The sequence below is a fragment of the Clostridium sp. genome (assembly GCF_036781005.1).
In the GTDB taxonomy this organism is placed as follows: domain Bacteria; phylum Bacillota; class Clostridia; order Clostridiales; family Clostridiaceae; genus Clostridium_B.
This window is the reverse complement of record NZ_DAIQBT010000014.1, coordinates 1-57,671: the sequence shown is the minus strand read 5'-3', so window position 1 is coordinate 57,671 and position 57,671 is coordinate 1. Positions and strand designations below refer to the sequence as shown.

Below are 57,671 nucleotides of genomic sequence, written 5' to 3'. Positions count from 1 at the left end.
GGATAAGTTTGATAGATACTTTGTATTTTACAGCCCTTATACTTGTGACATTGAGAATATTTTGTTTTTTTACAATGGTGCCTATATTTTTCCCAAGTGGTACTCCTGCCACGGTAAAGGTGGGGTTGACTTTAGTTATGGCATATATACTCCTACCGGGAATAGATTATTCTACCGTAAATACTATAAGTAGTACCATACCTTTTATATATAATTGTATAAATGAGGCATCTGCAGGGCTGGTATTAGGTTTCCTGGTAAGTTTGTGTTTTACAGCTTTCAGAATTGCAGGAAGTTATATGGATTTGCAGATAGGACTTTCTATGATGAGTATGTTTGATCCTAATTCAAGTAGTAATACCACTCTTTTAGAGAGACTTATGTATTGGTTTTGTATGGTGGTTTTTCTTGCTGTAGATGGACACCATATGCTTATAAGATCTCTCATAGATAGTTTTGCAACTATAAAACTAGGCAGTTTTTTCATAGTACAAGGTTCTATTAATATTATAATAAAAGCATTTATAATGTATTTTTCCATAGCCTTAAAAATAGCAATACCAATACTTCTTATAATTTTAATATCGGATTTAACTATGTCTCTTATTGCAAGAACTGTCCCCCAACTTAATATAATGATACTTGGACTTCCGGTTAAAATATTAATAGGGCTGGGATCTTTCTGTTTTGCACTTCCTATATTTTTAAAGATTATGGCAAATTCTTTTCAAGCCATACCAGATTCTATAAAAGGATTTTACAATACACTGCCGCTGCTTATAATATTTGCTTCTGATGACAAGACAGAAGAGGCTACTCCCAGGAAAAAAAGTGATGCCAGAAAAAAAGGACAGATTCCAAAGAGTAAAGAAATAGCTCTGGCACTGACGTTACTTGCTTCTACCTTGGTTATACTTGGACTTGGAGGGTATGTAGGTTCTCAAATGAAAGCTACTATGATAGCATTTTTTAATAATTATCTACTTATATCTTTAGATTATGCCAGTGTACAAAAAATAACTTTTATAACTCTCTGGAGATTGACAATAATATTTTTACCTGTGGCTGTGCCTATACTTGTTATGGGAGTTTTGGCAAATTTCTTCCAAACCAGAGGACTTTTAACTTCCCATCCATTAAAGCCGGATTTTTCAAAACTAAATCCCTTAAATGGATTTAAGAGAATGTTCTCCATGAGAGCTGTAATGGAACTTTTAAAGAGTCTTTTTATAATAACCGTAGTTGCAATCATAGGCATAAAGTTTGTAAAGGATAATTATGTATACATAATGACTCTAAGCAGTTTGAATTTTGAAAGTGTAGTAGGTGCCATTTCAAAGCTTACAGTAAACATATTTTTTAGAGTAGCTATGATAATGATAATTATAGCTGTTATAGATTACATATTTCAAGTTTTTCAATATAATAAAGATTTAAAAATGTCCAAGCAGGAAGTTAAAGAAGAGTATAAACAGGATGAGGGGGATCCTCAGATTAAAAGTAAAATAAAGCAGAAACAAAGAGAAATGGCCATGAGAAGAATGATGCAGGAAGTACCAAAAGCCACAGTAGTGGTAACTAACCCTACCCATGTAGCTGTGGCACTTAAATACAAAGAGAATCAAAACGCACCTATAGTTTCAGCTAAAGGACAAGATTTAGTGGCTCTCAGAATAAAAAAAGTGGCTAAAGATTGTGATATTCCTATAATTGAAAATCCTCCTCTTGCAAGACTTATATATAAAGAGGTGGAATTGGATAAGGAAATCCCTGTGGAGATGTATCAGGCAGTAGCAGAGGTATTGGCTTTGGTTTATAAGATGAGGTGATATTTTTGGAAGGAAGCAGAAGGAGATTTAATTTAAAGAACAATGTAGATATAATAATGGCACTGGTGGTTATTATGATAGTATTTATGATTATAATACCTATGCCACCGGAACTTTTAGACATTCTTATGTCTTTTAATATAACACTATCTGTAATAATTATATTATTAACCATGTTTACCACAGAGGTACTTCAATTTTCAGTATTTCCTACACTACTTTTAATTACAACTTTATTTAGATTGGCACTTAATGTGTCTTCTACAAGACTTATATTAAAAGATGGCTATGCAGGAGAAGTTATAAATTCCTTTGGAAATTTTGTTGTAGGTGGGAATTATATTGTAGGAATAATCATATTTTTGATTATAGTAATTATACAGTTTATAGTAATAACCAATGGTGCTGGCAGGGTATCTGAGGTTTCAGCCAGATTTACACTGGACTCCATGCCTGGCAAACAGATGAGTATTGATGCAGATTTGAATTCAGGATTGATTGATGAAAATGGTGCCAGAATGAGAAGAACTAAACTTCAGATGGAAGCAGATTTTTATGGAGCTATGGATGGTGCCTCTAAATTTGTAAAAGGTGATGCTATAGCAGGACTTATAATTATGGTGATAAATATAATAGCAGGAATAATAATTGGAGTTGTGGTAATGGGAATGGATATTACAACATCAGCTCAGACTTATACCAAACTTACCATAGGTGATGGATTGGTAACCCAAGTTCCAGCTCTTTTAATATCTACCGCATCAGGTATACTTGTTACTCGTTCTGGAAGCAGTGAAAACTTTGGTACTTCTGCTATGAAACAGCTTACCGGTTTTCCTAAAGTAATAGCTATGGCAGGAGCAGTTCTTTTATTCTTGGCAATTATACCAGGACTTCCTCATCTGGCCTTTTTTATACTGGCAATATTCTGTGGTATAGCAGCATACTTTCTCTATAAAGATGAAAAAGAACAGAATATACAGCAGGTTGAAATGGAAAATCAAGAAATGACGGAAATAGAAAACAAGGAGCCTGAAAATGTAATGAATCTTATATCTGTAGAACCTATGGAAGTAGAAATAGGATATGGTTTAATACCACTTGCAGATGAAGCTTCTGGTGGAGATCTTCTTCAAAGGATAACTTCAGTTAGAAGACAGTGTGCCATTGAAATGGGAATAATAGTACAACCCATTAGAATTAGGGATAATCTTCAATTAAAGACCAATGATTATGTTATAAAGATAAGGGGTACTGTAATGGCAAGAGGTGAACTTATTCCAAATATGCTCTTATGTATGGATCCTACTAATTCTAATGTGTCTATTCAAGGAATAAGTACAGTAGAACCCTCTTTTGGACTGCCGGCTACCTGGATTAACAGAGATCAAAGGGAAGAAGCGGAAATTAAAGGCTTAACGGTGGTAGATCCTACTACTGTCATGGTAACCCATCTTACAGAAACTATAAAAAATCATTCCTATGAACTACTTGGGAGACAGGAAGTGAAAATAATAGTGGATTCTGTAAAGGAAAAATATCCTACGGTAGTAGAAGAACTTATACCGGATTTGCTTACCATAGGAGAGGTACAGAAGGTACTTCAAAATCTGTTGAGAGAGAGAGTATCTATAAAGGATATGGTAACCATATTAGAATCTTTAGCGGATAACTCGAGAAGTACAAAGGATATTGAACTTCTCACAGAATATGTAAGATTTTCTTTGGGAAGGAGTATATGTAATTCTTTTATAGATGAAAATGGTGCTATAGTAGTAGTTACCTTATCACAAGAACTAGAGAATTTAATAGGGGGTAATATTCAGAAATCCATGCAGGGCTCTTTTCCTTCTGTAGATCCTGAAACTACAAATAAAATATTCAATTCCATAAAAAAGGTTCTGGATTCAGTTTATTTCTACGAAAATCAGCCTATAATATTGGTTTCGCCTAAAATAAGGGCACCTTTTAGAAGATTAATTGAGATGGTATTTCAGTCTGTAAATGTGCTATCATTGAATGAAATACCAAATGATGTAGAAATAAAGACTGAAGGAGTGATTTCAATATAATGATCATTAAAAGATATAGAGCCAATAATATGAATGAAGCCATTACCAGAATTAGATATGAGTTAGGTAATGAAGCTATAATTATAAGCCAGAGAAAGATTAGAAAAGGCGGAATATTAGGTTTCTTTTCTAAGAAAATTTTAGAAGTTACTGCAGCTGTAGATAATAAAAAACCAGATAATAAAAACACATTTAACCATAATAAAGGTGATATGAAACAAAGTGTTGAGGCCATAAAGAGAATAATAGATAATAATAAAATGAAAGATACAAGTTTGGATAATAAAGTTTCACTAGAGAGTGAGAGTGATATAAAAGATTCTGATGCATCTAGAGGTTTTTATGAAAATAGTATAATAAATAAAAATAATGAAGCTATTATAAAAGAAGTACAGCAGATGAAAAGTATGTTAAATGAAATGATAAAAGGTTCCTACGGAAGTATTGGGAAAAGTAAGCTGCAGATAAAGCTTGAAAATAGTGACTTTAGTCCCAGTGTAGTAAAAAAAATATTAAATGGCATAAATGCCATGGATGATGAGAGGACTGAAGAGGAAAAATTAAAAGAAGTAGTAAAAGGTATGATAAAGGTGGATAATAAGGAATTGGAGCATGTGGTTGTTTTGGTGGGACCTACAGGGGTGGGTAAAACCACTACCATTGCAAAACTTGCAGGAAAACTCGTACTTATAGAAAAGAAAAAAGTAGGTCTTATAACCATAGATACATATAGAATAGGCGCAGTAGAACAGCTTAGAACCTATGCGGATATAATGAATATACCTTTTCAGGTGATATTCTCCATGAAAGATATGGCAAAGGCTGTAGATAATATGAAAGACTGCGATATTATTTTGATAGATACCACAGGAAGAAGCAGTAAAAATGAAATGCAGATATCAGAACTGAGGGCCTTTATAGACAAGGTTAATACAAGTAATGTGCATTTGGTAATAAGCTGTACTACTAAAAATAGAGATATAGATGTGATAATTAATGGATATAAGAAGTTAAATTACAACGATATAATAATAACTAAATTAGATGAGACATCAACTTATGGTTCTATATTAAATATAGTGCAGTTAGCTAAAAAACCTATAAGTTTTGTTACCACAGGGCAAAATGTACCAGAAGATATAAAAATTATGGATGAAGAGGAGTTAACAAAGCTTGTATTGGGAGAGGATATTATATGCTAGATCAAGCTGAACAGTTAAGGAAATTGGCCAGGGCAGACAAACAACTAAAAGTAGATTCGATATGTAATGTAAAGCCCAGGATAATAGCTGTTTCTTCTGGTAAAGGAGGGGTTGGAAAAAGTAATTTTGTAGTAAATGTATCTATAGCCCTGCAGAAAATGAATAAAAAAGTTCTAATATTTGATGGTGACATGGGTATGGGCAATGATGATGTGCTTATGGGATTTTTACCTAAATATAATGTGTATGACGTAATTTTAGGAGATAAGAGTATAGAAGAGGTTATTATTAAAGGACCCTTTGGAGTAAAATTGCTTCCTGGAGGAACTGGAGTTTTGAGGATGGAAGGTATAACAAAAGTTCAACGGGATGATTTTATAGAAAAATTATCTTCCTTAAATGATGTGGAGTATATAATATTAGATACAGGAGCTGGTATAAATAGGGATGTGTTGGCTTTTATAACTTGCAGTGAAGAGTTTATTACAATAACTACTCCAGAACCTACCTCGCTCACAGATGCATATAGTTTGTTAAAAGCTGTAAACCACTTTAAGTTGAAAGGTAAGTCAAAGATAATTATAAATAGAGTTGTAGATGACAGAGAAGGAGAAAAAACTTTTAATAGATTTAACAGTGTAGTGAATAAATTTTTGAATATTGAGCTTGAGTATCTAGGGTACATATCAGATGATAAAAATCTTACACAAGCTGTTAGAAAACAAATTCCACTTTTAATAAGTTATCCTAATTCACAAGCATCAAAAGATATAAACTTTATAGCAAGTAAATTATCAGGAATTAAAAATTTTGAATCAAAAGCCAATATTCAGAGTTTATTTAAGAAAATTTTTAATATTTTTTCATAGTATATGAATAAACACTATGGAAAATATAAGAAAAGTGAAGGGAGATTACAATTATGGCTTTGGCAAATGAATTAAGTATAAAAGAAGAATTGGTAAAAAAATATCTTCCTCTAGTGAAATATATTGCGTCTAGAGTCATAATAGGAAAGACTAAATATATTGAATATGAAGATTTAGTCAGCTATGGAACTTTAGGATTGATGGATGCCATAAATAAATTTGATAAGAGTAGAGGAATGAAATTCTCTACCTATGCCTCTATAAGAATAAAAGGCTCCATGATAGATGAGTTAAGAAGGAATAGTCCTATTTCTAAAGGGGCCATGGACAAGCTTAATAGATATAATGCGGCAGTTGAATGTCTTCAGGGAGAATTAGGCAGAGAACCCCATAGCTCTGAGATAGCAAATAAGCTTGGTATATCCCTGAAGGAGATGATGGAAATTGAGAATTATATAAATTATATATCCATGGTTTCTCTGGAGGATTTGGTATTTTCAGATGAAGATAATATTCCTATTATGGGTACTATAGAAGATACCAAAAGTCCCAGTCCAGAAAAGAGTCTGGAAGAAAAAGAAAAACTAAAATATTTAGCCAAAGCTTTGGAACTTTTAAATGAAAAAGATAATTTAGTACTTACTTTATATTATTATGAAGAGTTAACCTTAAAGGAAATAGGCCATATTTTAAATGTATCTGAATCTAGGGTATGTCAGCTTCACAGCAGAGCGATAGTGCACTTGAGAAAAGCTATGATGAAATTAAAATATATATAGATTTGTAGCAAATATAGTATGGATTTTTTTAAAAAGGAGTTAAATATGGGTATAACTGTACTGATGATTACAATAGGCACACTTCTTATAGTACTGAATTTAAATGCAGTGATTAAGGAAAAAAAGTCTTTTCAATATCAGCTCACTGTTAAACAAAATGCTATGGAAGATTACAAAACTGAAATTGCTAATATAAAAAAAGAATTTTCAGAAATGATATTTAAGCTTCAGGGGGAAATAGAAAGTTTAAGATATGGAGGAAAAAATCCAATTACTGAAATGATGCTTTATAATGATAGGGGACAGAAAGTTACTGAGAATATTGCTGCAGAGCAATCAAAAGAACATGAGGAGTTAAATAGCAGCCAGCAAGAGAGAGAAAATGATAATAATATTAAAGTTCATAAAATAAGAGAATTACTTAAAGAAGGTATGTCTATAGATCAGATATCTGAAAAAACGGGTGTTGATAAGGGGGAGGTTCTATTAATAAAAGAGTTATATACAGAATAAAACTAGTTTTTGATTTTTTTAGTGATAGAAAAATATTGATAGGCATAGGTATAGGTATTCTCATAGCTACCTTTGTCATGAGTGGGGTAAAAATTCAATATGAAATGAGCAAAAGTCAAATTGAAGATAAAGCCCGTTCTATGGGAATGAAATATCCAGATGAAGTGAAAGTTATAAATGACAAGGAGGTAAGCAAATGATAAGAAGTTTTTATACGGCGGTATCTGGCATGATAGTTCAAGAGGCAAAACAGGATGTAATAACAAATAATTTAGCTAATGTAAATACTGTTGGATTTAAACAGGATAATTTAAAAAGTATTCCATTTGATGAGGTACTTATACAGAATTATGACAAGGTGGTAAATGGAAAAAATGTAAGGAATATAATAGGCTCTATGACACTGGGAAGTAGAATAGATTCAGTGGATACAGGATTTACCCAAGGCACCATAGAATCCACAGATATAGATACGGATTTTGCTATTGAGGGAAGAGGATTTTTTACAGTTAGAAGAGAAGATGGGAATGAGTTTTATACAAGAGATGGACATTTTCATGTAAATACACAGGGAATACTTGTAGATGATTCTGGAAATACAGTTATAGGAAGAGATAATCAGACAGGAGCACTAGGTGCTATAAATGCAGGCAATGGTAAAATTACTTCAGATGCCTATGGAAATATAAGTATAGATGGCAATGCCAGGTATAAAATATATACAGTTGATTTTAATAACTATAATACTCTGACCAAGGTGGGAGATAATTTATATACTGGGCAAAATGCAGTAGAAGTAAATGCAGTAGTCAGACAAAAATCACTGGAAAAGTCAAATGTAAACCTGGTAAATACAATGTCTAATTTAATAACTACTATGAGAACCTTTGAAACGGATCAAAAGGTGGTTCAATCAATAGACGGGACTTTAGATAAATTAATAAATGAAGTGGGAAAAGTATAAGGCACAAGAAGCCTAAATAAAGAGAAGCATTTGATATAAGGAAACTAAAGGCAATAGTACTTTGTGTAGAGGAGGGAAGGATTTCATGCTTAGAGCTATATGGAACAGTTCAAGTGCCATGAATGCACAGCAGGAAAAACTCAACAGTATATCTAACAATATGGCAAATGCAGAGACTGTGGGTTATAAAAGAGAGGTTGTAAATTTTCAGGATCTGGTATATGAAACTTTAGATAGAAATGGATACCCGGTTAATGATGAAGGGGAAAATACTATTAACGGCACTGGAGTTAGAACCACAAATTGGCTTAGAGATACTTTACAGGGAAGTCTTAAAGAAACAGGATTAAAAGGGAATATGGCAATAGATGGAGAAGGATTTTTTAGAGTAACTCTTCAAAATGGCATCCAGGGATATGAAAGGGCAGGAGATTTTAATGTAGATTCAAATGGAGAATTAGTGGATCCAGATGGAAATAGCCTGGAGGTTAATCTTACAGGAGAAGGAACTAATTTGAGGAATTCAGGAGTTTTACTCAATAATGACAATTTTACAGTAGATAAAAAGGGCCAGATATATGTAAATGTAAATAACAATAGTGTATTATATGGAAAAATAAATGTATACAATGCAGTGGGTCAGGATTCTATGTTGTCCATTGGTGACAATCTATATGTACCTGCAGAAAATGTTCAAGTCACTGAAAATCAGGATGCAGATATACTTCAAGGATATCTAGAACAATCCAATGTGGATTTGGGCAGGGAAATTACAGACATGATATTGGCTCAAAGAGCTTTTGCCCTGGGAGCAAAAGGACTTACCACTGCTGATGAGATGTGGGGACTTATAAATAACATGAAGAGATAATTTTATGTAAACATATGTATTGTACAAACATATAATGTATAGATGTAATATTTTCAGGAGGAGTTATATTATGTACAGGTGGCCAGATGAGCCGGATGAATATATGGACGAAAATGATGATATGTATGATTATATGGAGGATGATTACAGGTGCCCTATGGATATGCCTTATATGTATTGTGAACCTGCTTTTTATGGAATGTATCCTGTTTTTTTAGGCGGTATAAATCCATATATGGGTTATATGCATCCTGCAAATTATATGTCTCAAGTGTCTCCGCAAACATATCCCTATTATGAGGGATATTCTATGCCTTATTATAGGCAGGAATTAGATGAAGAAGAAGATCTAAGAGAAGAAGGTAAAGAAGATAAGTTAGAAGAAGAGGATGAAGCAGATACCCAACAGTACTTAGAAGAAGATGTATTACCCTATGACGAAAATTGTGATGTGAAGATGAGAACTGTGGATATGTCAGATATACGAGATTAAATAAATAAAAGATCTGAAAAAGTACCCTTTTTCAGATCTTTTATTTATTTTAAGTCATATGTTTCTTATAATAAATTTAAAAATAATAGATAAATGTATACAAACAGTTAAACTACAATGATATAATAATAAATAGTTTACTAGAGAAATTTTTAATGTTATTTCATAATTTTTGTAAGGAGAAGAGGTAATATGAATCGTACTGTTGAGTTTGTGATAAATAATAGAATTGAGATAGATGAGGGCGGAGAAGTATATAAAAGTAATATTCAAGATGTATCTGAGAATTATATAGGCATAAGTGTTCCTACATGCAATCACAAATATATGTCTCTTCACAAGGGAGATAGAGTAGAGGGAATATACTATGAGGGAAAAAATATATATAAATTTTTTACAGTAGTTATCGGACGTAAAATAGAGAAAATACTTATAATAATGCTTAAAAAACCAGAAAAGATGGAACTTTTTCAAAGAAGAAATTTTGTAAGGGTGCCTCTTATATTGGATGTATTATGTGCATTAATTCCTGTAGAGAAAAGTTTAAGAAACTTAAATGATCAGGTAGAGGTATTTAAAGCATGTTCTTTGGATATGAGCGGCGGAGGAATGAAAATGATTGTAGATACCAGTTTAAAAGACAAATTAAAACTGGGAGATAAGATTGTGATAACACTTCCCCTTGAAAATAATAGATTGGATGTAAGGGGAAAACTAATTAGAATTCATGAGAATAGGGAAACTAAAAAGTTAATATGTGGAGTATCTTTTGTAGATTTAGATAGGTTGACCAGAGAAAAAATAATAAGAGGATTATTTCAAATAATGAGAGAACACATCAAAAAAGGTGTAAAGCAGGATTAAAAAAAAGGTGCAGGTCATTTGAAATAACCTGCACTTTTGTCTTTAAGAAGACATTGCGGCGGTGAGAGGTGGTATAACTTGTTTTTTCCTGGATAAGATACCAGGTACATAAGTTCCATTATCTATAAGATTTACTCCAAAGGCCTTGGAGACGATGTCTTTTTGTGAACCCACAGCTATGAGTTCAGAGCCTTCTTTTAATAAATCCGTTACCATAAGTATCATAAGCCCAAATTCTTCTTCTGAAGATTTTAATTCCATAAAATCTACTACATCTTGTCTTATGCATTTAAATTCTTCACTGTCCATAATCTGAACCTGACCAACTCCTACTTTAATATCAGAAATATTAAAAGTTTTAAAATCTTCGTTTAATATTTCTTGTGGAGTTTTTCCCTTGAGAGAGGAGGAAGCTTTGAACATTTCTTTTGCAAAAGCTTCTGGATCTATTCCGGCTATAGCAGAAAGTCTCTTTAACATCATTTTATCTAAATCTGTAGAAGTGGGAGATTTAAATAACAAAGTATCGGAAATTATAGCAGCACAGAGCAGTCCGGCAGTTTTTTGTGAAGGTCTTATTCCATTTTCAAAGAACCTTGAGGCTACTATGGTTCCCGTAGAACCTACAGGTTCATTTCTAAAGTATATAGGGGAACCGGTCTTTACATCACCTATTTTATGGTGATCCAGTATTTCAAGAATTTCTGCATCTTCTAGTCCCTGGACTGATTGAGCTTTTTCATTGTGATCTACAAGTATTACTCTTTTTTTATTTTGCGAAATTAAATGGTATCTGGAAATATTTCCTATAACTTTATTTTCAGAGTCTACTACGGGGTAACTTCTGTATCTGGTTTTTAACATGACTTCCCTTACTTTATCTATAAAGTCATAGGTTTTAAAAGAGAGTATGTCATCTTTTTTCATTACATATCCTACAGGAATACTTTGAGGAATTAACCTGGAAGTAGTAAAGGTATCAAAAGGGGTAACTATAATTGTGCATTTCATTTCATCTCCCTTTTTCAGTATATCTTCATCTACTGTGTGGTTGCCTGTTATTATCATGAGAGAAGCTTTACAGTTTAGTATGGCATCCTGTGCATCCTGTCTGTCACCGCATATTACTATGTCACCTTCTTCTATCATAGCCGTCATGCTTTCAGGCTGCATGGCAGCAACTATAATCTTTCCATTAAAGGTGGAGTTTTCATCAAAAGTATTTAAACACTTAGCTGAAAGGGTATCTAGTATGTTTTCAAGAGTAGTTCCGCTTTTTTCTATTATATTGGCATTCCATATATCCATATAATAAGAGGTTACATTTGATTGAGATGCAATGCCTATTAACCTATCTTCTTCATCTACTACAGGAAGAGTCTTTACACTGGTCTTGCTTATCATGGACCATGCGGTTTTTAAAGAGGTCTGTGGAGAGATAGGATTTACACTATCGATATCCAAATCTGAAATTTGAGCTTTAACATTTGTCATTAACCTTTGGGGTTTAACATTAAAGTAATTCAGGACAAATTGAGTTTCTTTATTTATATCTCCTAATCTTATGGGAATCGCATTTAAACCTGTTTTGTTTTTAAATTCTGCATAAGCTATGGAAGAGCATATGGAATCCGTATCTGGATTGCTATGTCCTGTGATGTATATAGTGTCGTTCATAAATTTTTCCTCCTAAATATCAAGTGATCGTTAGGTTTAGTTGGAGTTATGAATACTTTTCCCCATCTGAACCTTATAAGAACTTATCCAAGGACTATAATACTTAACCCTTAGAATCACTTCATTAGTATACAAACAATAATATTATAGCAAAACTCCAATTAATTTTCTACATACAATAGTACCGGCATTTATATAAACAGAGATTATTCTGTCATAATATAAGCTGAAAAGGGCATATATTAGTTGTATAAAATAAATGTCCTGGAGGGATAGAGTTGGTAGATGAGAGAGAATTAGAAAATGGATTAACTCAAGCTGAAGCAGAAAGAAGACTTAAAAAGTATGGTGCCAATTTACTGGAAAATAAAAAGAGAATATCCCCAGTAAAAATATTTTTTTCCCAGTTTAATGATTTTATAACCTGGATTCTTATAGTAGCCACTATAATATCTGGATTTATAGGGGAAAAGGCAGATGCCATAACTATACTTATTATTGTAATTATGAATGCCATACTAGGATTTGTTCAGGAATTTAAAACGGAGAAGTCTCTGGAGGCATTGAAAGAATTGGCATCTCCCACATCAAAAGTTATTAGAAGTGGCAAATTAAAGGTTATAAATGCCAGAGAGCTGGTTATAGGAGATGTAGTACTTTTGGAAACAGGAGATAAGATACCTGCAGATTGTGTTTTAATGTCTGAGGGTAATTTTATGGTAGATGAATCTATTTTAACTGGGGAATCCATAGGGGTAGAAAAAAGTACTTCAGGAAAAAATAATTCTATATATATGGGTACTATAGTTGTAAAAGGCAAAGGAAAAGCAAAGGTAATGGCAACCGGCATGGATACGGAAATGGGGAAGATAGCAGGTATGCTTCAGAATATTGAAAAAGAGAAATCACCTCTTAAAGAAAAACTCTCTTCTTTGGGTAAGGTATTGGTTGTAGTATGTATTGTAATATGTATCATGGTAACTTTAACTGGTATGTGGAGAGGACAGGATAAATATCAGATGTTTCTGGTAGGGGTGAGTTTAGCGGTAGCTGCTATCCCAGAGGGGCTTACAGCTATAGTTACAGTGGCCCTTGCACTTGGAGTATCTAGGATGCTAAAAAGAAATGCTTTAGTGAGAAAGCTGCCTGCTGTTGAGACATTAGGATGTACTTCTATAATATGCAGTGACAAAACTGGAACTCTTACTGAAAATAAAATGACTGTTAAAGCATTATACTTTAATGGTAAAATACACAAGCTGGAAGAGATGAGTTTACCAGAGAATGTTCTTATGAAAAAGGCTTTTACATATTGTAATGACTCTAATTTTGATCCTAAGAAAAAAAAGGTCTCAGAGGCACTTATGGGAGATCCCACGGAAACAGCCCTTATAAAAGCTTTTTTCAAAGAAAGTAAATCTCTAAAAGATTTTTTGGATAAAGGTAGTAGAATTTATGATATACCTTTTGATTCAGATAGGAAAATGATGTCTGTTATAGTGAAGGAGGGACTGAAAAAGGTATGCTATGTAAAAGGAGCACCAGAAAGGGTAATAAACAAGTGCAAATATATATTAGACAGAGGGCAGGTAAGACCTTTTACAGCTATTGAAAAAAGCAAGGCTCTAAAGTCAGTGGAGAACATGTCTTTTGATGCACTTAGATGTATAGCCTGTGCTTATAAGGATAAAGAGGTCTATGCAAATAAGTCCCTTGAAAATAATTTGATCTTTATAGGAGTAGCTGGAATTATAGACCCTCCTAGAAGTGAAGTAAAAGATGCTGTGTTAAAATGCAAGCTAGCAGGCATAAGGCCTGTAATGATAACAGGAGATCATAAGAATACGGCCTTTGCCATAGGAAAAGAATTAAATATATGTAAAAGCCAAAGTGAAGTTATAACAGGAGAAGAATTAGACAAGCTAAGTGATAAACAGCTCTCTGGCAAGGTAAATAATATATCTATATTTGCAAGAGTCAATCCAGGACATAAATTGAGAATAGTTAAAGCTTTTAAAGGCAAAAACAATATTGTGGCAATGACAGGGGATGGGGTAAATGATGCTCCAGCTGTTAAGGAGGCGGATATAGGAATTTGTATGGGTATATCGGGAACGGATGTAACTAAAGAGGCATCTTCTATGATACTATTGGATGATAATTTTAAAACAATAGTATCTGCAGTGGAAGAGGGCAGGGTAATTTATAATAATATAAGAAAGTTTATAAGATACTTGCTATCCTGTAATTTAGGAGAAGTTCTAACTATGTTTTTAACTTCTTTATTTTATTTAGATACCCCACTGCTTCCTATACAAATATTGCTGGTAAACTTGGCTACAGATGGACTTCCTGCCATAGCACTCGGGGTAGATCCACCCCAGGGAGATATAATGAAAGGTAAGCCAAGAGCTAAAGATGAAAGTATATTTGCAAGAGGACTTAGTGAAAAGATAATTGTAAGAGGAACATTGATTGGAGTTTGTACGGTACTTGCCTTTGTAGTAGGTCTTTATTTGGGATTTGGACTTGAAACTTCAAGAACCATAGCTCTTTGCACTCTTATAATATCACAACTTATACATGTATTTGAATGCAGATCGGAAAATCACTCTTTATTTGAAATAAGCCTCTTTACTAATGTCTATCTTTTAGGTGCGGTAGCTACATCTATTTTTATGCTTTTATGTATACTCTATGTACCATTTCTTCAAGGAGTATTTCATACATCACCCTTGGGTATTGGCAAGTGGTTTATAGTTTTATTCTTTTCTGGCATAATTGCATTCATTAATGGTATATATTTATACTTTAAATAAGATATTCTCAAATAAGTGTAGGAATTGTTTTTTACAATTCCTGCATCCATTATTTAAATCTTTTTATTTTTTGTACTTTGGGCATTTTGCCTTCTATAGGTATTAAGTCTTTCTTGGAAGTCATGTTACGTATGTTTATAAGATCCAGACTTTCTCTGTTTTCTTTTCCTTTTTTACCCTTAAGACCTTGGAGTAAAACTAAATTTCCCTGATTTATAGTTATAAATTCCGGTTTTTTAAACCATTTTTTTCTAACATAAGAACACTTTATTATATTTTTACTTCTTTCAGGTCTTACTAAAAGAGTTACACTTAGCTTATTAAATATCCATAGTATAGTTTTCCTGGTTATTTTAACAGACACTACAGTACCTTGTACTTGAGTCAGTCTATCTCCATATTTTTTTAAATAAGATTTTGTATAATATTGCGCAATTTTTTCTTTAAAACTCATATAATATTAACCCCTTTATTTTATTTTTATCCGAAGGCTCGATATTCAGCGGAAATAACAGACAAAATTTTATTATATTATATCATAGTTATGTATATTTTTAAAATACAACTAATTATTCTTAATTATAGTTTCCATGTTAGTTTTATATATACTTATTTTTCATTTTCGTTCCTAAATTAATCTTTAGGAATATTATTATATTAAGTAGCTAAAAAAGGGGGAAGAGATATGCACAGGGAGTTGTCTAAAGAAAAGATTATATATAATTTTAAATTACAGGATATTGACTTTCATTGTCAGGATAAATGTGATACAAATAAAACATTTAAATTTATACCTGAATATAAGGAAGTGTATGAAAAGATTAATATGGCATTAAAAATAAATAAGGAAGGATATAACATCTACCTTATAGATGACTTTTCCAGAGATAAACTTGAGAATATCATGGAATTTATAAAAGGTACCATGGATAAGGAAAGTTCTCTGCAGGATATATGCTATGCAGTAGTAAAAGATATAAAAAAACCCAAGGTATTATTTTTAAATGCGGGAAAGGGCAGAGAGTTGAAAGATATGCTTAAAAGAATTCAGAAAAGATATTTTGAGTGTACCTATGAGTTTTATAATGGTTCTTCTCACAGTGAAAAGGAAATATTGTTAGAAGAACTTCAAAAGAAAAGAAACAAGTTGGTAAATAAACTTTTGGAAATGTCTAGTAAAGAAAGATTTACCTTAAAAATAAATGAAAATGGATTTAATTTTATTCCCTTAAAAGAAAATGGAGAAATGATGAGTGAAAATGAATATGAAATGCTTGGAATGAAAGAAAAAGAGGATATAATAAACAAAGTAAATATATTGAAAAACAGTTCAGAACAGGTACTTGAAGAATTAAAGAATACGGAAATTGCTCAAATTGAAAAAATAAAGTTGATTATAAATAACTATTACAAGAAAGAAACAGGAGATATAAAAAAAGAGTATTTAAAATTATTTAAAGAAGATAATAAAGTGCTAGAATTTCTAGGTCAAGTATGCAGCAATATAGAAAATGAAATAAAGGATAACTATTCCATAAGCTATGAGGATGATAAAGAAAATATATCTAGAATAATTTATAGATATTCCATAAATGTTCTTGTGGATAATAGTGAAAGTAAAGAACCTCCTATAATTTTTGAAGAGGATCCAAATGTGAATAATTTACTTGGAAGTGTGGAATATGAAAATGTAAATGGAACTTATACCACAGGAGTAAATCTCATAAGGGCAGGGACCCTTTTAAAGGCCAATGGAGGCTGCTTAATACTTAGGGTAAGCAGTCTTTTAAATAACAAATCAGCTTATTATTATTTTAAAAAGTCTATTATAAGCGGTAAAGTTGATTTAAACTACGACAGGGGATATTTAGAGTTATTGTCTTTAAGTGGATTGAAGCCAGAACCTATAAAATTCAATGAAAAAATAATACTCATAGGAGATTATAATACCTATGATTTATTATATAGCTATGATGAAGATTTTAAGAAAATATTTAAAATCAGAGTGGAGTATAATGCTCTTTTGAATATTAATAGAGAAACAAAAATATCTTTTCTGGGAAAGGTATTTTCCATATGCAGGAATAATAAACTTCATGATGTGGATGAAGAGGGTATAAAAGAGCTTGCAAAATTTTTATCCAGAAAAGCTGAAGATAGAGATAAGTTGTTTATGGATGATTATGAATTGGAAAGAATTTTAATGATTTCAGATAACAGAGTGATAAAAGATGGAAGAAAGATTATAACTGGATCAGATATTATAAATACGGCATATGAAGAGGAATTGATAGAGAAACGGATGATGGATATGTATAGGGGAGGACAGATATTCATAGATACAACTGGAAAAGCAGTAGGACAGATAAATGGCCTTTCTGTCATTAATACAGGGTATTTTAGTTTTGGTAAGCCTATAAAAATAACATGTACTTGTTTAAGGGGAAATGGAGACGTAATAGATGTACAAAAGGAAAGTGACTTAAGCGGTAAAATTCATAATAAGGCTATAAATATTCTTAAAGGATATATAAAAAGGTTAACGGGAGGGTATGATAAATTTTCCGTAGATTTTTATTTGAGCTTCGAGCAAGTATATGGACAAATAGATGGAGATAGTGCTTCTGTAGCTGAAATAATAAGTATGATATCTTCACTTTCTAAAATAGGAATAAAGCAAAATATAGCGGTAACAGGATCAATAAATCAGTTTGGAGAAATACAGCCTATAGGGGGAGTGAATGAAAAAATAGAAGGGTTTTTCAAAATATGTAAAATACTAGGAGAGATTAAAGGTAAAGGGGTACTCATTCCAAGTTCCAATGTGAAAAGTCTGGCTTTAAAAAATCCTGTGGAAGAAGAAATAGAAAAAGGAAATTTTCATATTTATTCCATGTCTAACTTGAAAGATGCAGTAGAAATCCTAATGGAAAGAGATTATAATACTGTAATTCATATGGCCAAAAGAGAGCTAAAAAAATATTCTTCAAATAGATAAATATATATGAATAACATAATTGACAATGTACCTTTTGTTCATTGTCAATTATACAGTTTAAACATTAAATCTAAAATGGACTACATCTCCATCTTTCATTATATAGTCCTTACCTTCAAGTCTATAGTAACCCTTCTCTTTTGCAGCTGACTCTGAGCCGCATTCCACAAGTTTGTCATAGGATATAATTTCAGCCCTTATAAATCCCTTTTGTATATCTGTGTGTATTTTACCGGCAGCTTCTGGAGCTTTTGTGCCCTGTTTTATTGTCCAGGCTCTTACCTCTGGAGTTCCAGCAGTTAAAAAACTCATAAGTCCAAGTAGTTTATAACTGGCATTTATTAATTTATCAAGTCCTGCTTCAGATAGTCCATATTCCTTTAACATTTCCAGTTTTTCCTCTTCCTCTAAAGAAGAAAGTTCTTCTTCTATTTTAGCGGAGATAACCACTACCTGGGAGTTTTCATTTTTAGCATATTCTTTCACTTTTTTTACAAACTCATTTTCCAAATTTCCAGAAATTAAATCATCCTCGGATATATTGGCTACATAGAGTACAGGTTTGGTTGTAAGTAAAAAGAAATCTTTAACAAATTCATTTTCCTCTTTTGACAACTCCAAAGTTCTTACAGGAAAGCCCTTTTCTAAATGTTCTTTTACTTTTAACATAATGTTATGTTGTAATTTTGCATCCGTATTTCCGCTTTTAGCTAGTTTTTGTATTTTTTCTATTCTTCTATCCATTACTTCCATATCTGAAAATATAAGTTCTAAGTTTATAGTTTCAATATCCCGGATAGGATCTATATTTCCATCCACATGTACTATGTTTTCATCTTCAAAGCACCTTACTACATGTACTATGGATTCTACTTCTCTTATATGGGATAAAAATTTATTTCCAAGGCCTTCCCCTCTGCTGGCACCTTTAACCAGGCCTGCTATGTCATAGAATTCAATGGCAGTAGGTATCTTTTTTTTGGAGTTATACATTTTTTCCAGTACATCCAACCTTTTATCTGGAACACTTACTACTCCTACATTAGGTTCTATGGTGCAAAAAGGGTAGTTTGCAGATTCTGCTCCTGCTTTTGTTATGGCATTGAATAAAGTGCTTTTCCCTACATTTGGTAATCCTACAATTCCAAGTTTCATTTATGTACATTCCTTTCTAAATATTAATGTAAGCTAGAGTAAAATTCATTTAAAATTATACTCTACAAATAATAATATTTCAATTAATAATATTTCAATGATAATGCACTTTAATAGGTTTTAAAAAAATATTAAAATTATAGTAAAAAAAGAGGAATTTAAATATCGGTATAGAATATTAATTTTTAGTGATTTAAATACTATTAAAAAAAGTAAAATAAGTATCATATTAACAAATCATAAGTTTAAAACATCAAAATTGGAGGATACTTTTTATGGAATTTAAACATATACCTGTGCTATTAAAAGAAACTATAGAGAGCTTAAATATCAAACAAAATGGAATTTATGTGGATTGTACATTAGGCGGAGGAGGCCATTCTCTGGAAATATTAAAGAGGTTATCTGATAAGGGGAGATTAATAGCAATTGATCAGGATATCTCTGCCATTAGTTGGGCAGGAGAGAGGTTAAAGAATTTTAAGAATGTTATCTATGTACATAATAATTTTTATAATATAAAGCAAATTTTAGAGGAATTAAAAATTGATAAAATAGATGGTGTAATTATGGATTTAGGGGTTTCTTCTTATCAGTTAGATGAAGGAGAACGGGGATTCAGCTATATGAAAAAGGCTCCTTTGGATATGAGAATGAATAGAAATAGTTCATTGTCTGCTTATGAAGTGGTAAATAGGTATAGTGAAGAAGAACTTTGTAGAATTATAAGAGATTATGGGGAAGAAAAATTTGCAAAGAGAATATCCAATTTCATAGTAAAGTCAAGGGAAAAATCACCAATAGTTACTACACTTCAATTGGTGGATATAATAAAAAAAGCTATACCCTTAAAATTTCAGAAAGAAGGTCATCCAGCAAAGAGAACTTTTCAGGCTATACGTATAGAGGTAAATGAAGAACTTGAAATACTTGACAAGGCAGTGGAGGATAGTATATTAAATTTAAATATTGGAGGAAGAATAACTGTTATAACATTTCATTCTCTAGAAGACAGAATAATAAAATCCAAGTTTAAGATGATGGAAAACCCTTGTACTTGTCCATCAGATTTTCCTGTATGTATATGTGGCAAAAAACCTATTGTAAAGATTATCAATAAAAAACCGATAGTTCCTACAGAAGAGGAAAAATCTATAAACCCAAGAAGTAAAAGCTCCAAATTAAGAGCCGCTGAGAGAATTTAGTTCTAAAGTTTAGGTGAGGTGAATAAAGTGATATTAATGAATGAAGAAGATATGGTAAATGGTAATACCGTTCTGCAGCCAGAGTATAGACCTTATATACAAACAGAAGAAAAAAAATATGAAAATAAAAATGCAGGAAAAGATAAAAAGAGACGTGTAAAAGTAAAGAAAAAGCTTAAAATTATAAGGAATATAGCGCTGGCTTTTATAATAGGTATTATCCTAGTGTATAGGTATTCTATAATATATGATATGCAGACTGAATTGAATTCTGTGGAAATAAGTATAGATAAAATTAATAGAGAAAATGAAAATTTAAAAGTGGATTTAGTAAAATATAATAATTTACAGTATATAGAAGATAATGCTGTAAGTAAACTTCATATGATAGTTCCAGACACAGGGAAGGCAGTTTATGTAAATGTAGATAAAAAAACTGTGAAAACACAAGAAGATATAGATGAAATAAAAACACAAGAAGGAATTTTAAATAAGTTGAAGCAATTAATATGGAGGTAAATAATTTTGTCTAAAATGGAATATAGGGACAGGGTAATTATTAGAAAGAGAATGATAATTGTTTTTAGCTTTCTGTTTATGGCATTTTTTTTGTTAATAATTAGAATGTGTTATGTAATGATATATAATTCACCTAAACTTAAATCTATGGCAATAGCTCAGTGGACAAGTGATGTAAAAATTGATGCTAAAAGGGGAAGAATTTTAGATAGAAATGGGAATGAACTGGCAGTTAGTGCCAACGTTTATAGAATAGATTTGGATATGAATACTTTGAGAAGTACTATGGAGGAGAAGAAGATATCAAAGGATAAAGTGGCGTCTGATCTTGCAAATGCTCTTTCTATGGAAAAAAGTGAAGTATCTAAGATATTGAATAAAACTCTTCCTGGGGGGCTTCCTATTGCTTCTGCTACTTTAAAAAGAAGAGTTGAAAAGGATGCAGCAGATAAGGTTTCTAATTTAAATCTAAATGGAGTTTTAATATCAGCAGATACTAAAAGATATTATCCAAATAGCAATTTTTTGGCTCAAGTACTGGGACATACCAATTCGGATGGAATTGGCCTTACAGGAGTGGAGCTTTATTACAATAAGGAACTTGCAGGAACCCCGGGAAGAAGAATTGCTGAATTAGATAGAAAAAGCGAAGCCCTTCCCTATACCATATCTGAATTTACAAAGCCTGTAGATGGAAAGGATATAGTGCTTACTATAGATGAGATGATTCAGCATTTTGCAGAAAAATCTGCACAGCAGGCATTAAATGACTACAAGGCTAATGCGGTTTCAATAATAGTCATGAATCCTAAAACTGGAGAAATACTTGCCATGGCCAATAAACCGGATTATGATCCAAATAATCCTTGGATAGAAAATAAAACCTATGATGAATTGCAGAAGATATGGAGAAATAGAGCAGTAAGTGATACATTTGAGCCGGGATCTATATTTAAAGTAGTAACTGCACAAACTGCTCTTGAGACAAATTCTGTGGGGGAAAATGATACTTTTTCCTGTGACGGAAGTATAACCATAGGTAACAGGACTATACACTGCTGGCAGACTTCTGGGCATGGAACACAAACTTTTCCTGATATACTTAAAAACTCCTGTAATGTAGGATTTGCTGAACTAGGAAAGAAAATAGGAAAGGAAAAGTTAAATACCTACATACAAAAATTTGGTTTTGGACAGAAAACAGGAATAGATCTGCCGGGAGAAGCTAAGGGCATAATAAAAAAGACAGAGAATATAAGTGATATAGATTTAGCTACCATTTCCTTCGGTCAGGCAAATACAGTTTCTGCAGTTCAATATTTAAGGGCCTTTAATGCAGTAGCAAATGGCGGCACTTTAATTACTCCCCATGTTATGAAGGAAATACAACATTATGATGAAAGTAAGGGAAAAGAAGTTGTGGATGAAGAATATGATGTTAAAAATAACAGCAGTAAAATATTAGATGAAAATAAAACTGCACAGCTTAGGGGGTATTTAGAGAGGGTGGTTTCAGAAGGTGGAGGTAAAAATGCATTTATAGATGGATATCACATAGCAGGAAAGACAGGAACAGCACAAAAAGCTGGAATTGGAGGGTATCAGGCGGGAAAATATGTAGCATCTTTTGCGGGAATGGCTCCTTCAAGTGATCCAAAGATAACATTATTGGTATCTATAGATGAACCGGATCCCTATAATTATTATGCTGCCCAGACAGCTGCACCTACCGCAAAACAGCTTTTTGCAGATATATTTAATTATCTTGCCATAAAGGGAGATTCAACTGCTAGTAGTACGGCACAAAGTATTGATGCAGGAATTGTTAGTACAGAAAAAGGCGATTAAAGTTATTGTTTACAGTTAGCTTCAAGAAAATTATAATAAAATAATGAAAGAATTAATACAAGGGTGATTTAAGGCATGCAATACCGTTAATATAAGTGTTGCATGCCAATACTATGTATCAATTGATTAAGAGGCTTTGGAGTAGATTGTCTGTGGGGATAATCTTCCCTTGGCTAAATGTAAAAGTAAACTCTATAATATAATTTAGGAGATGATATTTTGAATTTAAAAGATATATTAAGAGGAACAGATTATAATATTGTTAGAGGAACGGATAATCTGGATATAGGGGAAATTCAATATGATTCAAGAAAAGTGAAGGCTGGAGATGTATTTGTCTGCATTGACGGGTATGTTACTGATGGGCACAAATATATAGAAAGTGCTTATAAAAATGGGGCAGCAGCAATTGTATTAAGTAAGAAGGTGGAGTTTATTCCTGACTGTACTATAGTAGAAATGAAAGATACAAGAAAAGCACTGGCCCTTATGTCATCAAATTATTATAATAATCCTGCTAGAAATATGAAAATAATAGGTATAACCGGCACTAATGGTAAAACTACCTCCACATTTATGGTAAAATCTATACTGGAGACTGCGGGATATAAAGTAGGGCTGATAGGTACCATATCAAACTATATAGGAAATAAAAAGGTACCTTCCCATAGAACTACACCAGAATCTTTAGAACTCCAGAAGTTATTTAAGGAAATGGCAGATGAGGGTGTGGATTATTGTGTTATGGAAGTTTCTTCCCATTCTTTGTACTTGGATAGAGTATATGGAGTAGAATTTTGTCAGGCCTTATTTACAAACTTAACCAGAGATCATCTGGATTTTCACAAGACTTTTGAAGAATATTATAAAGCTAAAATTATTTTGTTTAAGAATACCGTTAGTTCTGTGATAAATATAGATGATAAATATGGAGAAAGAGTATATGAAGATTCAAGGGGCAAAAAATTCACCTATGCCATAGATAAAAAGGCAGATTTAATGGCAGATAATTTAAAAATTCATTCCAGAGGAGTAGATTTTAATATATCATATGAAGGGAATACAAGGCATATAAATTTAAATATACCAGGAAAATATAATGTAATGAATGCCCTGGGAAGTGCAGGGGTTTGTCTGGCTGAGGGATTAGATTTAGATACTGTAAAAAGAGGATTGGAAGAAATGGATTCTGTACCTGGAAGGTGTGAAATAGTTACAAAATCATATAACTTAGGATATGAAGTGGTAGTGGACTATGCCCATACCCCGGATGGACTTGAGAATATATTAAAATGTGCCAGAGAATTTACTAAAAGAAAACTTATTTCTGTATTTGGATGTGGAGGAGACCGGGATAGTACCAAAAGACCTATAATGGGAAATATAGGCACAGATCTTTCGGATTTTGCAATAGTGACTTCTGATAATCCCAGGGGAGAAGAGCCTATGGCCATAATAAAAGATATATTGACAGGCATTAAAAAGAGTAATTATACTGTAATTGAAAATAGAAGGGAAGCTATAAAAAAGGCTATGGAGATAGCCCAAAAGGGAGATGTAGTAGTTATAGCAGGAAAAGGTCATGAGGATTACCAGATTTTAAAGGATAAAACCATACATTTTGATGAAAGAGAAGTAGTAGGAGAAATCATAAAAGAATTTACAGACAATGATTAACAGTGCACAGTTCACAATTGTGAATTATGAATCGTGCATTGTAAATTGAAAAAGGGGTGTTGTTTTTTTGGAGCATATGAGTTTTCATGATATGGTCAGAGCTGTATCGGGAAAAGTAATATTAAAAGGAAAATATGAAGGCTATAAAAATATAAGTACAGATAGCAGAAAATTACAACCAGGGGATATATTTATTGCCTTAAAAGGAGAAAAATTTAATGGGAATGAGTATATAGAAAGTGCAAGCAAAAAAAGAGCCTCTATTTGTATTGTAGATGAGGTTAAATTTCAAAGTGAAGAAATAAGTGAATGTACCACTATAATCAAGGTTGAAAATGGCAGTAGGGCATTACTTCAGTTAGCAGAATTTTATAGAAGCAAACTTAATGTGAAAATAATAGCTGTTACAGGTTCAGTGGGAAAAACTACTACCAAGGATATAATTGCAGCTGCACTTGGGGTTAAATTTAAAGTATTTAAAACGGAAGGAAATTTTAATAATCAGATAGGATTGCCTCATATGTTATTTAAATTAGATAATAGTTATGAGGTAGCAGTACTTGAAATGGGAATGAACCAGAGAGGTGAAATACATAATATGGCTAAGGCTGCAAGGCCTGATATAGCTATAATAACTAATGTTTTAAGAGCACATATAGGAAATTTGGGCAGTAGAAAAAATATATTAGATGCAAAACTTGAAATAACAGATTTTTTTTCCAAGGAAAATACATTAATTATAAATTCAGATAATGATCTATTAAATACTTTAGGGAAAAAAAATTTTACTTTAAATAGAGTGGGATTGGAAGGAAATGCAGATTTTTCAGCTTATGATGTGGCAGTAAAGGAGGATTGTATCGAATTCAAGGTATATGAAAGTGATGTTAAAACAGGAGAAAAATTTTTAATAAATATGCCGGGAAAATATAATATAGTAAATTCTCTTCTTGCCATTTCTTGTGGAAGACTTTTAAATATGAGTTATGAGGAAATAAGAAAAGGTATTGAAAATATAAAGCTTACTTCTATGAGAATGGAAATAATTCGGAGAGAAAAGTTTACTATAATAAATGATTGTTATAATGCAAATCCAGAGTCTATGAAAGCGGCTATAGATGTTTTGAAGGGATTTGAATCAAACAGAAAAATAGCTGTACTTGGTACTATGGGAGAATTGGGAGAAGAAGCCTATAAGATGCACGAAGAAGTTGGAATGTATGCAGGAGAAAAGGACATAGACTTTTTAATAGTCCTTGGGGAATATAAAGAGGATTTTGAAAGAGGTTTTAAGTCAACCAATAAAAGAGGAAAGTTTAAGAGTTTTGATGAATATAAAGATTTAAAGGACTTTATTTTGGAATATATAGAAAAAGGAGATACTATACTTGTAAAGGCTTCTAGATTTATGAAATTGGAAACTATGACAGAGGAACTAAAGAAAAGCAGTTATTAGGAGGTGAAAACCCTTTTTATTTAGGGTATTTATATGTATAAACTTATCTATGCTGTATTAATAGCATTTTTTATAGCTATGTTAGAAGGACCTATTTTAATTCCACTTCTACATAAGTTTAAATTTGGACAGAGTATAAGGGAAGATGGACCTAAAACTCATTTGAAAAAAGCAGGTACTCCCACTATGGGAGGAATAATATTTATACTGGCAACTTTTATAACCATGGCAGTAATAGTAAGAAAACCCTCTGATGAAGCCATGATAGCATTATATGCTTTTATAGGATTTGGAATAATTGGAGCTATTGATGATACTTTGAAAATAGTAAGAAAAAAAAATTTAGGACTTAGAGCCTATCAAAAAATGATATTATTATTAGTCATATCTGGAATATTTGCTTATTATTCTGCCAATAATCCATATATAGGAACTTCTATAATAATTCCATTTAAAAAAGATACCTGGGATTTGGGGGTATTTTATATTCCTTTTATAATAGTATACTTTGCAGCTACTACAAATGCAGTGAATTTAACAGACGGACTTGATGGATTGGCTACATCTGTTACACTACTTGTAATGACTTTTCTGGCTTTGGTAAGCTTTGCTATGGGGCATATTACTTTAGCTATCTTTTGTGCAGTTTTAGCTGGTGCACTTTTAGGATTTTTAAAGTACAATGCTTTCCCCGCACAGATATTCATGGGAGATACAGGTTCACTGGCACTTGGAGGTGCTGTAGGTGCGGTGGCTATGATATTAAAGCTTCCATTATTGGTTGTGATAATTGGAGGAATATATGTATTGGAGACATTATCTGTTATACTTCAGGTATTTTCCTTTAAACTTACAGGAAAAAGGATATTTAAAATGTCTCCCATACATCATCATTTCGAACTTTCAGGCTGGCATGAAACCAAGGTAGTCTCTGTATTTTGTATAGTTACAGTGATACTATGTCTTGTAGGATTTTTGTCCTTATAAATTTAAAATAAAATTTAGGAGTTTTACATATTTCTGTGGGCCTTGTAAAGTAATAATCTAGGAGGATTTTTATGAAAATTGATAAATCAAATGCTAAGATGAGTTCTATAGACTTTCCATTATTTACAGCTATAATGTTATTGACAGCTATTGGAGTGGTAATGGTTTATAGTGCAAGTTCTTACAAGGCATTTTTTGACAAAACCACACAAGACAGTATGTATTTTTTAAAAAAACAAGGGTTGTGGGCAATAATAGGAACATTTTGCATGTTTTTTACAATCAAGATTAACTATAGAAGAATAAAAAAATATACAAAGGTGCTTATGTTGATATCTGTGGTATTTTTGCTTGTGGTATTTGCTTTTGAATCTACTAATGGTGCTCAAAGATGGATAAGGGTGGGAACTGTTGGATTTCAGCCTTCAGAATTAGCTAAATATATTGTGGTGTTATATATGGCAAGGAGTATAGAGGTTAAAGGTGGAAGAAAAATAGAAACACTGCTCTATGGGGTGATTCCATATCTTTTAGTATCAGGATTTTATGCAGGACTTGTATTTGCAGAGAAAAATCTCAGTATAGCAGCTGTAATAATGATAGTTACTCTTATAATCTTATATATTGCTGGGGCAAAGATTGTCCATATGATGGGAGTTATAGGCTTGGTAGCATTTGCAGGAGTAGCTGGTATAATATTTGAACCTTATAGAATGGCCAGGTTTACAAGCTTTTTGAATCCCTGGGCGGATCCTAGAGGTAGTGGATATCAATTAATACAATCTCTGCTGGCATTAGGCTCTGGAGGAATATGGGGCATGGGTCTTGGAAAATCAAGGCAAAAATGTTATTACATACCTGAACCTCATACTGATTTTATATTTTCTATAATCGGGGAAGAACTTGGCCTCATAGGATGTACTCTTGTGGTAGCATTATTCGTTATACTTGTCTGGAGAGGTATTGTTATTGCAATAAAAGCTAAAGATACCTATGGCACCCTGGTAGCCACTGGAATAACTTCAGTTATAGCAGTGCAGGCTATAATAAATATAGCAGTTGTAACAGGAGCTATGCCTGTAACAGGAGTGCCACTGCCTTTTATAAGTTATGGAGGTTCTTCACTTGTAATAAATATGATAGCTATGGGAATACTTTTAAATATATCAAGACAAAGTAAATATGGTTAAAGTTATAGCATTACAAAATTTGTAATGCTATAATTTATATAATTAATATTTTGGTAATAAAAAATATATAAAAATTTAATGGATATTTTTAATGAAATTAATTTTATTAAATGTTAATATGTATATGTATTTTAAGTTTATTATTTCATTTGTAATATTAAGGTGAGTTGATGTAATATGGGCAGGTTTTTAAAAAAAACGGATAATCAATTGATTTTGAAAAGAAGAAGAAAAAAGAGGATAAAAAAGACATGCATAGGTATGATTTTTCTCATAGCAGTATTTCTTATACTATGTTTAAAGCTGCCATATTTTAATATACATCATATTAAAGTATATGGTAATAAAAGTATTTCCAGTAATGAAATTATTCGTAACTCCAAAATGTACACAGGGAACAATATATTTTATATTAATTTAAGGGATATGGAAGACAATATATTGACCAACCCTTATATAAAGGAAGCCACAATAACCAGGGTTCTTCCTGATACTATAAATATAAACGTCAAAGAAAGGTCTTCTATATTTTATTGCAAAAAAAGCAGTACATATTTTGTTATAGACAAAACAGGTATTTTACTTGAGAAAAGAGATAATATAAATAATATGCAATTAGTAAAATTGGAAGGTATAAATTATAGTGAAAAGGATATAGGTAAAACCACAGAAAACAAGGATGACAGAAAAATTAAGGCCATAACTGCTTTTGGAAATATGGTAGAAAATAATAATTTATCCTTTAGGGTAACTGATTTGGATGTAAGTAATCCCATAGATATAAAAGCCTATTTTAACAATGTATGTGTAAAATTGGGAACTGTGGATGATATGGATAAAAAGATAAATAGAGCGGTGAATGTACTATTAGATGCAAATTTAGTTAGTGCTAAAGGATACATAGATGTAAGATTTAATAGTAATCCTGTATTTTTTATTGAAAATTAGGAGGAAAGAGATAAAATGCGTAAGTTAACCTCTCAAATCAGCATGGCTTTAGTATGCGGTATACTTGGATTTATGCTTGCTTACCAGTTTAAAGTGCTTATGAAACAAGAAAATACCTTTAATTTAAGTAGAGAAAATGGTACAGATATTACGGTAGAAATAGAACAGTATAAAAAAGAAAAAAGTGCATTGGAAACAAAAGTAAGTGAACTTCAAGATAAAATAAAGAATTATGAAAATGATATGGCAAGTAAAAGTGACTCTACAAAAAGTCTTCTAAAAAATTTGGAAGATAGTAGAATGCTCACAGGAGAAGTAGATGTAACAGGACCGGGGATAATAATATATTTAACTCCAGATAGTAAGCTATTTACCAATAATAATATTGGTAATCACGTAACTGATAAGGACCTAGCTTATCTGGTAAATGAACTTAGGTTTGCAGGGGCAGAGGCTATATCCATAAATGATATAAGAATTGTTCTGAGGACAGGCATAAGAACTGCAGGAAATTATATACTTATAAATGATGAAAAAATATCGCCTTCAAGTAGAATAGTAATAAAGGCTATAGGAGATAAAAAGTTACTTTACAGTGCCATGGGATTTCCAGAAGTTTTTACGGATCTTAAAACCATATGTGAAGTTAAATTTGAAAAGTCAGACAGCATAAACATAGAAAAATATAGTGGTACGTATAAATTTAATTATGCAAAACCGGTAAAAGAATAGTAGGATGTGGTGAAAAGATGATAGGTTTTGTTGGTCTTATACTGGGAATAATTATAGGAATAGTCTGGAATGTTAATATTCCGGATAAATTTTCCCCTTACATGTCTGTGGCAATTTTAGCTTGTCTGGATTCTGTGTTTGGAGCCATAAGAGCTAATCTGTCTAAGAATTTTCGATTGGATATTTTTATATCTGGCTTTTTTGGAAATGCTGTGCTGGCAGCAGCCCTTGCTTATTTGGGAGATAAGCTTGGAGTACCTATATACTTAGCGGCAGTGATAGTTTTTGGTGGAAGGATATTTGATAATTTTGCCATTATACGAAGGCTGTTGATAGAAAAGACCAAATTGCGTCAATGAGGTGAAGTAAATGAAGGCCACCGAAGCCAATATTTTTGTTTTTATAGCTTCTGTAATTATAGGCATACTTATATCTATGAATATAAGTATTTACAAGGGAAATGTTAAAAAAACGGTATTTTTAAGTGCAAAACAATACCAGGATGCATATAGTTATAAAAATCAACTTTATAGTGAAATATTGTCCTTAACAGGGGAGTACAATGACAGTTATAATAAATTAAAAAAGTATATGGATAATGAGGAGAATGAAGCCCAGGTTATAGGTGCCATAAATGAGGAGATAGACAGGGCTGATATATTGCTTGGGAAGGTAGCTGTAAAAGGCCAGGGAATAAGTATATATTTAGATGATGCCACTATGGAAGATGGATTGGATGTATTTGAGTATCAGATGAGAATTGTTCACAATACTGATATAATACAGGTAATAAACGATTTGAAAAATGCAGATGCAGAAGCAATTTCTATAAATGGACATAGAATAGTAGATAATTCTGAAGTGTATTGCAGCGGACCTTTTTTGAGAGTGAATGGAATTAAGATTGCTGCTCCTTTTTTAATTGATGCTATAGGTAATAAAGATATACTTTATAATTATATGATATCAAATGAAAATTATTTAAAAACCATGATGATTAGAAAGATAAAAGTTAATGTAGAAAAGTCTGACAATATACAGATACCTGCTTATAATGGAGAATATAAGGTACATTTTATGCAGAGAAAAAATTAGAGCTAATATTATTATAAATTAATAAAAAAATATAATTTTTGAAGGAATTTTAATATCTGTGAAGAATAAATAATCTATAAAGTATTTTTTATAGTATTCATTAAAGGTTGCTTAAAGGTATAAGGAGACGGTATTATTGTCAATTAAAGAAAATTTAAATAAGATTGAAGAGGATTTAAGGAAAAGTAATGTTACTTTAGTAGCAGTGTCAAAGACAAAATCTATTAAAGATATACAAAAAGTCTACGACTTAGGTATTAGAGATTTTGGAGAGAATAAAGTTCAGGAATTTATAAGTAAAGAACCTAGTCTACCTGAAGATATAAGATGGCATTTTATAGGACATCTTCAAAGAAATAAAGTAAAATATATAGTGGGGAAGGTAGAGCTTATTCATTCTCTAGATAGTGTAAGGCTCCTTCAGGAGTTGGAAAAACAATATAAGGCTAAAGAATTAACTGCAAAGGTACTTATCCAAATAAATATAGGGCGTGAAGAAAATAAGACAGGCATATATTTAGAAGATTTGGAAGGGCTAATAGAGTCCTGTGAACTATGTACCAATGTTAAAGTTAGGGGACTTATGTGTGTAATTCCTATAGGAGATGAAAAGAGCTGTAGGAGTTATTTTCAAAAAATGAGACATATTTTTGAAAATTTAAAAAATAAGAAATTTAAAAATATCAGCATGGATATATTATCTATGGGCATGACTCATGATTATGCTTTGGCTATTGAGGAAGGGGCTACTCTGGTAAGAATCGGGGAAGGTATATTTGGAAAGAGAAATTATAATAATAAATAGGAGGTATTTTTTATGGCTGGTAAGATGATAAATAAAATGATGGGGTTTTTGGGCTTAGAAGATGATTTGGAAGAAGATATAGAAGAAGTTGAAGAGGAAAAGAATTTAAAAAATGATTTTACAGATGTAGAAACTGTCATGAATTCCAAAAGACAAAATAAAGTTGTAAGCATACATACCACAATATCGGCAAAGGTTAGGATAGTTAAGCCGACTACCTATGAGGAAGCAGCAGATATATGTGATGAACTTAAAAATAGAAAGATTATAGTTATAAATACTACCGGGTTAGAGACAAGGATAGCCCAAAGATTGCTGGATTTCATGGGAGGAGCAAGTTATGCCTTGGGGGGAGACTTGGAGGAAATAGAAAAGGGAGTATATATACTTTCACCATCTAGCGTAGAGGTCAGCAGTGATTTAAAAAATGAATTATCTGCAAAAAAAATATTTGGCTGGAAATAATAGTATAAATAAAACAATTGGAGGCAAAAATGATAAGCAGTACTTTAGCCGTTGCAATATCTCTTTTATTTAGATTTCTTGAAGCTGCTATTATATTAGATGTAATTTTATCATGGATTATGCCAGGAAGAGGCAATGCTTTTGTAGAACTTTTACATGTTTTTACAGAGCCTCTTATGAGACCGGGAAGAATGCTTCAGGAAAGAATTATGCCCGGACTTATGATAGATTTCTCGCCTATAATAGCTTTTTTTATAATAGATATAGTGAGGGGAATTGTATTTACAATAATTAGAATATTTATGTGACCACTTATAGAAGTTTTTAAGGAGAATTATGGACAAAAATACTTTTTTAAGTAAATTTCACTTTTATAGTGAAAATGAAATACTATCTATATATAATAAAATAATTTTGGCAGATAAAACTCACAAAGACATATTTACATCAGAATTTTATCCTCCAAATTTTTGGAAGATATTAGAGGATTTTAAAGGGCAAGTTAAAATAAATATATATAGTTATGGTATATTTGAAAATGCAGAGAGAAAGATCTTGGCGTTTTCACAGAGTAAGGTATCAGATTACCCTGTGAGGCTTATGAGGATAAAATGCAGCTCCAAGTTTGTCAGCCTTCAGCATAAAGATTATTTAGGGGCACTTATGGCACTTGGAATTAAAAGAGGAAAATTTGGAGATTTAATAGTAAAAGAGAATAATGAATGTTATGTAGCTGTTCATGAAGATGTAAGTGATTACGTGTATATGAATTTAAGCAGTATAGGAAAATGTGAATGTAATTTAACTTTTTTGGATACTAATATAACTGGAGTTCCCGACTATGATTTCAAAACTTTTGATATAAATATTTCATCCTTTAGAATTGATTGTTTATTGAGTTCCATCTGCAGAATATCTAGAAGTAAATCGGAAGAACTTATAAGACAGGGCAAGGTACTTTTAGATTATCTGCCTGTAACTAAAAAGGACAAAGTTATAAATGATTCTGGGTGTGTTGTAACTGTAAGAGGATATGGAAAGTTTAAAGTTGTGGAAAAATTAGGTTATACTAAAAGAGGAGGGTGCAAACTTCACATAAAAAAATTTAATTGATTTGAGGTGCTTAGTATGTTGATAACTGCCGGAGAAATAACAAATAAGGAATTTAAGAAAGGTCTTAGAGGATATAACATAGATGAGGTAGATGAATTTTTGGATAAAATAGCAGAATCTTATGAAGCCATATGTAAAGAAAATTCTACTTTGAAAGAGAAACTTCAACTTATGGAAGACAAGGTGAACCATTATAATAAAATGGAAAATACCATAAAAGGAACTTTGCTGCTAGCCCAAAATACTTCTGAACAGGTTAAGGAAAATGCGAAAAAAGAAAGTGAGTGCATATTAAAAAATGCCAATGATACTGCTCAGAAGATAATAGATAAGGCTCATAGTGATGTAATTCAGATTAATGATGAATTTGAGAGAGTAAAGCAGGAATTTAGTAAATTTAGAACAAAGTTTAGAAGTTTTGTGAAAACTCAATTGGAAATGTTTGATGATATGGAAAAGGATTTTGTGAAAAATTATAATATAGGTTATGAGGTAGACGAAATTCATGAAGATAATACCCAGGCAAAAAGTATAGAAAATGTAGAACCCAAGGGAATTGAATTTTATCCATCCTTGGTAGAGAGCAATTTAAATAAAGAAGAGTACATAGATCCTGTGGATAAAGATGATGTATATGTAGATAAGTATGATACAAAGGAAATAGGCAATATTAAAGATGAAATTTTTACAGAGGAAGATGAATTGGAAGAAATTAAAAATTTTTTTGTAAGAGGATAAAAAAGGCCACTCTGAAATTAGAGTGACTTTTTTATTTTGAAGGCTCACATATGTGTAAAAGTTGACAATTTAGAGTAAGTTATATATGCTATTTAATAAGATTGAAAGAGGTAGGTGTATTTATTATGGTTATTGGAATTATTGGAGCTATGGATGAAGAACTAGATGCAATATTATCTGAATTAAAAGTCAAAAAAACTGAAGTTAAAGCTAACATGAAGTTTAATGCAGGGAAACTGTATGGTAAGGATATAATAGTGGTAAGAAGCGGTATAGGAAAGGTAAATGCAGCAATATGTACCCAGATACTTATAGATGATTTTAAAGTGGATATAATAATAAATGTGGGTATTGCAGGAGGAGTTGCAGAGAATGTATACCCTGGGGACATAGTTATAGCAAATAATTTGGTACAGCACGATGTCAATGCTGTAGCCTTTGGATATGAAATAGGACAAATTCCAAGACTAGATGTATATGATTTTAAATGTGATGAAAAGCTCGTAGAAAAAGTTAAGAAGGTTTGTTCTAAGATGGAAAATACAAATAGTTTTGTAGGAAGGATAGTTACAGGAGATGAATTTGTTTCAAGTGCAGAAAGGGTAAAGTATTTATATAAGGAATTCAATGCCCTTGCTTGTGAAATGGAGGGTGGAAGTATTGCCCAAGTAGCTTATTTGAATAATATACCCTTTGTTATAATAAGATCCATATCAGACAATGCAAATAATGGAGCCAGTATAGAATATGAAGAATTTGCACTTATTGCCATAAAAAATTCTACAGAAATATTAAAGAATATGATTAAAAGTTTATAATATATGGAGAATACCAGGATTGGAGGTAGTTTGTGGAGATAGTTATAATACTACTGGGGATTGCAGTGGATAGATTTACCAAGTTATGGGTTGTGGAAAGTTTACTTGAAAACTCCAACATAGATATATTAGGCAATTTTCTGTCATTTCTTTACATAAAGAATAGAGGAGCTGCTTTTGGGATTTTACAAAATAAACTATATTTTCTCGCTGCAATAACAATAGTTGTAGTCATAGGTATAATATATTATATTTTTAAATTCAAGCCTCAATGGGGAATGGTTAGGATAAGTTTGTCACTTATAATAAGTGGTGCACTGGGCAATCTGGTAGATAGGATAGTGTATGGATATGTGGTTGATTTTATAGCACTGCATCTCGGAGACATTTACTATTTTCCCATATTTAATATAGCGGATATTTTAGTGGTAACAGGTACTATGTTATTGACATTTTATTTGTTGAAAGAAGGGAAAAATGAAAGTTAGAAATTTTTTAGTAATTCAGGGAGAAGAAAATTCAAGATTGGATTTATTTATTTGCAAGCACATACAGGATAAATCCAGATCTTATATTCAAAATTTGATAGAAGATAATTTTGTGGAGGTAAACCACAAGATAAAAAAATCCAATTATAAAACTAAATTAGGAGATAATATTAAGGTTTCCTTGCCAGATGCTGTAGAGCTTAATATAAAAGGGGAAGATATAAGTCTTCATATATTGTATGAGGATACTGATGTAATTGTGGTAAATAAGCCCCAGGGAATGATAGTCCATCCGGCTTCGGGAGTATACACAGGTACTTTGGTAAATGCACTTTTAAATCACTGCAGAGAAGATTTGTCAGGTATAAATGGAGTTGCAAGGCCAGGTATAGTACATAGAATAGACAAGGATACCTCTGGAATACTTGTTGTTGCAAAGAATGACATGGCTCACAATAAATTGTCGGAACAGTTAAAGGATCATTCTATGACCAGAGAATATATAGCTTTAGTTGAAGGAATTATAAAAGAGGAAAAGGGAAGTGTGGATAAGTCCCTTGGAAGACATAAAAAGGATAAGATAAAAATGGCAGTGGTAGAAGGGGGAAAAAGAGCTGTGACCCATTATGAAGTAATTAGACGATTTAAAGAACACACTTTGGTTAAATGTGTACTTGAAACGGGAAGAACGCACCAGATAAGAGTACATATGTGTTATTTAGGACATCCTGTTGTAGGAGATCTGGTATATGGATATAAAAGACAGAAGTTTAATTTAAAAGGTCAGCTTCTTCATGCCCAAAAACTAGGCTTTATACATCCAGGTACGGGTAAGTATATGGAGTTCCAGACAGAAGTACCGGAGTATTTCAAAAGAATAATAAATATTTTAACTAAATAAAACAAGAGATGAAGTGTGGCATATTAAGCTGGCCACACTTCGTTTTTTATTTTTAGTTTGAATTTTTTAATTCGGCAGCACTATGCTGTGGCAATATTAAATTTAATATTATTCCTATAATAGTTGAAAGTGCAACTCCGGATATTTGGACGGGAGAACCTCCCAGGTTAAAATTCAAGGAAGCTCCTCCTATGCCTATTACTATTATTACAGAGGCTAGTATAAGATTTCTATTTTTACTAAAGTCTATCTTATCTTCTACAAATATTCTAAAACCAGAAGAGGCTATTATTCCAAAGAGTAATATGCTTACTCCACCTATTACAGGCATAGGCATATTCTCAATAAGAGTGGCTACAGGCCCTATAAAAGATAAAACTACAGCTATTATTGCAGCACCTCCTATAACCCATACACTATACACTTTAGTTATGGCCATAACACCTATGTTTTCCCCATAAGTTGTGTTTGGAGGTCCTCCTGTAAAGCCTGCGAACATTGTGGCTACACCATCTCCAAGTATGGATCTGTGAAGACCTGGTTCTTTTGTAAAGTCTCTTCCAACTACATTGTTTGTTACATATACATGACCTATATGTTCTGCCAGAGTAACAAATGCAATAGGAGCCATAAGCAGCATGGCGTTTATATTAAACTTTGGAAACATAAATGCGGGTACTTTAAAGAAACTGGTAGATAATATAGAATCTATAGCTTGTTTAGGTATAATACCCAGAATCAGTGATAGTATATAGCCTACTATCATAGCTACCAATATAGGTATTACAGCAAGAAAACCTCTAAAATACATACTTCCAAGTACTCCTACAGCTAGTGTGACTACTGAGACAGTTATCCAGGCCCATCTTGGAACATTTTGCATCTGATCGTTTATAAAAGAAGGATTAAGACCAGCCCAATTTATAGCGGTACCTGCAAGGCCTAATCCTATAACTATAACTATGGAACCCACAACTACAGGAGGAAGAGCTCTATTTAACCATTCTATTCCGCAAAATTTTATTATAATTGCTACAGTCACATAAACCAACCCGGAGGCTATTACACCGGAAAGCATGGCTTCTGGACCATAATTTTTTGAAGCTATGAGTATGGGAGTTATAAAAGCAAAGGAAGATCCTATATATGCGGGAAGCTTGGCCTTGGTACAGAGTATATACAAAAGAGTTCCTACACCACTGCAGAATAAAGCAATGGATGGACTCATACCGGTAAGTATTGGTACGAGTATAGTAGCACCTACCATGGCAAACAAATGTTGAAAACTCAGTGGCAGGGTAATTTTTAAGGGCAGTTTTTCTTCTACGTCTACATAATTTTTCATTTATAAACACTCTCCGTTATTCTTAAAGCTTTAAACTTCATATATTTTTACTGAATTACAGTTATCTATTTCTGAGATTTCCACAGATATTATCTCATCTCGAGATGTGGGAATATTTTTACCTACATAATCTGCTCTTATAGGAAGCTCTCTGTGACCTCTATCTATTAACACAGCTAGCTGTATTAACTTTGGCCTCCCAGAATGTATGATTGCATCTATTGCAGCTCTTGCAGTTCTTCCAGTATAAATCACATCATCTACCAATATTATTTTTTTGTCTTCCACATCTATTGGGTGAGATTTTTTTATAAAAGGCTGATCAGATAACCTTACCAGGTCATCTCTGTAAAGACTTATATCTACACTTTCTACCTTTAACTTGAGTTTTTCAATTTTATAGATATTTTCTGATATTCTTTTTGCAAGAGGATATCCCCTTCTTTTTATACCTACAAGTACTATATCTTCTACACCTTTGTTCTTCTCTATTATCTCATGGGATATTCTAGTTAGAGTTCTATTCATAGCTTTTTCATCAAGTATAAGTGCTTTTAATTTCAATTGGCTTCACCTCCTCAAATTGTATTTTAATTAAATAAAAAAGCCCCTCCCAAAAGGAGAGGGCATAAAAGTACCTGTTTAAACTACCTTATGACCTCACGGGATCATTTTAAAGGATATTAAATTTCTAATTAATTATAAGATAGTTTATGGGTGATTGCAAGTTTTTCGTGAATTTTTCAATTTTAGTCTACCTGGGTAATAGAAGGTTTTTCAGGAGTAATATATATGGTTTTGTTGGAGTAGTATATTACCATTCCAGGTTTGGCTCCATTTGGTTTATGCATATTTCTAACCTCTGTGTAATCCACAGCTACTTTTGAAGAGTTTCCGGCTTTGCTGTAATAGGCAGCAAGATTGGCAGCTTCCTCTAGAGTTTTGTCTGGAACTTTACCAAAATTTTTTACTATTACATGGGAACCGGCAGTGTTTTTAGCATGAAGCCATAAATCTCTTTTATCTGCAAATTTTAAAGTAAGATAGTCATTTTGCAGATTATTTTTACCTACATATATTTCTATGCCGTCACTTGAGATAAATTTTGCAGGTTTAAAGGTTTCAGTTTTTTTCTTATTTGTTGATTTTTTGAATTTAATATATCCTGTTTCCATAAGTTCTCTTTTTATTTCTTCAAGGTGATCATAACTATCAGAATTTTTTATATTTATAAGTACAGAATTTAGATATTCAATTTCTTCTTTAGCTATTTTTAATTGTTCTTTTGCTGCTTTTTCTGTTTTCTTTAGTTTATTGTATTTTTTAAAATAACTTTGAATATTTTCAGAAGGTGTCTTGTTCATATCTAATTTTATGGTTATATAGTCTAATGTATTATTGTAATAATTTTGAACTTTTATTTTGGAATCTCCTTTGTGTACATTATAGATATTTGAAGTAAGCAGTTCTCCCTGTAGTCTGTATATATCTTTGTTTTTACAGTCCTTTAAGTTATCTGTTAAAATCTTAATTTTTTTATTACATCTTTCCAAATTTACATGTATTAATTTTTGCATATCAGAACTTTTACTGTTTAATCTGTCGGTTTTATCCTTTTCATAGTAAAAATCATCTATGAGTTTGGAGGGAGTGGAATAGTGCACTTCCTTGCAGTCTCTTAAATAGTTCAACTTGCTGCAGTAGAAGTCTTTCATTTTTCCATCCTTCATATAATAGGCAAAATAAAACTCATTATTTTTAAATTTGGAAAAAATTTTGGTACAGAAGCCATGTAAAACAGTTATAGTTGATTCCTTAAAAATATCCAGTTGGGATAGCTTTAGTTCACACAGCATGTAATATATTTCCTTTGAAAAAGAAGTACTTACACCTGTAAATATTTTAGAAAAGCACCTATTATCTAAGAATTTCATGTTTTGGAGCATATGCTTAAAATCTTCTCTGTTATAGCAAAAAGGGTTTAATTTATTAGAAATAGGTGGAAAAATGTATTTAATTCCGGGAAATAGGGATCTAATAGAATTAACTTCCGGTGTTATATGTTTTATACTGTCCATAATTAAGGCATCTTTTTTACGAACTAAAGTTATATTACTATGTCTTCCCATTATTTCTACAACCAGGGTATATATATTATCAAAGCCCAATTCATTTAAGCTTTGAAAGTCTAAAAATATTACTCTGTCTGTATCCAATTGAGATATGTTAATTAATTTTGATGAATTCAAATATTTTCTTAAAATCATACAAAACATAGGAGGCTGTAGTGGATTTTTTTTGTTTTTATCTGTAATATGTACTTTAGGATAGATTGAACTGGAGCTTATTAATAATTTATAGGTTATTTTTTCATTTCTGATAGTTAATATTATTTCGTCTTTTTCTGGTTGATTTACTTTTTCAACTTTTCCTCCCAGTAGTTTTAATTTCAATTCCTGTAAAATACTGCGTATAAAAATACCATCTAAGGCCATAAGGTTCATCCTCTCATATAGTTGTATATCTAATAGATTATACCATTTTAAATTTTTAAAATAAAGTTACAAAATTATCATTGATAAAAGGTTAATACAGTAGTAAACTTAATTTGAAATATTTAGTGTATTTTTATGGGAGGGCGAAATAAAGAGATGAAATTTACTAAAATGCATGGAACTGGAAATGATTTTATAGTCATTGAGGATAGAGAAAATAAATTTTTAGGAAAAGAAAAGGAGCTTGGCTTAACACTTTGTAATAGACATTTTGGCATAGGGGCAGATGGCATATTGATAGTGAGAAATAGTGATATTGCACCTGTTAAAATGGTGATTATAAACTCAGATGGGTCCTATGCCTCCATGTGCGGAAATGGAATAAGATGTTTTGCAAAATATGTGTGGGAAGAAAATTTAGTGAAAAATGAAGTTTTAAAAATTGAAACAGGAGATGGGATAAAGGAGGCTTTTTTGACTGTAAAAGATGGAAAAGCAGAGGAAATTACCATTGATATGGGAAAGCCTTCCTTTGTTCCAGAGAAGGTGCCTGTTCAGTTAAAAGAGGAGGTTATAGAAAAAGAAATAAAAATTAATGATAAAAAGTATAGTATAACTACCTTATTCATGGGGGTTCCTCATACAGTTATATTTGGAGCTCTTAAAGATTATGATGTAAATGAAGGAAAATATATTGAAAAATATCCAATATTTACTCAAGGGACCAATGTTAACTTTTGTGAAGTTGTAAATAAAGAAGAGGTGAAGGTAAAAACCTGGGAAAGAGGTGCAGGACCAACTTTAGCCTGCGGTACGGGAAGTTGTGCTTGTGTTGTGGCTGCTAATAAAATAGGTCTTACAGGAAAAAAGGTAAAAGTTTCGGTACCAGGGGGAGTACTGATGGTAGAAATGAAGGATGGTAATAGTGTGTTTATGACAGGTCCTGCAGTAATTTCTTTTAAAGGGGAATATGATATTTAATGCAATATTTTAAAAAAGTTGTACTTTTTATAATACTGTTTATTGTGAATGTTACTTTGACTGGATGTATTAATAAAAGAGAGGATGAAACTGAAAAAGTAGAAATGCCCAGCTATTCGACCACTATTGTAACTGAAAGTGATAAAAATAAAAAAAAGATATATAATTTGGATAATTATGCTCTATATGAAAATGGAACAATGGATAATGCCTCTCAGGTATTATATAACAAAGAAAAAAAGATATATATATATTTAGTTTGTAAGGAGACATCAGGACAATCTGCTGGTAATGAAATAGTAGTAATAGATAATGGAGTTAAAACTAAAATTAAAGATTTTTTTTCTGCCATGGATATAAAATTAAATTCTTCCGGGGATAAAATAGCCTATAGAACTTTTAAAGATGATTCGCCAGCTAGTGCACAAGGCATGAAGGTATATGATTTAAAAAATAAAAGTTATATTAAGCTTAACTCCAGGGTATTGGTTTCAGGCAGTTTATATGGATGGCTTGATGATCACAGAATAATTTATTATGGTAGTGTGGAAAATAAAAAAAATTCTGACAAAATATATGTATATGATTTAAATACTTCAAAAGAGCAAGTTTATTTAGAAAATACCAGAGGATATTGTATTTATTTTACTTCTTTAGGAGATAACTTGCTGCTTCTTTCAAGAATGGGAGAGAATTTATATTTATACTATTATGAAGATAAAAATAAGAGTTTTAAGCTTTTGAGTGATAACTTTGGAGAAATATATAAATCACTGTCAGATAAAGAAAATGGAAATATATTTTTCTTTGCAAGAGTGAACGAGGAGGATACCGCATTATATAAATTCAATATAGGCAGCTATGAATTAAAAAGGATTACATATGATTTCCCTCAAAATATGAAAATTTCCTCGGAAATGTCTAGAGATGAAAAAGGAAATGTGTATTTTGTGGGATTTGAAAGTGAGGAGAGCAGCGGAGATATATTTATGTATAATGTATATAAAAACTCTGTAAGTATTATATCGGATCATGAGGCAGACTACAATATTTATGGAGACGGAAATAAAATAGGATTTAATTAATAATAAAAAGTACTGTGAAAATTGATTTACTGTACTTTTTATTTTTTAATTTTAAAATTAATGTTTAAAAAGGTATATATTGGACATAATTTCAGCCATACAAATTAATAGAAAGTGAGAGGTATAATGTTTTCTGTGGAATTAGAATATATAAATGTGGAAGATGTTGTTTTGGACACAGAAATAGTTAAAAAGATACCAGAGGAAATTGCTAGAGATAATTGTTTGATAGCTTTAAAGAAAGTTAATGAAAAATTTATAATAGTTATAGGTAAAAATTTGAATTTTTCATTAATAGAACAACTAAAATTCATGTTAGGTAGTGAATTAGTATTTTTTAAATCAAATCAAGAAAAAATATATCAATTAATAAATACTTATTATTGTAGACAAAATTTAGATCTTGCCTTAAAAGACATAAAATTTCATGAAGACATTTCGGAATTGACTATAAACTTCACATCTTACGATAATAAATTTCAAAATTCTCCAGTGGTAAAGGCCATCAATTATATAATAGATAAAGCCATAGATGAAGGAGCAAGTGATCTGCATATAGAGCCCTTTCAAGATAGTGTAACTATAAGGATGAGGATAGACGGCATAATAGGAGAGTATATTAAAATTCCCCTAAATATATATCCGCTTTTATGTGTAAGAATAAAGATAATGGCAGATATGGACATAGCAGAAAAAAGAATGCCACAAGATGGCAAGATAAAATATGTTAAACAGAAATTAAATTATGATTTAAGAGTTTCTACACTTCCTACTATATATGGAGAGAAGATAGTTATAAGGATACTATATAAAGATGAAGGCATAAAACATTTAAGTAATTTGGGCTTTTTAAAAGAAGATGAAAATAAAATAAGAAAAATGGTTTCAAAAAGTCACGGACTTATTTTAGCAGTGGGTCCTACTGGTTCTGGCAAATCAACAACATTATATTCTATCTTAAATACTATAGATAAATGTAAAAATAATATAGTAAGTATAGAAGATCCTGTGGAATATACTATAGATAATATAAATCAGGTAAATGTAAATAGTAAGATAGGACTGGATTTTGCAAAAGGACTTAGGAGTATACTAAGACAGGATCCGGATGTAATAATGCTTGGAGAGATAAGGGATGAAGAAACAGCACGTATAGCTATAAGGGCAGCAGTAACAGGGCATTTAGTTATAAGTACACTTCACACAAATGATGCTTTTGAATCCATAGTGAGACTTAAGGATATGGGAATAGCGGAATATTTTATTGAGGATGCATTATTAGGGGTAATATCCCAAAGGTTGGTTAGAAAAATATGTCCTTATTGCAGGAGTGAATATAAACCTTCATTTAGGGAAATTAAAGAATTGGATTTGCTTTCTGCGGATGTATTGTATAGAGGAGAAGGATGCACAAAATGTAATTATACGGGATATAAGGGAAGAACAGTGGTTTATGAAATAGTCCATAGGGATTATATTGAAAAAGGATGTTTGAAAAATAATATTTCTAATATTAGAGAAAAAGCCAGGGAATCAAATATGGTTTCACTTAGGCAGAATTGTATTGGACTTATTAAATCAGGAATTACTACTTATGAAGAGTTTTTAAGAATAAATTTTTAGTGAAAGCAGGTGATAAAATATAATAAGGTATTGGGCACTTGATAGAAATGGTAAAAAGATTAAAGGGCATTGTGAAGAATTTGAATTTAAAAGGATTACACAGGACTTAAGGGAAAAAGAGTATTTCATATATAAGCAGGCTTTTGTGAAAAAATATAATAAGTTTTTATTAAAAAGAACAAATGTATTAGATATAAGTATTTTATGTAGTCAATTAAGTCTTATGTTAAATACAGGTATACCCTTGTTTAAGGCATTTGAAATCTTGGAGATTCAGTACAATAAAAGCAGGCTTAAAAGAGCCTTAAAAACTGTAAAGGAAAATGTTATAAAGGGAAACACCCTATATGAAAGCATGAAGAAAGTTAAAGATATATTTCCCCAATTTATGATTGAGACTATTAAAATTGGGGAGGAAGCAGGAAGATTGGAAGAAATATTGGGAAAATTATCTTCCTATTATAAAAAACAATATAACATAATGTGTGCCATAAAGAATGCACTTGCATATCCCTTGTTAATATTAATAACCAGTATTATTGTAATGGTATATTTGATGACTAGGATAATCCCTCAATTTGTAGATATTATACTGTCTCAAGGAGGAGAAGTGCCTTTTTTGACTAAAATAGTAATATATGGATGTGAATTTTTAATACATCATCATGTAAAGATATGTATAACAATGATTTTAATAACAATTTTGTTATGGAAATTTAGTAAAAATTATCAAGTGAAAAAAACTTTAGAGAGCATCAAAATAAAAATTCCTCCTTTGAAAAAAATATATACAAATTTGATCATTTTTAAAATATGTTCTTCTATGTCCATACTTATCAAATCAGGAGTAAATGTAGTTAAAGCTTTAAAGATTACAGGAGGATTGTTGGAAAATAGTATTATGAATGAAAGAGTGGAACAGTGTGTAACATGTATGGAGCAGGGAGAAAGTATGTATGGTGCCTTAAATAGGTTGCAGATAGATGACAGCATATTCTTGTCTCTTATTAAAACCGGAGAGACTACTGGAAAAATGGAAGAAATATTTTCAAGTCTTGAAGAACTGTTTGAAAACGATATAAATAGGTATTTTAAGAGATTGACCAAAGTTATAGAACCGGTTGTAATAATATTTTTAGCTTTATTTGTGGGAATATTTGTCATGGCAGCTCTTATGCCTGTATTTAGTATAATGGATACTACTTTGTAATAAGTATTTTTATTAAAAAGAAAAGAGGTGAAATAGGAGAAAGATGAAAGTATTTAAAAAGGAAAAAAAGAGGGGATTTACCCTTATAGAACTTATGCTGGTGGTAGCTATAATTTTAATTCTTTTAGGATTTCTGATCCCTAAATTTTCCTCATATCAAGATAAGGTAAAGACCACCAAGGCCATAAATACAGCTAAGCAAATTCATACGGCGGCTATGGCTAGTTATGGGGATAATGAAGGAAACTTCAATGAGGAGGATGTTAAAGAGTATATATCGGAGCTTACTTCTGCAGAAGATCCACAGGTTGAGGAAGGTTCAAGTGATACCCAGTGTATAACTGTAAATTATAAAAGTGATGAGAATACTTATACTTTAGAAATAGATGCAAAGGATAATTCCTGCAGGGTAAAGGATGGAGAAAAACAAATATATCCTAAATAGGTTAAATTCGTTTTAAGGAGATAAATTGTAATGTTTAACATTAAGTCAAAAGCAAAAGGATTTACCCTTATGGAATTAATTTTGACAATAGCTTTGTTTTCTATGCTTTTAAGTTTTAGTTTAATTAATATGGGAGGTTTTAGCAGCATAAAAAATAGAATAGATGTTGATTTAACTGGCAATAGAATTATAAATTTTATAAATAACTCAAAAATATACTGCAGAGATAAAAGTAAAAAAAGTGGATACATATACTTTAATGTAAAAGATGGGATTATAACTTTTAACAGCGGTATGGAAGAAATATTGAAAATGGAGTTACCAGAAGGGTTTATTTTAAATCAAGTAAGTAATGACAATAAAATAAAAATAGATAACCGTGGTATAACTGCAGATGCTTGCAGCATAAAGTTTAAAGATAGAAAAGGAGAGATACATTGTCTTACCATGTGTGTTGGAACATCTTATGTGGAATTTAAATACTAAAATGAAATATAAACTATGTTTAAAAAAAAATAGAATATCAGTTAAAGCAGGATTTACTCTAATTGAAGTGTTATGTAGTATGACAATTCTTTCAATACTGTTTATGACAGCCATCTCTATACAATTAAATTCAGTTAAAGTTAGAAAATATAACAAAGATTTATATAATTCCATTTTAATCATGGAACATATCAAAAATAATATTATTTATAATTGCAGTTATGATGAAATAGTATATTTAAATAATATGAATAAAAGATATATAAACTGCAGTAATTTAAATTTCTATAGCATTAAAGAAAATAATCTACTTGATTTGTTTTCAGAGGCAGTACCTGACAAGGAACCCTATATTGTTTTAACTGTGTCACAAGGAGAAGTTTTAAAAGTAAATTTACGATTTTATAAAAATACATATGGCCGTATAAAAGTTCAGGAGTGTGAGTTCTATAAGGGAAACTATAAAAAATAAAACAAAGATTAAAAAGGGATTTACAATTATAGAAGTAATTGTAGTTTTATCATTAATAAGCATAACAATCAATATCCCAATAATTGTATTTTCAAAATACATGAGGTTACATAGGGAAGAAATAAATTATAGCAGAGAAAGTTTCTATGTAAGTGAGGCATTTACCATAATTGAAAATGAAATAAAAAATGCAAAATATATAGATATAAAGGATAATATGATAATTTTAAAAAGATATGACAATAAAGGATATGATTATATAAGGGAAAATAAAGGCACTTCAATTGTAATTTCCTATGGGGCCATTAATTCATCTAATGTAAATAATATATTAAAAAATATAGAGTATTTTAACTTAGAAAAATATAGAAAAGTATTTTATGTATCTATAAAGATGAAAAGGGGTGAGCCTTATAGAAGATGCTTTGCCATAGAAAGGGAAAAGGTAAGAAAGGGTTCATATTAATATATGTGTTGTTTATAGGATGTATCTGTATTCTTATTTCACTTGGATGTTACAGCATGGAAATGAATATAAGGTCTAATGTGGTGGATACATATAAGCAAGCTTTTAAAGTCAATGTAAAAGATAAATATAAAGAATACCTTTTAACTGAATTAAATCAGTATATATGTGAAAACATATTATGTAATACAACTAATATAAAAGAGTATATGAATTCTTTAGATGACTTTAAAATATATTTTCAGGAATCCCATGTATATTATGATAAAAATATAGATTGTTTCATTATTGAGTATGTAATTGATGGGACCTTTTACAAACAGGAAACTTTTGAATATGAAATAAAGGATAAGGATGTGATATTTAGCTGTATAGATTATTCTTTTAGGAAAGGAGATTAAATAATGTGGCAAAAAGCATTTTTAGAAGTAGGGGGGAAAAATATAATTTATAGAGAAATATGTAGAAAAAATTTTTTTGTAAACTTATTTGATAGAAGTAAGAAGAAAGTTGTTTCTTCCAATAAACTTCAGGATATCAAAGTCAATTTGAAAAATAAAAGGGTATGTATATTGGCCCATGGAGAAGAGATATATATAACATACATGGATTTGCCTAAAATGAAAAGGGAAAGTCTTAATGAAGTTGTAAGAAATGAATTAAAAAGTAGATTTAAAAATATGGATAATATAATGTTTTATTATGAAATAGCAAAGCGAAGTAAGCATAGCTTGGGGCTCATTGTTTATTGTATGAATTGGAGTAATATGAACCTGGCAAAGGTGTGTAATGATAAGGGAGGTAACATTAGAGGAATAATGCCTGTTCAATTTTATATCTGGTCAAATTATAAAAATAAATTGGGAAAAGAAAATTATATATTTACCTTAATTAAAGATAATACACTATATCTTATGGCCTGTGAAGGCAATAAGGTTGTATTTAATAATGTATTTAAAAATATAATCATTAAGGAAGAATTTTTGGGAGTCTTGGAGCAATTTAAATTTAAATTAAATATTTTAATTCCTAAAATTAGGTTTTCTACTATAGTTTTTGTAGATTTTTTATACAAAGACATAATAGAAGATTTATGTAAAAATTATGTTTGCAAAGATTTGGGTAATTTTAGTATTAAATAGTATATGATAAAAATTAAATATATATGAGTTTAACAGGGGTAATTTTAGTTATGAAAAATATGTATTTTTTACCGTATTGGTATGTGCAAAATAGAGAAAATAAAATAAATAAAAAATTAAAGTTTTTTGTTTTAATAATGCTGATTTTTAATATTATATTATTGAATATGTATTCAATAAACAAAGATAAACTCCTTAGTTTAGAAAATAAATTAAAAGAGCATACTTCCATAGTAAAGTCCTATCATAGTAAAGAAGATACTGTTAAAAGTTTCATGAATTTTTATGATTACATAGATGAAGAAACGAATTTTAAAAATATAAATATTGAGAATAAAAACATAGAAATGGATATGGTGGGCAGTGAACAGCAGTGTTTTTCTCTCATTGGAGATATTGAAAGTTCCAACAAGTTTGTGGTAAGAAGTTTTAATTCTTTGGGAAATGACAGGGAGAAGAATTCCATATGGAAAATAAATTTACTTTTAAAGTGATTTTATTTAAATTAATTAAGGGGAATATTAACTATGAATAAGGTAAATAATTTATATAGAGTTGTTATAATATTTTTAATTTGTATAAGTGGCATACTTTTGGTAAAAAACCATAAAACTATTTCCCTTATAGGGTATGAAAATAATAAACTTCAACTGTTGGAGAAAAAAGAATTTAAAAAAAGTTATAAGATAGATTGTTCGGAAGTATTAAAGGAATTAAATGGTATAGAAGGATTTAATATTATAAATTTTACAAATTATAAGGGTGACAATTTATTTCTTAAGGCTGAGATAATGGGAGATAAAAACAAAGTAAAAAGTATTTTAACACACATCAAAAACAATGATAATTTTTATAATATATCAAGTATTGAAATTCAAAGGGAGGAATTAGATAATATAAAAGTGACAGCAGATATAAAATTTGTTAAAAATAAGTAGTAATTTTTGAGTTTATAGAGGATACACAATATATAATTCCATAGGGTATAACAATATTTAGTATGTGTTATTTTAATATGACTAAATAATATGTTTGCAAATAATCATCAATTTTGATAAAATAACATTGTTTAAAGGTAATACTATAGGGTTGTTTGCACAGTTTTTTCATATAATTTATAATATAGAGTTGGATGCATTTGTTGTCATTTGGTAAACATTTTTTGGATTTTCAGAGGGAGTAATAAAGTCCCATATGTATCAAGTGATTCTTAGGCTCAGGTGGAGTTTGCTTGTAAAAATACCTTTCTCTATCTGAGTCTTATTGACAGTATTCTTAGTGCCTTTAGCACTTAGGATACGTTACCTTTAGGGGACTTATCTAGGGGTGTAGCAGTGCTTATGTCCACTTTGAAAAAGTGGGAGGCGTTAGCAATTGAAAACCTTGGGATAAAAATGATATTTCCTATTGAAGAAAAGGGGTTATTTAAGTGTTCAAAAAAAGAATTGACAAATTGAGAAAAGCTATGGCTGAAAATGGCATGGATGGAGTTTTATTGGTAGGAGATGCTAATAGAAATTATTTAAGTGGGTTCACAGGAAATGAAAGTTTTTCTGTTATAACTTGTGATAGAGCTTTTTTTATAACTGATTCAAGGTTTACAGAACAGGCTGTACATCAAGTTAAGGATTATGAAGTAGTGGAATATGGCAAAGGTATTTCTTTTATAGACTTTCTGGAGAATTTGTTAAATAAAATAGATGTTAAAAGAATTGGATTTGAAGAAAATGTGATTTCCTATAGTGAATATAACCTTTATACCAGTAAATTGCAGTGTGAGTTTGTTCCCATGAATGGAATTATAGAAAAATTAAGAACAGTAAAAGATGAATTTGAAATACAATCAATACAGAGAGCAGCTGACATTGCAGATAAAGCTTTTGAACATATAGTGAAATTTATAAAATATGGTATGACAGAAAGAGAGATAGGTCTTGAGTTAGAATTTTATATGAAAAAATTAGGGGCAAAAGAATTGTCTTTTCCATCTATAGTTGCCTCTGGCACAAGATCCAGTCTTCCACATGGGGAGGCAACAGATAAGGTTGTAAATAAAGGGGAGTTTTTAACATTAGATTTTGGATGTATATTTGATGAGTACTGTTCTGATATGACAAGAACAGTTGTAATAGGCGAGCCAACGCAAAAAATGCTAAAAATATACAATATAGTGTTTGAAGCCCAGCAATTAGCCTTGAAAGAATATAAACCTGGAATATCTGCAGCATATGTGGACAGTATAGCTAGAAGCCATATAGAAAGAGAAGGTTATGGAAAATATTTTGGTCATAGCTTGGGACATGGAGTTGGAATGCAAATTCATGAAGCACCTACCATATCATCTAAGAATAAGGATAAATTAGAAAAAGGTATGGTAGTTACAGATGAACCGGGAATATATATACCGGATTTTGGAGGAGTTAGAATAGAAGATTTACTAATTGTTACAGAAGAAGGAGGAAGGGTTTTATCAAAGTCTTCAAAAGAATTAATATGCATAGGATAATTATATAATATTATATTATATTTATTATAATTAAGTAAAATTTGAAAAAGGTCGAATAAGAATAAGAAAGGGGTTAAAGCCGTTGTATCAACATTTTATATGTTGATTATGTAGGGTGATGTACATCCGAATTTATGTCCTTGGAGTGTAAGACCACACCGAAATTAGCCGATTGCTAAATCGATGCATTATGAAGAGGAAAGTAAACTTGAAATTTATGTGATGTAAGTTTACATAACGGCATGAATATAATGATATCAGCAGGAGATTTAAGAAAAGGAACTACTTTTGAGCAAGATGGACAAGTGTATACAGTAGTGGACTTTCTTCATGTAAAACCAGGCAAAGGAGCAGCATTTGTAAGAACAAAACTTAGAAATGTCATAACGGGATCAGTTACTGATACTACTTTTAATCCCAGTGCCAAATTACAAGAAGCAGTTATAGAAAGAAAAGAAATGCAGTATTTGTACTCAGATGGAGAATTATATTATTTTATGGATCAGGAAACTTTTGAGCAAATTCCATTAGAACATGCAAAGGTACAAGAAGCAATAAAATTTTTAAAAGAAAATATGTTCGCTATAATAAAATTTTATAAAGGAGAGGCATTTTCTGTTGAAGCTCCAAATTTTGTTGAACTTCAGGTAACCCATACAGAACCAGGAGTTAAAGGAAATACAGCTACAAATGTATTAAAACCGGCTACTCTTGAGACTGGGGCAGTTGTGTCAGTACCTATATTTGTAAACCAGGGGGAAACTATAAGAGTTGATACAAGAAGTGGAGAATATATGGAAAGGGTTTAGGAAATACTAATGGCAAAATAAATTTAAGGATGTGGTATCATGCATTCTATTATATCTAAAGTATTTTATCTTAAGGGTTTAGTAGATGGACTTAAAATTGATAAAAGCACTAATGAGGGAAAAGTCATCATGGAAATTGTAGATGTGCTTAAGAGTATAGCAGAGGAAATTGAGAATATATCTGAAGACCATAAGGATATGAGATCTTATATAGATTCCATGAATAAAGATTTAGCAGTTCTTCAAGATAATTTATATGATGATGATTATGAAACTTATAAAGATGAAGGAGAAAATTTTGAGGAAATTCAGTGTCCCAATTGTAATGATATGGTGTATGTAGATAAGGATATATTGGAAAAAAGAAAAGAATTAACATGTCCTAATTGCCATAACAATATATGCATTAAAAATGATAATTTAATAGATAAAGAATAATTACGGTTTAATTATAAAAAAATGCCACTAAGATTTACAAAATCTTAGTGGCATTTTTATTTTTTTATTTATGTGGAATAATTCATGGGAAGTAAAAATAAAAATTATATAAAAGAAAGGAGATGAAAAATATAGATACTAAAGAGATTTTAAATATTATACCTGAAAATTTGAAAAGATTCATAGGAGAGTTGATACAATCTCCTGATTTGCAAGAAATAAGGATAAGGGCCAATAAACCTTTAATAGTGCAGCTGGGAAGAAAAGAAATTGTAGTTCAATATATAGCTAGATTAGAGGATTTAAAGATTATAGTTCAGAGAATGAGTAATTATTCTATTTATGCTTTTGAAGAGGAAATTAAACAGGGTTATATAACCATTAAAGGAGGACATAGAGTCGGCATATGCGGAAGATGTGTCATAGAAAGGAATGAAGTAAAAACTATAAAAGATATTGCATCTATAAATATAAGGATATGCAGGGAAATTATAGGCTGTTCTGATTCTATGATGAAGTTTATTTTAAAAAAAGATGAAGTAATAAATACTATAGTAATTTCTCCTCCTAAATGTGGAAAAACTACTCTTATAAGAGATATTGTGAGAAATATTTCTCAAGGAGTAAAAAGCTTGGGAGTTACAGGGAAAAAAGTTTGTGTGATAGATGAGAGAAGTGAGATAGGAGCTTGTTTCAATGGAATTCCTCAATTAAATGTGGGTATGAGAACGGATATATTAGATGGCTGTCCTAAAAGTCAGGGTATAATTATGGCCATCAGAAGTATGTCTCCAGAGGTTATAGTTTGTGATGAAATTGGAGCTTATAAAGACATGGATAGCATTTTGACTGCTTTAAATTCTGGAGTGAATTTAATTACTACTATTCATGGGTATGGAACAGAAGACTTATATAACAGGCCTGTGTTTAAAAAAATAGTTGAGAACAAGGTATTTAAAAGAGCTGTAGTATTAAGCAGTAGAAAAGGAGCAGGTACAGTAGAATATATATATAATTTTTCAAATGATTCTGTAATATGGAGGCCATAAAAATGGTGAAATTTTTAGGGTGCATTATGATATTAGCTGCATGTACGGGAATAGGTATTATATATGGGGAGAGTTTTAAAAAGAGAGTGAAACAGCTAAAGGAGATACAAAGGTGTATATATCAGCTTCAAAATGAAATAATATATACTCACACACCTTTGCCAGAAGCTATCTTAAATATTTCATGCAAAAGTGTAAATCCTGTTAAAGATATATTTAAAGACATTTCCTGTATGCTTGAGAAAAATTCTGTTGATAGTGTATATGAAGCCTTTAGTTATATATTAAAGGTTAGACAAGACACTTTAAATTTAAAGAAAGAGGATAAGGCTGCTTTGCTGGATTTATCTAGAACTCTTGGGGAGTCAGATGTGGAGGGACAGAAAAAAATGTTTTCACTGACACTAGAAAATATAAAAGAACAAATAGAAACTTCTCAGATTTTAATGAATAAGAATTTAAAGATGTGCAGGAGTTTGGGTTTTTCATTAGGAGCTGTGATAGTAATAATTTTAATTTAAATAATTTATTTATAGTTTTTACGGCTTCTAGGTAGCTAATGGGAAGGAAAAGGGGAGATAATCAAATGATGGACATAAGTTTAATTTTTAAAATAGCAGGAATAGGTATAATTGTTATCCTTATAAATAAAGTTTTAGAAGCTAGTGGAAAGGGAGATTATGCAGTGGTAACCAATTTAGCGGGAATTTTAATTGTACTTATGATGGTAATAGACCTAGTAAATAAATTGTTCAATACAGTTAGAACTATGTTCCAACTTTAGGAGAAAGCCATGGAGATAATTAAAGTAGTAGCCTTTGCATTTGTTGCGTTGTTTATAGTATTGCTGTTTAAAGACAAAAGAGATGATATAGCAGTTTATATAAGTATAGTTTCCGGAGTTATGATATTTTTGTTTATGGTAACCAAGATAACAGCTATACTACAATTTATACAACAGTTGGCAGCTAAGGCAAATATAAATTTTATTTATTTAACCACTGTGTTCAAGATACTTGCCATTGCATATTTAGCCTCTTTTTGCAGTGAAATATGCAAAGATGCAGGACAGGGCAACTTGGGAGCAAAAGTTGAGTTTGCAGGTAAAATTTTGATTCTAGTACTTGCAATTCCTATACTTATGGCTGTATTACAGTCAATTTTAAAGATTATGTAGGTGTTAATTATGAAAAATATTATATTGATACTAACTATAGTTCTATTAGTATGTTTTAATGTACAAGCTTTTGATACAAACACTGTAGTAACAGATGCACAAAATAAAATAGCTATAGAAAGTACCAAAGAAAATACTTTGAAAGATATAGAAAATAGTGATAAAGAGCAGATAAATCAATTTTATGATTATATAACAAATATGAAGACAGAGAATGAGTTGTTAAAGGATGTAGATGTAAAATTATATGTGAAAGATTTTTTAAAAAGTGGAGAAGGGGGCATATCATTAAAAAAAATTTTAAGTGCCATAATGTCCTACGGGATAAAAGAACTAAAAGCATCCTTAAAGTTATTAATGCTCCTAGTAATAATATCTATTATATGCACTCTCCTCACCAACCTGCAGAGGGCCTTTAGCAGTGAACAATTATCTGACATTGCATATTTCGCCTGCTATTCACTTATTATAATAATAATGTCAAAGAGTTTCTATATAGGTGTAGATATAGCCAAGTCTGCTATAAATCAAATGACAGGCTTTATGGTGGCACTAATACCTGTGCTTATAACTTTAGTGGCTTCTGTAGGGGGTTTTGTAGAGGCAGCGGTTATGGATCCTGTTATAATAGGTGCCATAACTGTAAGTTCAAATTTGTTCATGTATATTATAATTCCTGTGATATCCATGTCCTTTGTACTTCAATTTGTGAATAATTTGTCTTTAGATTATAAGATAGATAAACTGACTAAACTTTTAAATCAAGGGGCACTTTGGACTCAGGGGATTATAATGACTATATTTATAGGTGTAATAACTATAAGGGGAATTACTTCAAAGACCATTGATCAGGTTACAGTCAAAACAGCTAAGTTTGCGGTGGATAACTTTGTACCTATAGTAGGAAAGAGCCTTTCAGATGCCATATCTACTGTGGCAGGATACTCGGTATTGTTAAAAAATGCATTAAGTAGTTTGGGACTTGTAGTAATTATAGCAATGCTTTTATTTCCTATAGTCAAGCTTATAATTATGATAGTCCTGTATAAATTAACAGCAGCCCTTATAGAACCTATAAGTGATGGAAGACTGGTAAATTGTATAAATTCTGCAGGAGATTCTCTCATACTTATAATGTCTTGTTTAATATGTGTATCCATAATGTTTTTTATAATGATATCAATTGTAGCTTCAGCGGGAAGAGTTATGATATGAAAGGGGTGATGTATCATGATTGAATCCCTTAGACAATGGTTAATAGCTATATGTACAGCTATGTTTTTTATTACTGCCATAGAAATGCTTCTGCCAGACAACAGCATGAAAAAGTATTGCAGATTTGCGTTAGGACTTATATTGATTACAGTGTTTATTAACCCGTTGGTAAAAGTATTTAATAAGGATTTTGATATAAATAGTTATACTGCAAAAGCCATAGAGAGCTTTGAAGAGAATGTTAAAAGTGAAAAATCCTTAAAAGATTTTAATGAATATAAGGAAAAAAGCAAAAATGACACCATAGAAGCTTTTGAAAATAACCTTAATTCAAGTTGTGAAAAAAGTCTAAAGGAAAAGTATCCGGATGAAAGTTATAAAGTAACAGTAGAAGCTGATTATGATGAGGAAAGCAGTACTGTATGTATAAAAAATGTGAATGTAGAAATTCAAAAAGGCAGTGTGGAAAAAGTAAAGAGAATAGATATAAGTGGTAAAACTACTTCTGCGGGTAATTTTAGTGAAGAAAATAGTGGGCAGTGTGATAAGATAAAGAATTACTTAAGTAAGGAATTGGATGTATCAGAAGATGTGGTACATATAAATTCTTAATGAGGGGGGTTAAGTTTGAATTTTAAAAAATGGTTAGAGGAACTTTTAAAAAAAGATAACAAAAAAAATTCCAATGATAGAAAGAATATTATGAATTTGGTAATCGTATTTCTGGCAGGAATTCTCATAATTATAACTATAAATTTTTTCAGTGGTTCTAGTGAAAATACATACAGTAATTTAAACAGTAATAAAAGCAGTAGTACAGATAATACCAAAGGAGATACTGCTGGAGAATCTGCTTCAGAAGATAAAGATGATTCCCGTGATTATGAAGAATCCATACAAAACAATTTAAAGAATACTTTACAACAAATAGATGGAGTAGGAAAAGTGGAGGTTATGATGAGCTTTGAAAGTGGAGAAGAACATGTACCTGCAGTAAATGTAAATGATACAACCAACAGCACTGAAGAGAAGGATAATGAGGGAGGAACTAGAAATACTACTCAAAAAAATAATGGTAGTACAGTGGTTATTACAAACAATGGAAGTAAATCAGAACCACTTATAGTAAAGACATATAATCCTAAAATATTAGGAGTATGTGTGGTAGCAGAAGGGGCTGAGAATAAAGTAACTGAACTTAGGATATCAAAGGCTATAACTGATTTGTTTGGATTATCTGAAGATAAGGTAAATGTATATCCTATGAAAAAGTAGTATATAAGTCTACCTTTAAGCATATAATTTTTTAGAGTTAGACATCTTGGGATAAATAATAAATTAAAGATGTCTTATATAGAGGGGGAATTAAAATGAATAAAAAACAGGCAGTTATAATTGTGACTCTTTTGGCGTTAATAGTTTGTGTAGGAGTAGTTGCCACAAAACTGAATAGCCCTATAAATTATGTAAATGGCTTAGATAACAATGAAAGTGGAAACAGTACAGTATCATCATCAAGCAGTACTAAAAGTAAAAGTACAGAGTCTAATACTGCACAGTCTAAAGATAGTAAATCTCAGTTTTTTGAAGAAACAAGACTTACAAGAGATCAAAAAAATGCAGAGACTCTTCAGACTTTGAAAAATTTTATAGATGACCAGAATGTATCCCAGAATAATCGTGCAGATGCTGAAAAAAAATATACTGCCCTAGCTATGAATGCAAATTATGAAATGAAGATAGAAAGTACTTTAAAAAGTAAGGGATATGAGGATGCCATATGCTCCGTAGAAAATGATAAGGTTAGAGTAATAATTAAAAATAAGGAAAAGTTAACGGATAAAAACACACGGGAAATAAAAGATGTGGTTATGAGTATTTCTAAAATGCAGGATGTGGAAATAGAAGTGAAAGAAAACTAGAATTTTAATATTAAATGCAGTAAGGATAGTTACATAATATATATAACATATGTGAAAATAATAATGAGTTAAACATGATGAAATTAATTGTAAAAAAAAAATTCATTTGATATAATGTATCTAATGTTAATCTTTCCATGATGTGAAATCTAGGAGGTGCAGTTATGGAAGAAAATATGAATAATGAAGTTAACATGGGTATTGTAAAAATATCTGATGAAGTTGTAGGTGTAATTGCAGGTCTTGCTACTACAGAGATAAATGGAATAGTTGGAATGAGTGCCAGCCTTGTAGGAGGAATTACTCAGATACTAACGGGAAAAAAGAATTTATCAAAGGGAGTTAAAGTAAGTGTAGGAGAGAATAATGCAGCTATAGACTTATTTGTAGTGGTAGAGTATGGAGTGAGGATTCCAGATGTGGCTTTAAAAGTCCAACAAAATGTAAAAAGGGCAGTGGAATCTATAACCGGATTAGAAGTTTCAGCTGTAAATATACATGTGCAGAATGTTATGATTTCTAAGGCAGAAGAAAATGATAATATTATGGAAGAGTAAAAATACTAACACCCTCTTATACCAAGAGGGTGTATTAAAGTGCTTGTATATTTGCACATCTGACCTACGGACACCTAATATCCATATAAAGGGTAATTAAGACTTGTAGAAAAAAATATTCTGAAAATAATAAAAAACCACCAATTCATAGTATAAAA

The 57,671-nt window shown here is 31.1% G+C and carries 62 protein-coding genes; 56 read left to right on the top strand and 6 right to left on the bottom strand.

What is annotated here, in order from left to right; all coding sequences use genetic code 11:
• Nucleotides 1–8 precede the first annotated feature (8 nt).
• The 11 genes from V7Q02_RS07750 (at nucleotide 9) to V7Q02_RS07700 (ending at nucleotide 10,456) form a co-directional block, all read left to right on the top strand.
• Nucleotides 9–1,829 (top strand): fused FliR family export protein/FlhB family type III secretion system protein, encoded by a 1,821-nt coding sequence (locus V7Q02_RS07750; protein ID WP_333860434.1) that lies wholly within the window; start codon nucleotides 9–11, stop codon nucleotides 1,827–1,829.
• A 5-nt stretch (nucleotides 1,830–1,834) separates the two neighbouring features.
• Nucleotides 1,835–3,901: a flagellar biosynthesis protein FlhA gene (flhA, locus tag V7Q02_RS07745; protein ID WP_333860462.1), complete on the top strand. Its 2,067-nt coding sequence runs from the start codon at nucleotides 1,835–1,837 to the stop codon at nucleotides 3,899–3,901.
• On the top strand, nucleotides 3,901–5,103 hold the full coding sequence (gene flhF, locus V7Q02_RS07740; protein ID WP_333860433.1) for a flagellar biosynthesis protein FlhF: 1,203 nt from the start codon (nucleotides 3,901–3,903) through the stop codon (nucleotides 5,101–5,103). Before flhA ends, flhF begins: the two co-directional genes overlap by 1 nt.
• Nucleotides 5,097–5,972, top strand: coding sequence for a MinD/ParA family protein (locus V7Q02_RS07735; protein ID WP_333860432.1), 876 nt, complete (start codon nucleotides 5,097–5,099; stop codon nucleotides 5,970–5,972). The genes flhF and V7Q02_RS07735 overlap by 7 nt, the downstream gene beginning before the upstream one ends.
• Nucleotides 5,973–6,025: 53 nt before the next feature.
• Entirely contained in the window at nucleotides 6,026–6,751 is a 726-nt protein-coding gene (locus tag V7Q02_RS07730; protein WP_333860431.1) for a FliA/WhiG family RNA polymerase sigma factor, read from the top strand.
• 18 nt (nucleotides 6,752–6,769) lie between these two features.
• Nucleotides 6,770–7,264 (top strand): hypothetical protein, encoded by a 495-nt coding sequence (locus V7Q02_RS07725; protein ID WP_333860430.1) that lies wholly within the window; start codon nucleotides 6,770–6,772, stop codon nucleotides 7,262–7,264.
• Between the two features lie 35 nt (nucleotides 7,265–7,299).
• Nucleotides 7,300–7,464 (top strand): hypothetical protein, encoded by a 165-nt coding sequence (locus V7Q02_RS07720; RefSeq protein ID WP_333860429.1) that lies wholly within the window; start codon nucleotides 7,300–7,302, stop codon nucleotides 7,462–7,464.
• Entirely contained in the window at nucleotides 7,461–8,228 is a 768-nt protein-coding gene (locus V7Q02_RS07715; protein ID WP_333860428.1) for a flagellar basal-body rod protein FlgG, read from the top strand. Before V7Q02_RS07720 ends, V7Q02_RS07715 begins: the two co-directional genes overlap by 4 nt.
• 85 nt (nucleotides 8,229–8,313) lie before the next feature.
• On the top strand, nucleotides 8,314–9,099 hold the full coding sequence (locus tag V7Q02_RS07710; protein ID WP_333860427.1) for a flagellar basal-body rod protein FlgG: 786 nt from the start codon (nucleotides 8,314–8,316) through the stop codon (nucleotides 9,097–9,099).
• 70 nt (nucleotides 9,100–9,169) lie between these two features.
• Nucleotides 9,170–9,592 carry a hypothetical protein gene (locus tag V7Q02_RS07705; RefSeq protein WP_333860426.1) on the top strand — a complete coding sequence of 141 codons (423 nt, stop codon included), beginning with the start codon at nucleotides 9,170–9,172 and terminating at the stop codon, nucleotides 9,590–9,592.
• Nucleotides 9,593–9,784: 192 nt separating this feature from the next.
• Nucleotides 9,785–10,456 (top strand): flagellar brake protein, encoded by a 672-nt coding sequence (locus V7Q02_RS07700; RefSeq protein ID WP_333860425.1) that lies wholly within the window; start codon nucleotides 9,785–9,787, stop codon nucleotides 10,454–10,456.
• A 42-nt stretch (nucleotides 10,457–10,498) separates the two neighbouring features.
• Here V7Q02_RS07700 and V7Q02_RS07695 read toward each other — a convergent pair whose 3' ends face one another.
• Nucleotides 10,499–12,133: a putative manganese-dependent inorganic diphosphatase gene (locus V7Q02_RS07695; RefSeq protein WP_333860424.1), complete on the bottom strand. Its 1,635-nt coding sequence runs from the start codon at nucleotides 12,131–12,133 to the stop codon at nucleotides 10,499–10,501.
• Between the two features lie 278 nt (nucleotides 12,134–12,411).
• Here V7Q02_RS07695 and V7Q02_RS07690 point away from each other — a divergent pair, with 278 nt between their 5' ends.
• Entirely contained in the window at nucleotides 12,412–14,952 is a 2,541-nt protein-coding gene (locus tag V7Q02_RS07690; RefSeq protein WP_333860423.1) for a calcium-translocating P-type ATPase, PMCA-type, read from the top strand.
• Nucleotides 14,953–15,001: 49 nt separating this feature from the next.
• On the opposite strand, the gene V7Q02_RS07685 is transcribed toward V7Q02_RS07690, so the two are convergent.
• Nucleotides 15,002–15,406 carry a hypothetical protein gene (locus tag V7Q02_RS07685; RefSeq protein ID WP_333860422.1) on the bottom strand — a complete coding sequence of 135 codons (405 nt, stop codon included), beginning with the start codon at nucleotides 15,404–15,406 and terminating at the stop codon, nucleotides 15,002–15,004.
• A 231-nt stretch (nucleotides 15,407–15,637) separates the two neighbouring features.
• Between V7Q02_RS07685 and V7Q02_RS07680 the strand changes: the two genes are divergently transcribed.
• Nucleotides 15,638–17,950: an AAA family ATPase gene (locus V7Q02_RS07680; protein ID WP_333860421.1), complete on the top strand. Its 2,313-nt coding sequence runs from the start codon at nucleotides 15,638–15,640 to the stop codon at nucleotides 17,948–17,950.
• Nucleotides 17,951–18,007: 57 nt separating this feature from the next.
• On the opposite strand, the gene ychF is transcribed toward V7Q02_RS07680, so the two are convergent.
• Nucleotides 18,008–19,105, bottom strand: coding sequence for a redox-regulated ATPase YchF (gene ychF, locus V7Q02_RS07675; RefSeq protein ID WP_333860420.1), 1,098 nt, complete (start codon nucleotides 19,103–19,105; stop codon nucleotides 18,008–18,010).
• A gap of 275 nt (nucleotides 19,106–19,380) precedes the next feature.
• Between ychF and rsmH the strand changes: the two genes are divergently transcribed.
• The 19 genes from rsmH (at nucleotide 19,381) to V7Q02_RS07580 (ending at nucleotide 36,090) form a co-directional block, all read left to right on the top strand.
• Entirely contained in the window at nucleotides 19,381–20,310 is a 930-nt protein-coding gene (gene rsmH / locus V7Q02_RS07670; protein ID WP_333860419.1) for a 16S rRNA (cytosine(1402)-N(4))-methyltransferase RsmH, read from the top strand.
• Between the two features lie 36 nt (nucleotides 20,311–20,346).
• A complete protein-coding gene (locus V7Q02_RS07665) occupies nucleotides 20,347–20,829 on the top strand; it encodes a hypothetical protein (protein WP_333860461.1) in 483 nt (160 codons plus the stop codon).
• Between the two features lie 6 nt (nucleotides 20,830–20,835).
• Nucleotides 20,836–22,677, top strand: coding sequence for a stage V sporulation protein D (locus V7Q02_RS07660; RefSeq protein WP_333860418.1), 1,842 nt, complete (start codon nucleotides 20,836–20,838; stop codon nucleotides 22,675–22,677).
• Nucleotides 22,678–22,896: 219 nt separating this feature from the next.
• Nucleotides 22,897–24,354, top strand: a complete 1,458-nt coding sequence (locus tag V7Q02_RS07655) for a UDP-N-acetylmuramoyl-L-alanyl-D-glutamate--2,6-diaminopimelate ligase (RefSeq protein WP_333860417.1) — start codon at nucleotides 22,897–22,899, stop codon at nucleotides 24,352–24,354.
• 67 nt (nucleotides 24,355–24,421) lie between these two features.
• Complete coding sequence (locus V7Q02_RS07650) at nucleotides 24,422–25,810, top strand: UDP-N-acetylmuramoyl-tripeptide--D-alanyl-D-alanine ligase (protein ID WP_333860416.1); 1,389 nt, start codon at nucleotides 24,422–24,424, stop codon at nucleotides 25,808–25,810.
• 33 nt (nucleotides 25,811–25,843) lie between these two features.
• On the top strand, nucleotides 25,844–26,797 hold the full coding sequence (gene mraY / locus V7Q02_RS07645; RefSeq protein WP_333860415.1) for a phospho-N-acetylmuramoyl-pentapeptide-transferase: 954 nt from the start codon (nucleotides 25,844–25,846) through the stop codon (nucleotides 26,795–26,797).
• A 71-nt stretch (nucleotides 26,798–26,868) separates the two neighbouring features.
• The gene (spoVE, locus tag V7Q02_RS07640; RefSeq protein ID WP_373844737.1) at nucleotides 26,869–27,987 is read left to right on the top strand and encodes a stage V sporulation protein E; all 1,119 of its coding nucleotides are present in this window, start codon (nucleotides 26,869–26,871) and stop codon (nucleotides 27,985–27,987) included.
• Between the two features lie 177 nt (nucleotides 27,988–28,164).
• Nucleotides 28,165–28,935, top strand: a complete 771-nt coding sequence (locus tag V7Q02_RS07635) for a cell division protein FtsQ/DivIB (protein ID WP_333860414.1) — start codon at nucleotides 28,165–28,167, stop codon at nucleotides 28,933–28,935.
• A gap of 15 nt (nucleotides 28,936–28,950) precedes the next feature.
• Nucleotides 28,951–29,667, top strand: a complete 717-nt coding sequence (locus V7Q02_RS07630; RefSeq protein WP_333860413.1) for a DUF881 domain-containing protein — start codon at nucleotides 28,951–28,953, stop codon at nucleotides 29,665–29,667.
• Nucleotides 29,668–29,684: 17 nt separating this feature from the next.
• Nucleotides 29,685–30,026: a small basic family protein gene (locus V7Q02_RS07625; protein ID WP_333860412.1), complete on the top strand. Its 342-nt coding sequence runs from the start codon at nucleotides 29,685–29,687 to the stop codon at nucleotides 30,024–30,026.
• Between the two features lie 10 nt (nucleotides 30,027–30,036).
• Nucleotides 30,037–30,762, top strand: a complete 726-nt coding sequence (locus V7Q02_RS07620; protein ID WP_333860411.1) for a DUF881 domain-containing protein — start codon at nucleotides 30,037–30,039, stop codon at nucleotides 30,760–30,762.
• A 136-nt stretch (nucleotides 30,763–30,898) separates the two neighbouring features.
• The gene (locus V7Q02_RS07615) at nucleotides 30,899–31,567 is read left to right on the top strand and encodes a YggS family pyridoxal phosphate-dependent enzyme (RefSeq protein WP_333860410.1); all 669 of its coding nucleotides are present in this window, start codon (nucleotides 30,899–30,901) and stop codon (nucleotides 31,565–31,567) included.
• Nucleotides 31,568–31,579: 12 nt separating this feature from the next.
• The gene (locus tag V7Q02_RS07610; RefSeq protein WP_333860409.1) at nucleotides 31,580–32,032 is read left to right on the top strand and encodes a cell division protein SepF; all 453 of its coding nucleotides are present in this window, start codon (nucleotides 31,580–31,582) and stop codon (nucleotides 32,030–32,032) included.
• Between the two features lie 29 nt (nucleotides 32,033–32,061).
• On the top strand, nucleotides 32,062–32,340 hold the full coding sequence (locus V7Q02_RS07605; protein ID WP_333860408.1) for a YggT family protein: 279 nt from the start codon (nucleotides 32,062–32,064) through the stop codon (nucleotides 32,338–32,340).
• 28 nt (nucleotides 32,341–32,368) lie between these two features.
• The gene (locus V7Q02_RS07600; protein ID WP_333860407.1) at nucleotides 32,369–33,145 is read left to right on the top strand and encodes a YlmH family RNA-binding protein; all 777 of its coding nucleotides are present in this window, start codon (nucleotides 32,369–32,371) and stop codon (nucleotides 33,143–33,145) included.
• 15 nt (nucleotides 33,146–33,160) lie between these two features.
• Nucleotides 33,161–33,883: a DivIVA domain-containing protein gene (locus V7Q02_RS07595; RefSeq protein WP_333860406.1), complete on the top strand. Its 723-nt coding sequence runs from the start codon at nucleotides 33,161–33,163 to the stop codon at nucleotides 33,881–33,883.
• 125 nt (nucleotides 33,884–34,008) lie between these two features.
• Nucleotides 34,009–34,701 (top strand): 5'-methylthioadenosine/adenosylhomocysteine nucleosidase, encoded by a 693-nt coding sequence (locus tag V7Q02_RS07590; RefSeq protein ID WP_333860405.1) that lies wholly within the window; start codon nucleotides 34,009–34,011, stop codon nucleotides 34,699–34,701.
• Between the two features lie 32 nt (nucleotides 34,702–34,733).
• Complete coding sequence (gene lspA, locus V7Q02_RS07585; RefSeq protein WP_333860404.1) at nucleotides 34,734–35,189, top strand: signal peptidase II; 456 nt, start codon at nucleotides 34,734–34,736, stop codon at nucleotides 35,187–35,189.
• Nucleotides 35,179–36,090 (top strand): RluA family pseudouridine synthase, encoded by a 912-nt coding sequence (locus V7Q02_RS07580; RefSeq protein WP_333860403.1) that lies wholly within the window; start codon nucleotides 35,179–35,181, stop codon nucleotides 36,088–36,090. Before lspA ends, V7Q02_RS07580 begins: the two co-directional genes overlap by 11 nt.
• Before the next feature lie 52 nt (nucleotides 36,091–36,142).
• On the opposite strand, the gene uraA is transcribed toward V7Q02_RS07580, so the two are convergent.
• The 3 genes from uraA to V7Q02_RS07565 all read right to left on the bottom strand — a co-directional run bounded on the left by uraA (nucleotide 36,143) and on the right by V7Q02_RS07565 (nucleotide 39,930).
• Complete coding sequence (gene uraA / locus V7Q02_RS07575) at nucleotides 36,143–37,435, bottom strand: uracil permease (RefSeq protein WP_333860402.1); 1,293 nt, start codon at nucleotides 37,433–37,435, stop codon at nucleotides 36,143–36,145.
• A 30-nt stretch (nucleotides 37,436–37,465) separates the two neighbouring features.
• The gene (gene pyrR / locus V7Q02_RS07570; protein ID WP_333860401.1) at nucleotides 37,466–37,999 is read right to left on the bottom strand and encodes a bifunctional pyr operon transcriptional regulator/uracil phosphoribosyltransferase PyrR; all 534 of its coding nucleotides are present in this window, start codon (nucleotides 37,997–37,999) and stop codon (nucleotides 37,466–37,468) included.
• 185 nt (nucleotides 38,000–38,184) lie between these two features.
• The gene (locus tag V7Q02_RS07565) at nucleotides 38,185–39,930 is read right to left on the bottom strand and encodes an Rqc2 family fibronectin-binding protein (RefSeq protein WP_333860400.1); all 1,746 of its coding nucleotides are present in this window, start codon (nucleotides 39,928–39,930) and stop codon (nucleotides 38,185–38,187) included.
• A gap of 156 nt (nucleotides 39,931–40,086) precedes the next feature.
• Between V7Q02_RS07565 and dapF the strand changes: the two genes are divergently transcribed.
• The 24 genes from dapF to V7Q02_RS07445 all read left to right on the top strand — a co-directional run bounded on the left by dapF (nucleotide 40,087) and on the right by V7Q02_RS07445 (nucleotide 57,513).
• Nucleotides 40,087–40,911, top strand: a complete 825-nt coding sequence (gene dapF / locus V7Q02_RS07560; protein ID WP_333860399.1) for a diaminopimelate epimerase — start codon at nucleotides 40,087–40,089, stop codon at nucleotides 40,909–40,911.
• Nucleotides 40,911–41,996 (top strand): hypothetical protein, encoded by a 1,086-nt coding sequence (locus V7Q02_RS07555; protein ID WP_333860398.1) that lies wholly within the window; start codon nucleotides 40,911–40,913, stop codon nucleotides 41,994–41,996. Before dapF ends, V7Q02_RS07555 begins: the two co-directional genes overlap by 1 nt.
• Nucleotides 41,997–42,122: 126 nt before the next feature.
• Nucleotides 42,123–43,619, top strand: a complete 1,497-nt coding sequence (locus V7Q02_RS07550) for a GspE/PulE family protein (RefSeq protein WP_333860397.1) — start codon at nucleotides 42,123–42,125, stop codon at nucleotides 43,617–43,619.
• Between the two features lie 145 nt (nucleotides 43,620–43,764).
• On the top strand, nucleotides 43,765–44,829 hold the full coding sequence (locus V7Q02_RS07545) for a type II secretion system F family protein (protein WP_333860396.1): 1,065 nt from the start codon (nucleotides 43,765–43,767) through the stop codon (nucleotides 44,827–44,829).
• A 43-nt stretch (nucleotides 44,830–44,872) separates the two neighbouring features.
• A complete protein-coding gene (locus V7Q02_RS07540) occupies nucleotides 44,873–45,274 on the top strand; it encodes a type IV pilin protein (RefSeq protein ID WP_333860395.1) in 402 nt (133 codons plus the stop codon).
• Between the two features lie 30 nt (nucleotides 45,275–45,304).
• Nucleotides 45,305–45,760, top strand: a complete 456-nt coding sequence (locus V7Q02_RS07535) for a type II secretion system protein (RefSeq protein WP_333860394.1) — start codon at nucleotides 45,305–45,307, stop codon at nucleotides 45,758–45,760.
• Nucleotides 45,726–46,232 carry a type IV pilus modification PilV family protein gene (locus V7Q02_RS07530; protein ID WP_333860393.1) on the top strand — a complete coding sequence of 169 codons (507 nt, stop codon included), beginning with the start codon at nucleotides 45,726–45,728 and terminating at the stop codon, nucleotides 46,230–46,232. The genes V7Q02_RS07535 and V7Q02_RS07530 overlap by 35 nt, the downstream gene beginning before the upstream one ends.
• Nucleotides 46,201–46,698, top strand: coding sequence for a ComGF family competence protein (locus V7Q02_RS07525; protein WP_333860392.1), 498 nt, complete (start codon nucleotides 46,201–46,203; stop codon nucleotides 46,696–46,698). The genes V7Q02_RS07530 and V7Q02_RS07525 overlap by 32 nt, the downstream gene beginning before the upstream one ends.
• Nucleotides 46,699–46,754: 56 nt before the next feature.
• Nucleotides 46,755–47,099, top strand: coding sequence for a hypothetical protein (locus V7Q02_RS07520; RefSeq protein WP_333860391.1), 345 nt, complete (start codon nucleotides 46,755–46,757; stop codon nucleotides 47,097–47,099).
• 3 nt (nucleotides 47,100–47,102) lie between these two features.
• Nucleotides 47,103–47,840 carry a hypothetical protein gene (locus tag V7Q02_RS07515; RefSeq protein WP_333860390.1) on the top strand — a complete coding sequence of 246 codons (738 nt, stop codon included), beginning with the start codon at nucleotides 47,103–47,105 and terminating at the stop codon, nucleotides 47,838–47,840.
• A 50-nt stretch (nucleotides 47,841–47,890) separates the two neighbouring features.
• Nucleotides 47,891–48,334: a hypothetical protein gene (locus V7Q02_RS07510; RefSeq protein ID WP_333860389.1), complete on the top strand. Its 444-nt coding sequence runs from the start codon at nucleotides 47,891–47,893 to the stop codon at nucleotides 48,332–48,334.
• A gap of 33 nt (nucleotides 48,335–48,367) precedes the next feature.
• The gene (locus V7Q02_RS07505; protein WP_333860388.1) at nucleotides 48,368–48,778 is read left to right on the top strand and encodes a hypothetical protein; all 411 of its coding nucleotides are present in this window, start codon (nucleotides 48,368–48,370) and stop codon (nucleotides 48,776–48,778) included.
• A gap of 491 nt (nucleotides 48,779–49,269) precedes the next feature.
• Nucleotides 49,270–50,346 carry a M24 family metallopeptidase gene (locus V7Q02_RS07500; RefSeq protein WP_333860387.1) on the top strand — a complete coding sequence of 359 codons (1,077 nt, stop codon included), beginning with the start codon at nucleotides 49,270–49,272 and terminating at the stop codon, nucleotides 50,344–50,346.
• 251 nt (nucleotides 50,347–50,597) lie between these two features.
• Nucleotides 50,598–51,155 (top strand): elongation factor P, encoded by a 558-nt coding sequence (gene efp, locus V7Q02_RS07495; RefSeq protein ID WP_333860459.1) that lies wholly within the window; start codon nucleotides 50,598–50,600, stop codon nucleotides 51,153–51,155.
• 39 nt (nucleotides 51,156–51,194) lie between these two features.
• Entirely contained in the window at nucleotides 51,195–51,593 is a 399-nt protein-coding gene (locus V7Q02_RS07490; protein ID WP_333860386.1) for a CD1247 N-terminal domain-containing protein, read from the top strand.
• Between the two features lie 122 nt (nucleotides 51,594–51,715).
• The gene (gene spoIIIAA, locus V7Q02_RS07485; RefSeq protein WP_333860385.1) at nucleotides 51,716–52,642 is read left to right on the top strand and encodes a stage III sporulation protein AA; all 927 of its coding nucleotides are present in this window, start codon (nucleotides 51,716–51,718) and stop codon (nucleotides 52,640–52,642) included.
• 2 nt (nucleotides 52,643–52,644) lie between these two features.
• Nucleotides 52,645–53,163 carry a stage III sporulation protein SpoIIIAB gene (gene spoIIIAB / locus V7Q02_RS07480; RefSeq protein WP_333860384.1) on the top strand — a complete coding sequence of 173 codons (519 nt, stop codon included), beginning with the start codon at nucleotides 52,645–52,647 and terminating at the stop codon, nucleotides 53,161–53,163.
• A gap of 65 nt (nucleotides 53,164–53,228) precedes the next feature.
• The gene (spoIIIAC, locus tag V7Q02_RS07475) at nucleotides 53,229–53,426 is read left to right on the top strand and encodes a stage III sporulation protein AC (protein ID WP_333860383.1); all 198 of its coding nucleotides are present in this window, start codon (nucleotides 53,229–53,231) and stop codon (nucleotides 53,424–53,426) included.
• Nucleotides 53,427–53,435: 9 nt separating this feature from the next.
• Complete coding sequence (spoIIIAD, locus tag V7Q02_RS07470; RefSeq protein WP_333860382.1) at nucleotides 53,436–53,819, top strand: stage III sporulation protein AD; 384 nt, start codon at nucleotides 53,436–53,438, stop codon at nucleotides 53,817–53,819.
• Nucleotides 53,820–53,828: 9 nt separating this feature from the next.
• A complete protein-coding gene (gene spoIIIAE / locus V7Q02_RS07465) occupies nucleotides 53,829–55,034 on the top strand; it encodes a stage III sporulation protein AE (protein ID WP_333860381.1) in 1,206 nt (401 codons plus the stop codon).
• 15 nt (nucleotides 55,035–55,049) lie between these two features.
• Entirely contained in the window at nucleotides 55,050–55,646 is a 597-nt protein-coding gene (gene spoIIIAF, locus V7Q02_RS07460) for a stage III sporulation protein AF (RefSeq protein WP_333860380.1), read from the top strand.
• Between the two features lie 15 nt (nucleotides 55,647–55,661).
• The gene (gene spoIIIAG / locus V7Q02_RS07455) at nucleotides 55,662–56,309 is read left to right on the top strand and encodes a stage III sporulation protein AG (RefSeq protein ID WP_333860379.1); all 648 of its coding nucleotides are present in this window, start codon (nucleotides 55,662–55,664) and stop codon (nucleotides 56,307–56,309) included.
• A gap of 95 nt (nucleotides 56,310–56,404) precedes the next feature.
• On the top strand, nucleotides 56,405–56,956 hold the full coding sequence (locus V7Q02_RS07450) for a SpoIIIAH-like family protein (protein ID WP_333860378.1): 552 nt from the start codon (nucleotides 56,405–56,407) through the stop codon (nucleotides 56,954–56,956).
• A 164-nt stretch (nucleotides 56,957–57,120) separates the two neighbouring features.
• Nucleotides 57,121–57,513 carry an Asp23/Gls24 family envelope stress response protein gene (locus tag V7Q02_RS07445; protein ID WP_333860377.1) on the top strand — a complete coding sequence of 131 codons (393 nt, stop codon included), beginning with the start codon at nucleotides 57,121–57,123 and terminating at the stop codon, nucleotides 57,511–57,513.
• Nucleotides 57,514–57,671 lie beyond the last annotated feature (158 nt).

Bases quoted from the DNA above. Each gene is read 5' to 3' on its own strand.
- flhF (WP_333860433.1), top strand. From the start codon at position 3,901: ATGATCATTAAAAGATATAGAGCCAATAATATGAATGAAGCCATTACC.
- V7Q02_RS07735 (WP_333860432.1), top strand. From the start codon at position 5,097: ATGCTAGATCAAGCTGAACAGTTAAGGAAATTGGCCAGGGCAGACAAA.
- V7Q02_RS07730 (WP_333860431.1), top strand. From the start codon at position 6,026: ATGGCTTTGGCAAATGAATTAAGTATAAAAGAAGAATTGGTAAAAAAA.
- V7Q02_RS07725 (WP_333860430.1), top strand. From the start codon at position 6,770: ATGGATTTTTTTAAAAAGGAGTTAAATATGGGTATAACTGTACTGATG.
- V7Q02_RS07715 (WP_333860428.1), top strand. From the start codon at position 7,461: ATGATAAGAAGTTTTTATACGGCGGTATCTGGCATGATAGTTCAAGAG.
- V7Q02_RS07710 (WP_333860427.1), top strand. From the start codon at position 8,314: ATGCTTAGAGCTATATGGAACAGTTCAAGTGCCATGAATGCACAGCAG.
- V7Q02_RS07705 (WP_333860426.1), top strand. From the start codon at position 9,170: ATGTACAGGTGGCCAGATGAGCCGGATGAATATATGGACGAAAATGAT.
- V7Q02_RS07700 (WP_333860425.1), top strand. From the start codon at position 9,785: ATGAATCGTACTGTTGAGTTTGTGATAAATAATAGAATTGAGATAGAT.
- V7Q02_RS07695 (WP_333860424.1), bottom strand. From the start codon at position 12,133: ATGAACGACACTATATACATCACAGGACATAGCAATCCAGATACGGAT.
- V7Q02_RS07685 (WP_333860422.1), bottom strand. From the start codon at position 15,406: ATGAGTTTTAAAGAAAAAATTGCGCAATATTATACAAAATCTTATTTA.
- V7Q02_RS07680 (WP_333860421.1), top strand. From the start codon at position 15,638: ATGCACAGGGAGTTGTCTAAAGAAAAGATTATATATAATTTTAAATTA.
- ychF (WP_333860420.1), bottom strand. From the start codon at position 19,105: ATGAAACTTGGAATTGTAGGATTACCAAATGTAGGGAAAAGCACTTTA.
- rsmH (WP_333860419.1), top strand. From the start codon at position 19,381: ATGGAATTTAAACATATACCTGTGCTATTAAAAGAAACTATAGAGAGC.
- V7Q02_RS07665 (WP_333860461.1), top strand. From the start codon at position 20,347: ATGAATGAAGAAGATATGGTAAATGGTAATACCGTTCTGCAGCCAGAG.
- mraY (WP_333860415.1), top strand. From the start codon at position 25,844: ATGTATAAACTTATCTATGCTGTATTAATAGCATTTTTTATAGCTATG.
- spoVE (WP_373844737.1), top strand. From the start codon at position 26,869: ATGAAAATTGATAAATCAAATGCTAAGATGAGTTCTATAGACTTTCCA.
- V7Q02_RS07635 (WP_333860414.1), top strand. From the start codon at position 28,165: ATGGGCAGGTTTTTAAAAAAAACGGATAATCAATTGATTTTGAAAAGA.
- V7Q02_RS07630 (WP_333860413.1), top strand. From the start codon at position 28,951: ATGCGTAAGTTAACCTCTCAAATCAGCATGGCTTTAGTATGCGGTATA.
- V7Q02_RS07625 (WP_333860412.1), top strand. From the start codon at position 29,685: ATGATAGGTTTTGTTGGTCTTATACTGGGAATAATTATAGGAATAGTC.
- V7Q02_RS07620 (WP_333860411.1), top strand. From the start codon at position 30,037: ATGAAGGCCACCGAAGCCAATATTTTTGTTTTTATAGCTTCTGTAATT.
- V7Q02_RS07610 (WP_333860409.1), top strand. From the start codon at position 31,580: ATGGCTGGTAAGATGATAAATAAAATGATGGGGTTTTTGGGCTTAGAA.
- V7Q02_RS07605 (WP_333860408.1), top strand. From the start codon at position 32,062: ATGATAAGCAGTACTTTAGCCGTTGCAATATCTCTTTTATTTAGATTT.
- V7Q02_RS07600 (WP_333860407.1), top strand. From the start codon at position 32,369: ATGGACAAAAATACTTTTTTAAGTAAATTTCACTTTTATAGTGAAAAT.
- V7Q02_RS07595 (WP_333860406.1), top strand. From the start codon at position 33,161: ATGTTGATAACTGCCGGAGAAATAACAAATAAGGAATTTAAGAAAGGT.
- V7Q02_RS07590 (WP_333860405.1), top strand. From the start codon at position 34,009: ATGGTTATTGGAATTATTGGAGCTATGGATGAAGAACTAGATGCAATA.
- V7Q02_RS07580 (WP_333860403.1), top strand. From the start codon at position 35,179: ATGAAAGTTAGAAATTTTTTAGTAATTCAGGGAGAAGAAAATTCAAGA.
- uraA (WP_333860402.1), bottom strand. From the start codon at position 37,435: ATGAAAAATTATGTAGACGTAGAAGAAAAACTGCCCTTAAAAATTACC.
- V7Q02_RS07565 (WP_333860400.1), bottom strand. From the start codon at position 39,930: ATGGCCTTAGATGGTATTTTTATACGCAGTATTTTACAGGAATTGAAA.
- dapF (WP_333860399.1), top strand. From the start codon at position 40,087: ATGAAATTTACTAAAATGCATGGAACTGGAAATGATTTTATAGTCATT.
- V7Q02_RS07555 (WP_333860398.1), top strand. From the start codon at position 40,911: ATGCAATATTTTAAAAAAGTTGTACTTTTTATAATACTGTTTATTGTG.
- V7Q02_RS07550 (WP_333860397.1), top strand. From the start codon at position 42,123: ATGTTTTCTGTGGAATTAGAATATATAAATGTGGAAGATGTTGTTTTG.
- V7Q02_RS07540 (WP_333860395.1), top strand. From the start codon at position 44,873: ATGAAAGTATTTAAAAAGGAAAAAAAGAGGGGATTTACCCTTATAGAA.
- V7Q02_RS07535 (WP_333860394.1), top strand. From the start codon at position 45,305: ATGTTTAACATTAAGTCAAAAGCAAAAGGATTTACCCTTATGGAATTA.
- V7Q02_RS07520 (WP_333860391.1), top strand. From the start codon at position 46,755: ATGGAAATGAATATAAGGTCTAATGTGGTGGATACATATAAGCAAGCT.
- V7Q02_RS07515 (WP_333860390.1), top strand. From the start codon at position 47,103: ATGTGGCAAAAAGCATTTTTAGAAGTAGGGGGGAAAAATATAATTTAT.
- V7Q02_RS07510 (WP_333860389.1), top strand. From the start codon at position 47,891: ATGAAAAATATGTATTTTTTACCGTATTGGTATGTGCAAAATAGAGAA.
- V7Q02_RS07505 (WP_333860388.1), top strand. From the start codon at position 48,368: ATGAATAAGGTAAATAATTTATATAGAGTTGTTATAATATTTTTAATT.
- efp (WP_333860459.1), top strand. From the start codon at position 50,598: ATGATATCAGCAGGAGATTTAAGAAAAGGAACTACTTTTGAGCAAGAT.
- V7Q02_RS07490 (WP_333860386.1), top strand. From the start codon at position 51,195: ATGCATTCTATTATATCTAAAGTATTTTATCTTAAGGGTTTAGTAGAT.
- spoIIIAA (WP_333860385.1), top strand. From the start codon at position 51,716: ATGAAAAATATAGATACTAAAGAGATTTTAAATATTATACCTGAAAAT.
- spoIIIAB (WP_333860384.1), top strand. From the start codon at position 52,645: ATGGTGAAATTTTTAGGGTGCATTATGATATTAGCTGCATGTACGGGA.
- spoIIIAC (WP_333860383.1), top strand. From the start codon at position 53,229: ATGATGGACATAAGTTTAATTTTTAAAATAGCAGGAATAGGTATAATT.
- spoIIIAD (WP_333860382.1), top strand. From the start codon at position 53,436: ATGGAGATAATTAAAGTAGTAGCCTTTGCATTTGTTGCGTTGTTTATA.
- spoIIIAE (WP_333860381.1), top strand. From the start codon at position 53,829: ATGAAAAATATTATATTGATACTAACTATAGTTCTATTAGTATGTTTT.
- spoIIIAF (WP_333860380.1), top strand. From the start codon at position 55,050: ATGATTGAATCCCTTAGACAATGGTTAATAGCTATATGTACAGCTATG.
- V7Q02_RS07450 (WP_333860378.1), top strand. From the start codon at position 56,405: ATGAATAAAAAACAGGCAGTTATAATTGTGACTCTTTTGGCGTTAATA.
- V7Q02_RS07445 (WP_333860377.1), top strand. From the start codon at position 57,121: ATGGAAGAAAATATGAATAATGAAGTTAACATGGGTATTGTAAAAATA.